General features: G+C 55.9%; 58 protein-coding genes (2 of these 58 cut by a window edge). 28 read left to right on the top strand and 30 right to left on the bottom strand.

The annotated features are described in order from the left end of the window. The 3 genes in view from proC to FHS72_RS02565 are tightly spaced (each overlapping or abutting the next) and all read left to right on the top strand, a layout consistent with a single transcriptional unit that may run on beyond the window. Nucleotides 1-788: the 3' portion of a pyrroline-5-carboxylate reductase gene (proC, locus tag FHS72_RS02555; RefSeq protein WP_183525055.1), read on the top strand. It extends 28 nt beyond the left edge of the window; 788 of the gene's 816 nt are visible here — the last part of the coding sequence; its start codon lies off the left edge, out of view; the stop codon is at nucleotides 786-788. After that, complete coding sequence (locus FHS72_RS02560; protein WP_183525058.1) at nucleotides 781-1122, top strand: tRNA-binding protein; 342 nt, start codon at nucleotides 781-783, stop codon at nucleotides 1120-1122. The genes proC and FHS72_RS02560 overlap by 8 nt, the downstream gene beginning before the upstream one ends. Further along, a complete protein-coding gene (locus FHS72_RS02565; RefSeq protein ID WP_183525061.1) occupies nucleotides 1119-2072 on the top strand; it encodes a 2-hydroxyacid dehydrogenase in 954 nt (317 codons plus the stop codon). The genes FHS72_RS02560 and FHS72_RS02565 overlap by 4 nt, the downstream gene beginning before the upstream one ends. 49 nt (nucleotides 2073-2121) lie before the next feature. Here FHS72_RS02565 and FHS72_RS02570 read toward each other — a convergent pair whose 3' ends face one another. Further along, complete coding sequence (locus tag FHS72_RS02570) at nucleotides 2122-2706, bottom strand: thymidine kinase (RefSeq protein WP_183525064.1); 585 nt, start codon at nucleotides 2704-2706, stop codon at nucleotides 2122-2124. Nucleotides 2707-3002: 296 nt separating this feature from the next. Between FHS72_RS02570 and FHS72_RS02575 the strand changes: the two genes are divergently transcribed. Both FHS72_RS02575 and arsH read left to right on the top strand, forming a co-directional pair. Then, the gene (locus tag FHS72_RS02575) at nucleotides 3003-3455 is read left to right on the top strand and encodes a phage regulatory CII family protein (protein WP_183525067.1); all 453 of its coding nucleotides are present in this window, start codon (nucleotides 3003-3005) and stop codon (nucleotides 3453-3455) included. After that, complete coding sequence (gene arsH, locus FHS72_RS02580) at nucleotides 3442-4182, top strand: arsenical resistance protein ArsH (protein WP_183525070.1); 741 nt, start codon at nucleotides 3442-3444, stop codon at nucleotides 4180-4182. Before FHS72_RS02575 ends, arsH begins: the two co-directional genes overlap by 14 nt. Here the strand turns inward: arsH and FHS72_RS02585 are convergent. Next, on the bottom strand, nucleotides 4179-5297 hold the full coding sequence (locus FHS72_RS02585; protein WP_183525073.1) for a beta-ketoacyl-ACP synthase III: 1119 nt from the start codon (nucleotides 5295-5297) through the stop codon (nucleotides 4179-4181). The two genes, arsH and FHS72_RS02585, sit on opposite strands and share 4 nt — an antisense overlap. Before the next feature lie 155 nt (nucleotides 5298-5452). Continuing rightward, complete coding sequence (carB, locus tag FHS72_RS02590; protein ID WP_183525076.1) at nucleotides 5453-8785, bottom strand: carbamoyl-phosphate synthase large subunit; 3333 nt, start codon at nucleotides 8783-8785, stop codon at nucleotides 5453-5455. A 254-nt stretch (nucleotides 8786-9039) separates the two neighbouring features. On the opposite strand from carB, the gene aspS reads away from it, so the two are divergent. Further along, on the top strand, nucleotides 9040-10893 hold the full coding sequence (aspS, locus tag FHS72_RS02595; RefSeq protein WP_183525080.1) for an aspartate--tRNA ligase: 1854 nt from the start codon (nucleotides 9040-9042) through the stop codon (nucleotides 10891-10893). Between the two features lie 122 nt (nucleotides 10894-11015). After that, nucleotides 11016-11723, top strand: coding sequence for a GNAT family N-acetyltransferase (locus FHS72_RS02600; protein WP_183525083.1), 708 nt, complete (start codon nucleotides 11016-11018; stop codon nucleotides 11721-11723). Here FHS72_RS02600 and FHS72_RS02605 read toward each other — a convergent pair. Continuing rightward, a complete protein-coding gene (locus FHS72_RS02605) occupies nucleotides 11716-12432 on the bottom strand; it encodes a response regulator (RefSeq protein ID WP_183525086.1) in 717 nt (238 codons plus the stop codon). The genes FHS72_RS02600 and FHS72_RS02605 overlap by 8 nt on opposite strands. A gap of 160 nt (nucleotides 12433-12592) precedes the next feature. On the opposite strand from FHS72_RS02605, the gene mce reads away from it, so the two are divergent. Then, complete coding sequence (gene mce / locus FHS72_RS02610) at nucleotides 12593-12997, top strand: methylmalonyl-CoA epimerase (protein WP_183525089.1); 405 nt, start codon at nucleotides 12593-12595, stop codon at nucleotides 12995-12997. 41 nt (nucleotides 12998-13038) lie between these two features. After that, nucleotides 13039-13326, top strand: coding sequence for a DUF1467 family protein (locus FHS72_RS02615; protein WP_183525092.1), 288 nt, complete (start codon nucleotides 13039-13041; stop codon nucleotides 13324-13326). Here FHS72_RS02615 and FHS72_RS02620 read toward each other — a convergent pair. From FHS72_RS02620 to FHS72_RS02635, 4 genes are all read right to left on the bottom strand, one after another. Next, entirely contained in the window at nucleotides 13313-14005 is a 693-nt protein-coding gene (locus FHS72_RS02620) for an EI24 domain-containing protein (RefSeq protein WP_183525096.1), read from the bottom strand. The two genes, FHS72_RS02615 and FHS72_RS02620, sit on opposite strands and share 14 nt — an antisense overlap. Continuing rightward, a complete protein-coding gene (locus FHS72_RS02625) occupies nucleotides 14002-14580 on the bottom strand; it encodes a nitroreductase family protein (RefSeq protein ID WP_183525098.1) in 579 nt (192 codons plus the stop codon). The genes FHS72_RS02620 and FHS72_RS02625 overlap by 4 nt, the downstream gene beginning before the upstream one ends. 34 nt (nucleotides 14581-14614) lie before the next feature. Continuing rightward, nucleotides 14615-15715: a class II histone deacetylase gene (locus FHS72_RS02630; RefSeq protein WP_183525102.1), complete on the bottom strand. Its 1101-nt coding sequence runs from the start codon at nucleotides 15713-15715 to the stop codon at nucleotides 14615-14617. A gap of 72 nt (nucleotides 15716-15787) precedes the next feature. Next, on the bottom strand, nucleotides 15788-16027 hold the full coding sequence (locus FHS72_RS02635; protein ID WP_183525105.1) for a hypothetical protein: 240 nt from the start codon (nucleotides 16025-16027) through the stop codon (nucleotides 15788-15790). 235 nt (nucleotides 16028-16262) lie between these two features. On the opposite strand from FHS72_RS02635, the gene FHS72_RS02640 reads away from it, so the two are divergent. Further along, nucleotides 16263-16958 (top strand): M48 family metallopeptidase, encoded by a 696-nt coding sequence (locus FHS72_RS02640; RefSeq protein WP_183525108.1) that lies wholly within the window; start codon nucleotides 16263-16265, stop codon nucleotides 16956-16958. On the opposite strand, the gene FHS72_RS02645 is transcribed toward FHS72_RS02640, so the two are convergent. Together FHS72_RS02645 and trhA are read right to left on the bottom strand one after the other, a co-directional pair. After that, nucleotides 16955-17251, bottom strand: a complete 297-nt coding sequence (locus FHS72_RS02645; RefSeq protein ID WP_183525111.1) for a CBU_0592 family membrane protein — start codon at nucleotides 17249-17251, stop codon at nucleotides 16955-16957. The genes FHS72_RS02640 and FHS72_RS02645 overlap by 4 nt on opposite strands. Before the next feature lie 176 nt (nucleotides 17252-17427). Next, entirely contained in the window at nucleotides 17428-18063 is a 636-nt protein-coding gene (trhA, locus tag FHS72_RS02650; RefSeq protein ID WP_183525114.1) for a PAQR family membrane homeostasis protein TrhA, read from the bottom strand. A 425-nt stretch (nucleotides 18064-18488) separates the two neighbouring features. Between trhA and FHS72_RS02655 the strand changes: the two genes are divergently transcribed. Then, the gene (locus FHS72_RS02655) at nucleotides 18489-18842 is read left to right on the top strand and encodes a YigZ family protein (RefSeq protein WP_183525331.1); all 354 of its coding nucleotides are present in this window, start codon (nucleotides 18489-18491) and stop codon (nucleotides 18840-18842) included. 138 nt (nucleotides 18843-18980) lie between these two features. Here FHS72_RS02655 and FHS72_RS02660 read toward each other — a convergent pair whose 3' ends face one another. Further along, nucleotides 18981-19295, bottom strand: a complete 315-nt coding sequence (locus FHS72_RS02660) for a hypothetical protein (protein ID WP_183525118.1) — start codon at nucleotides 19293-19295, stop codon at nucleotides 18981-18983. Nucleotides 19296-19369: 74 nt separating this feature from the next. Further along, nucleotides 19370-20758 carry a 30S ribosomal protein S12 methylthiotransferase RimO gene (gene rimO, locus FHS72_RS02665; RefSeq protein WP_183525121.1) on the bottom strand — a complete coding sequence of 463 codons (1389 nt, stop codon included), beginning with the start codon at nucleotides 20756-20758 and terminating at the stop codon, nucleotides 19370-19372. Nucleotides 20759-20941: 183 nt separating this feature from the next. Here rimO and tmpT point away from each other — a divergent pair, with 183 nt between their 5' ends. Beyond that, nucleotides 20942-21583 carry a thiopurine S-methyltransferase gene (tmpT, locus tag FHS72_RS02670; protein WP_183525124.1) on the top strand — a complete coding sequence of 214 codons (642 nt, stop codon included), beginning with the start codon at nucleotides 20942-20944 and terminating at the stop codon, nucleotides 21581-21583. A 69-nt stretch (nucleotides 21584-21652) separates the two neighbouring features. On the opposite strand, the gene FHS72_RS02675 is transcribed toward tmpT, so the two are convergent. Next, entirely contained in the window at nucleotides 21653-22255 is a 603-nt protein-coding gene (locus tag FHS72_RS02675; RefSeq protein WP_183525127.1) for a GcrA family cell cycle regulator, read from the bottom strand. 127 nt (nucleotides 22256-22382) lie between these two features. Here FHS72_RS02675 and FHS72_RS02680 point away from each other — a divergent pair, with 127 nt between their 5' ends. Further along, on the top strand, nucleotides 22383-23198 hold the full coding sequence (locus tag FHS72_RS02680) for an ABC transporter permease (RefSeq protein WP_246414425.1): 816 nt from the start codon (nucleotides 22383-22385) through the stop codon (nucleotides 23196-23198). A 21-nt stretch (nucleotides 23199-23219) separates the two neighbouring features. Here the strand turns inward: FHS72_RS02680 and FHS72_RS02685 are convergent, their stop codons facing one another. Together FHS72_RS02685 and FHS72_RS02690 are read right to left on the bottom strand one after the other, a co-directional pair. Beyond that, on the bottom strand, nucleotides 23220-23576 hold the full coding sequence (locus tag FHS72_RS02685; RefSeq protein ID WP_183525130.1) for a hypothetical protein: 357 nt from the start codon (nucleotides 23574-23576) through the stop codon (nucleotides 23220-23222). Beyond that, complete coding sequence (locus FHS72_RS02690; RefSeq protein WP_183525133.1) at nucleotides 23573-24616, bottom strand: M35 family metallo-endopeptidase; 1044 nt, start codon at nucleotides 24614-24616, stop codon at nucleotides 23573-23575. Before FHS72_RS02690 ends, FHS72_RS02685 begins: the two co-directional genes overlap by 4 nt. Before the next feature lie 281 nt (nucleotides 24617-24897). On the opposite strand from FHS72_RS02690, the gene FHS72_RS02695 reads away from it, so the two are divergent. Together FHS72_RS02695 and argF are read left to right on the top strand one after the other, a co-directional pair. Next, nucleotides 24898-26067, top strand: a complete 1170-nt coding sequence (locus tag FHS72_RS02695; RefSeq protein ID WP_183525136.1) for an aspartate aminotransferase family protein — start codon at nucleotides 24898-24900, stop codon at nucleotides 26065-26067. 76 nt (nucleotides 26068-26143) lie between these two features. Beyond that, entirely contained in the window at nucleotides 26144-27049 is a 906-nt protein-coding gene (gene argF / locus FHS72_RS02700) for an ornithine carbamoyltransferase (protein WP_183525139.1), read from the top strand. Nucleotides 27050-27147: 98 nt separating this feature from the next. Here the strand turns inward: argF and hrpB are convergent, their stop codons facing one another. After that, entirely contained in the window at nucleotides 27148-29559 is a 2412-nt protein-coding gene (gene hrpB / locus FHS72_RS02705; RefSeq protein WP_183525142.1) for an ATP-dependent helicase HrpB, read from the bottom strand. A 154-nt stretch (nucleotides 29560-29713) separates the two neighbouring features. Then, nucleotides 29714-29998 carry a 50S ribosomal protein L28 gene (gene rpmB, locus FHS72_RS02710; RefSeq protein ID WP_183525145.1) on the bottom strand — a complete coding sequence of 95 codons (285 nt, stop codon included), beginning with the start codon at nucleotides 29996-29998 and terminating at the stop codon, nucleotides 29714-29716. A gap of 273 nt (nucleotides 29999-30271) precedes the next feature. Between rpmB and FHS72_RS02715 the strand changes: the two genes are divergently transcribed. Beyond that, nucleotides 30272-30460: a CTP synthetase gene (locus FHS72_RS02715; protein WP_183525146.1), complete on the top strand. Its 189-nt coding sequence runs from the start codon at nucleotides 30272-30274 to the stop codon at nucleotides 30458-30460. A 6-nt stretch (nucleotides 30461-30466) separates the two neighbouring features. On the opposite strand, the gene meaB is transcribed toward FHS72_RS02715, so the two are convergent. Next, a complete protein-coding gene (gene meaB / locus FHS72_RS02720; RefSeq protein WP_183525336.1) occupies nucleotides 30467-31450 on the bottom strand; it encodes a methylmalonyl Co-A mutase-associated GTPase MeaB in 984 nt (327 codons plus the stop codon). Nucleotides 31451-31593: 143 nt separating this feature from the next. Here meaB and FHS72_RS02725 point away from each other — a divergent pair, with 143 nt between their 5' ends. After that, nucleotides 31594-32016, top strand: a complete 423-nt coding sequence (locus FHS72_RS02725) for a hypothetical protein (RefSeq protein ID WP_183525149.1) — start codon at nucleotides 31594-31596, stop codon at nucleotides 32014-32016. Nucleotides 32017-32091: 75 nt separating this feature from the next. On the opposite strand, the gene FHS72_RS02730 is transcribed toward FHS72_RS02725, so the two are convergent. The 3 genes from FHS72_RS02730 to FHS72_RS02740 all read right to left on the bottom strand — a co-directional run bounded on the left by FHS72_RS02730 (nucleotide 32092) and on the right by FHS72_RS02740 (nucleotide 33916). After that, nucleotides 32092-32382: an arginine transporter gene (locus FHS72_RS02730; RefSeq protein ID WP_343042641.1), complete on the bottom strand. Its 291-nt coding sequence runs from the start codon at nucleotides 32380-32382 to the stop codon at nucleotides 32092-32094. A gap of 113 nt (nucleotides 32383-32495) precedes the next feature. After that, nucleotides 32496-33038, bottom strand: coding sequence for an adenine phosphoribosyltransferase (locus FHS72_RS02735; RefSeq protein WP_183525152.1), 543 nt, complete (start codon nucleotides 33036-33038; stop codon nucleotides 32496-32498). Between the two features lie 14 nt (nucleotides 33039-33052). Beyond that, complete coding sequence (locus FHS72_RS02740) at nucleotides 33053-33916, bottom strand: S-methyl-5'-thioadenosine phosphorylase (protein ID WP_183525155.1); 864 nt, start codon at nucleotides 33914-33916, stop codon at nucleotides 33053-33055. Between the two features lie 231 nt (nucleotides 33917-34147). Here FHS72_RS02740 and FHS72_RS02745 point away from each other — a divergent pair, with 231 nt between their 5' ends. Continuing rightward, nucleotides 34148-35797, top strand: coding sequence for a SulP family inorganic anion transporter (locus tag FHS72_RS02745; protein WP_183525158.1), 1650 nt, complete (start codon nucleotides 34148-34150; stop codon nucleotides 35795-35797). A 78-nt stretch (nucleotides 35798-35875) separates the two neighbouring features. Here FHS72_RS02745 and FHS72_RS02750 read toward each other — a convergent pair whose 3' ends face one another. Further along, the gene (locus tag FHS72_RS02750; protein WP_183525161.1) at nucleotides 35876-36484 is read right to left on the bottom strand and encodes a flavin reductase family protein; all 609 of its coding nucleotides are present in this window, start codon (nucleotides 36482-36484) and stop codon (nucleotides 35876-35878) included. A gap of 83 nt (nucleotides 36485-36567) precedes the next feature. On the opposite strand from FHS72_RS02750, the gene FHS72_RS02755 reads away from it, so the two are divergent. Together FHS72_RS02755 and FHS72_RS02760 are read left to right on the top strand one after the other, a co-directional pair. Next, on the top strand, nucleotides 36568-37083 hold the full coding sequence (locus tag FHS72_RS02755) for a GNAT family N-acetyltransferase (protein ID WP_183525164.1): 516 nt from the start codon (nucleotides 36568-36570) through the stop codon (nucleotides 37081-37083). 46 nt (nucleotides 37084-37129) lie between these two features. Continuing rightward, on the top strand, nucleotides 37130-37924 hold the full coding sequence (locus FHS72_RS02760; protein ID WP_183525167.1) for an EcsC family protein: 795 nt from the start codon (nucleotides 37130-37132) through the stop codon (nucleotides 37922-37924). Here the strand turns inward: FHS72_RS02760 and ptsP are convergent. After that, nucleotides 37921-40164 (bottom strand): phosphoenolpyruvate--protein phosphotransferase, encoded by a 2244-nt coding sequence (gene ptsP, locus FHS72_RS02765; RefSeq protein ID WP_183525170.1) that lies wholly within the window; start codon nucleotides 40162-40164, stop codon nucleotides 37921-37923. The two genes, FHS72_RS02760 and ptsP, sit on opposite strands and share 4 nt — an antisense overlap. A gap of 193 nt (nucleotides 40165-40357) precedes the next feature. Further along, nucleotides 40358-41152, bottom strand: coding sequence for a helix-turn-helix domain-containing protein (locus FHS72_RS02770; RefSeq protein ID WP_183525173.1), 795 nt, complete (start codon nucleotides 41150-41152; stop codon nucleotides 40358-40360). Between the two features lie 233 nt (nucleotides 41153-41385). On the opposite strand from FHS72_RS02770, the gene FHS72_RS02775 reads away from it, so the two are divergent. Then, nucleotides 41386-41709, top strand: coding sequence for a hypothetical protein (locus tag FHS72_RS02775; protein WP_183525176.1), 324 nt, complete (start codon nucleotides 41386-41388; stop codon nucleotides 41707-41709). Nucleotides 41710-41792: 83 nt separating this feature from the next. Here the strand turns inward: FHS72_RS02775 and FHS72_RS02780 are convergent, their stop codons facing one another. From FHS72_RS02780 to FHS72_RS02790, 3 genes are all read right to left on the bottom strand, one after another. Continuing rightward, nucleotides 41793-43031: an aspartate kinase gene (locus FHS72_RS02780; RefSeq protein WP_183525179.1), complete on the bottom strand. Its 1239-nt coding sequence runs from the start codon at nucleotides 43029-43031 to the stop codon at nucleotides 41793-41795. Nucleotides 43032-43154: 123 nt separating this feature from the next. Further along, nucleotides 43155-43565: a DUF1178 family protein gene (locus FHS72_RS02785; RefSeq protein ID WP_183525182.1), complete on the bottom strand. Its 411-nt coding sequence runs from the start codon at nucleotides 43563-43565 to the stop codon at nucleotides 43155-43157. Between the two features lie 66 nt (nucleotides 43566-43631). Continuing rightward, nucleotides 43632-44108, bottom strand: coding sequence for an NUDIX hydrolase (locus FHS72_RS02790; protein ID WP_183525185.1), 477 nt, complete (start codon nucleotides 44106-44108; stop codon nucleotides 43632-43634). A 33-nt stretch (nucleotides 44109-44141) separates the two neighbouring features. Between FHS72_RS02790 and FHS72_RS02795 the strand changes: the two genes are divergently transcribed. The 4 genes from FHS72_RS02795 to modC are packed head-to-tail and all read left to right on the top strand — an operon-like array spanning nucleotide 44142 to nucleotide 47825. Continuing rightward, nucleotides 44142-45317 (top strand): acetoin utilization protein AcuC, encoded by a 1176-nt coding sequence (locus FHS72_RS02795; RefSeq protein ID WP_183525189.1) that lies wholly within the window; start codon nucleotides 44142-44144, stop codon nucleotides 45315-45317. 37 nt (nucleotides 45318-45354) lie between these two features. After that, complete coding sequence (modA, locus tag FHS72_RS02800; RefSeq protein WP_183525193.1) at nucleotides 45355-46089, top strand: molybdate ABC transporter substrate-binding protein; 735 nt, start codon at nucleotides 45355-45357, stop codon at nucleotides 46087-46089. Nucleotides 46090-46092: 3 nt separating this feature from the next. Further along, a complete protein-coding gene (gene modB / locus FHS72_RS02805) occupies nucleotides 46093-46782 on the top strand; it encodes a molybdate ABC transporter permease subunit (protein ID WP_183525196.1) in 690 nt (229 codons plus the stop codon). Continuing rightward, on the top strand, nucleotides 46779-47825 hold the full coding sequence (gene modC, locus FHS72_RS02810; RefSeq protein WP_246414427.1) for a molybdenum ABC transporter ATP-binding protein: 1047 nt from the start codon (nucleotides 46779-46781) through the stop codon (nucleotides 47823-47825). Before modB ends, modC begins: the two co-directional genes overlap by 4 nt. Here modC and FHS72_RS02815 read toward each other — a convergent pair. Both FHS72_RS02815 and FHS72_RS02820 read right to left on the bottom strand, forming a co-directional pair. Beyond that, on the bottom strand, nucleotides 47822-48472 hold the full coding sequence (locus FHS72_RS02815; RefSeq protein ID WP_183525199.1) for a glutathione S-transferase family protein: 651 nt from the start codon (nucleotides 48470-48472) through the stop codon (nucleotides 47822-47824). The genes modC and FHS72_RS02815 overlap by 4 nt on opposite strands. A gap of 66 nt (nucleotides 48473-48538) precedes the next feature. Beyond that, a complete protein-coding gene (locus FHS72_RS02820; RefSeq protein ID WP_183525202.1) occupies nucleotides 48539-49318 on the bottom strand; it encodes a transporter substrate-binding domain-containing protein in 780 nt (259 codons plus the stop codon). A 126-nt stretch (nucleotides 49319-49444) separates the two neighbouring features. On the opposite strand from FHS72_RS02820, the gene FHS72_RS02825 reads away from it, so the two are divergent. Beyond that, a complete protein-coding gene (locus FHS72_RS02825) occupies nucleotides 49445-50194 on the top strand; it encodes an amino acid ABC transporter ATP-binding protein (protein ID WP_221235317.1) in 750 nt (249 codons plus the stop codon). Between the two features lie 7 nt (nucleotides 50195-50201). Then, a complete protein-coding gene (locus tag FHS72_RS02830; protein ID WP_183525205.1) occupies nucleotides 50202-50939 on the top strand; it encodes an amino acid ABC transporter permease in 738 nt (245 codons plus the stop codon). Between the two features lie 2 nt (nucleotides 50940-50941). On the opposite strand, the gene FHS72_RS02835 is transcribed toward FHS72_RS02830, so the two are convergent. Beyond that, nucleotides 50942-51424 (bottom strand): Lrp/AsnC family transcriptional regulator, encoded by a 483-nt coding sequence (locus FHS72_RS02835; protein WP_183525208.1) that lies wholly within the window; start codon nucleotides 51422-51424, stop codon nucleotides 50942-50944. 106 nt (nucleotides 51425-51530) lie between these two features. Between FHS72_RS02835 and putA the strand changes: the two genes are divergently transcribed. After that, nucleotides 51531-54915, top strand: partial view of a bifunctional proline dehydrogenase/L-glutamate gamma-semialdehyde dehydrogenase PutA gene (gene putA / locus FHS72_RS02840; RefSeq protein WP_183525211.1) — the 5' portion only. Its footprint extends 47 nt past the window's final position; the window shows 3385 of its 3432 coding nt (coding positions 1-3385); its start codon is at nucleotides 51531-51533; its stop codon lies off the right edge, out of view.

Genomic DNA, 54915 nt, shown 5'->3' on the forward strand with positions numbered 1-54915 from the left:
GTCTTGTTCTGCTAGGATGCGGAAAAATGGGATCTGCGATGTTGGCTGGCTGGCTGGCAGACGGGTTGCCCGCGACCTCTGTTTGGGTGTTGGACCCTTATCCTTCAGACTGGTTAACGGCGCAGGGCGTCCATATCAACGTCGCATTGCCGGACAATCCTGCGATTATATTGGTCGCCGTCAAACCACAAATGATGGGCGATGCCTTGCCGCAAATTCAAGCACTTGGCAACGGTGAGACGCTGTTTGTGTCGGTGGCTGCAGGCACGTCAATTGCGACATTCGAAGGCGTGTTGGGTGACAGAACGCCAATCGTCCGCGCGATGCCAAACACGCCAGCGGCCATCGGAAAAGGGATCACTGCACTGATCGGCAATGCCCATGTAACGGCGGACCAATTGGACATTGCAGACCAGTTCTTGCAGGCGGTCGGTCAAACTGTGCGCTTGGCGAACGAGGGTCAGATGGACGCTGTGACGGCAGTCTCCGGCTCTGGTCCGGCGTATGTTTTCCACTTGATCGAGACGCTGGCGGCAGCGGGAACAGCACGTGGATTGCCCGCCGAAATGGCGATGAAATTGGCGAAAGCAACGGTCGCGGGCGCAGGCGCTCTGGCCGAAAATACGGACGAAGGCCCCGACGCATTGCGCATAAACGTGACCTCGCCTAATGGCACGACGCAGGCGGCCTTGGATGTTCTGATGAACGAAACGGACGGCTTTCCGGTCCTGTTGCAACGCGCAGTAGACGCCGCAGCAGACAGATCAGAGGAGTTGGGGCGTGGCTGACGAGATCAACTTTGACGACTTTATGAAAGTCGATGTGCGCGTGGGGGTTGTCCTGCGCGCCGAAGCCTACCCCGAAGCACGGGTGCCAGCGATTAAGCTTTGGATCGATTTTGGCGATGACATTGGCGAGAAAAAGACCTCTGCCCAGATCACCGCGCATTACGATCCCGACATGATTATTGGCAAGCAAGTCTTGGCGGTCGTTAACTTTCCGCCGCGCCAGATCGGGAAATTCATGTCAGAGGTTTTGGTGCTCGGTATGCCTGATGAAAATGGTGGTGTGGTCCTTGTTGGCCCCGACCAAAATGTACCCGTAGGAGGGCGACTGCATTGAAAACGCTTCTTATTACGCGCCCAATCGCTGACGCCGTTATAGCACAAGCCCGTGATCTGTTCGACGTGACGGTGTTGGAAACTGGGGCCATGGACGAAGCCGCCGCAGGTCAAGCGTTGCAGGACTACGACGCGATCTTGCCCACATTAGGTGACGCGTTTACCGCGAATGCGTTCGCGGCAGCGGGCGAAAATCCACGGTGCAAAATGCTTGGTAACTTTGGCGTCGGCTACAATCATATCGACGTGGCCGCAGCGAAACAGGCGGGTGTTCAAGTCTCGAACACGCCAGATGTGTTAACGGATGCGACCGCTGACATCGCCATGACACTGCTGCTTGCGACCGCGCGACGTGCAGGCGAAGGCGAGCGGTTCGTGCGGTCCGGTCAATGGGGCGGATTTAGCCCGAAAGGCCAGCTTGGCACGCATGTGACGGGCAAAACGGTTGGCATCATCGGCATGGGCCGGATCGGGCAAGCGATTGCGCGACGCTGTCATTTCGGTTTTGGCATGCAGGTGGTTTTCTTTAACCGCTCAGCCAAGTCGGTAGACTTTCCCGCGACGCAAATGCCGACATTGAACGACACAATGAGCGCCGCTGACTTTGTGGTTGTGGCGACCCCGGGTGGGGCGGCGACGACGCATTTAATCGACGCGGCAGCGATTGGGGCGATGAAACCGTCCGGCATCTTCGTGAATATCAGTCGTGGTGAGGTTGTGGACGAACCCGCCTTGATTGCAGCACTTCAAGCGGGTCTGATCGCGGGCGCGGGGCTGGATGTTTACGAAAACGAACCGCACGTGCCAGACGACCTAAAGGCGCTAGAGCAATGTGTGCTTCTGCCACACCTCGGCAGTGCGACGTTCGAGACGCGCCAAGCGATGGGGCAAATGGCGCTCGACAATATCATTGCGTGGTCCAAAGGCGACGTGCCACCGCAATTGGTGTGACGCCGCGATTTTTCGCGAAAAATCTTATAAATTTTCGCGAAAATTTGGATCAAGCCGTCTCGTGTACGGCTTCGCGCCAATGGCGGCGGCATAACGACACGTAGCGTTCATTGCCGCCGATTGACACTTGATCGCCTGCCGTCAGAACCTGACCGCTGTCATCTTTGCGCACAACCATCGTTGCTTTTTTCCCGCAAAAACAGATCGTGCGGACTTCGCGCATTTCATCGCAGATCGCGAGCAGGGCGGCTGATCCGGGGAACAGTTTGCCTTGGAAATCGACGCGTAGACCAAAGCACATGATCGGCACGTTCAGATCGTCAACGGCCCGCGCCAGTTGCCAAACCTGATCTTCGCCTAGAAACTGCGCCTCGTCGATGAACACGCAAGCACAGGGGCCGTCTGCGAGCCGCGCTTGGATCTTGGTAAACAGATCTTCGCCGGGTGCAAAAGTATCAGCGGTTTCCCCGATCCCGATCCTGCTCGCAATCCGGCCTTCGCCCGCGCGGTTATCAAACTGCGCAGTCAGCAAATACGTCCGCATCCCGCGTTCGATATAGTTATGGGACGCTTGCAAAAGCACAGTCGATTTGCCTGCATTCATCGTCGAGTAATTAAAGTATAGTTTAGCCATGCCCCCAAATAGCGTCGCCCGGTGACCAAAGGCAAGATCGTCATCGTTCCTTTGGTCGCCGAGCGTCAGACCCAACCACCGACCGTGAGTGGCCAGTTGGTAGGAAACTGGCTGCACAGCGTATTTTGGCTATGTGCTGCGCAAAAGCGGTCAGGCCTAACGTGCGTCCTGTCCAAGGACGCTTTCCAAATGACAAAAGAGTTGAAGCCGCTTAATGGGAATGAGAGAATGCTTTTCCCCTCCATTGCCTAAGGTACATGGTCCGGAGTAAGGTGAAAAAAAGTGTAGGGAATGAAATGACCAAGTTTAATGGTTACCTGAAAAAGCATACCGAAGCCTTGGTAAAGGACGTCGGAATCGAAAATGCGTGTAAGTTAACAGGTAGGTCCAAGGCCACGTTAGGCCGATATTATTCAGACAGCGACGAACATGCGGACCGGTTCATGCCGGTGGATGCTGTTTGCGCACTAGAGGCCGCGGCGTCTTATCCGCATGTCACGTCTGCGCTTGCTGAAATGCGCGGAATCACAATGACTTATAACGATCAACGCCCGAACAAAGAGGGCGGCATCAATGCTGATGTGATCATGTTAAGCCAGCGCTTTGCGATGTTGATGGGCGAATACAATTTGTCGATCGAAGACGGTGTTATTTCTGCGAACGAAGCAAAGAGATTGCTGCGTGAAACACTGGCGCTGCAGAAGGTGCTGATCGAAATGAAATTGCACCTCGAAGATGAACACGAGTAGTAACACGCATCTCGCGACACTCGATTTATCGGATCTACCCCTGATTGTGCCGGGTGCGTTGCAACCAATCGACGTTACGTCACTTTCAGGGCCGGATGCGCCGCAACACCCGCCGCGCATCCTGATCCTGTACGGTAGCCTGCGCAAAGGCAGTTTTTCGCGCTTTGCTGGCGAAGAAGGTGGGCGCATTTTGCGCGCTCTTGGCTGCGATGTGCGATTCTATGATCCGACGGGGCTAGGCTTGCCGGACGATCCGACTGCCAACATGGACAAGGTGCAGGAACTACGCGACTTGGTGATGTGGTGTGAAGGCATGGTCTGGTCCAGCCCCGAACGCCACGGCGCGATGACCGGCGTGATGAAAACGCAGATCGACCAAATCCCGCTGTCGCCGATTGGTGGCATTCGTCCGACGCAGGGAAAAACTTTGGCCGTGATGCAGGTTTGCGGTGGCTCGCAATCGTTCAACACGGTTAATCAACTGCGGATTTTGGGGCGCTGGATGCGCCTAATTACGATCCCGAACCAGTCGTCGATCCCCGCCGCTTACAACAAATTCGAGAACGGTCGCATGATCGCGGGGCCGCATTACAATCGCATCGTTGATGTGATGCAGGAACTCGCCCGTTTTACTGTGATGACGCGCGGACGGCCCGAGTTAACGGATCGGTATTCAGAACGGGTCGAATCCCTTGAAGAGGTCAGCGCCCGCGTGAGCAAGATTTAAGCCCGCGTGACGATTACCGATCCCACCGAATAGCCCGCGCCAAACGAGCAGATGATGCCGCGTTCGCCCGGTTGTAGGTCGTCTGAGTTCTGTGAGAATGCGATGATTGATCCGGCAGACGACGTGTTCGCGTAGTCCTGCAAAATGTTCGGTTGCTCGCCTGTTTCAGGCTCGCGGCCCAGCACTTTTTTCCCGATATAATCGTTCATCGTCTTGTTTGCTTGGTGCAGCCAGAGCCGTTTCAGCCCGTCCGCTTGAATGTTTTCATCAGCCATATGATTTGCAATATGTTGGCTGACAAGCGGCAGCACCTCTTTGAAAACCTTACGTCCGTTTTGCATAAACTGCATGTCGCGACGGTCTTCCATCTCATCATGAGCACGGCGCAAGTAGCCGTTATTGTTGCGGATATTGTTGGAAAACTGCGTGGCACAACGGGTGGAATTCACCTTGAAATGTGGGCCCGTCAGGTCTTCATCACGCTCTAGCAATGTCGCCGTCGCCACATCACCAAAGATGAAATGACAATCCCGATCACGCCATTCTAAATGCGCGGAACAGATTTCAGGGTTCACAACCAGCGCCCGTTGGATCGATCCGGATTTGATCATGTCAGCGGCGGTCTGGATACCAAACGTCGCAGACGAACACGCGACGTTCATGTCAAACGCAAAGCCACCAGCGCCCAAAAGTTGCTGAATTTCGACGGCAACAGCAGGGTAGGCGCGTTCGTGGTTCGACGCGGCACAAATCACAAGATCAACGTCAGCAGCATCAACACCCGCCGCCGCAAGCGCCTGTTTACATGCGTCGACGCCAATTTCGGCCATGATACACGGCTCGTCGTCGCTGCGGGACGGCAGGCTAGGGGCCATGCGGTTCGGGTCGAGAATGCCGGATTTATTCAGAACGTAGCGTTGCTCAATGCCTGACGCTGCGAGAATGAAATCGGCCGAGGAATGCGGCACGGGGGACACATCGCCAGCCGCGATTGCGTCCGCGTTAATTGTGTTCTGTATGTCAGCGTATGCGTTGAACGCGACGACCAATTCGTCATTGGTGATCGTTTCAGATGGCGTGAAAACGCCGGTGCCCGTAATCGCGACTTTGAACATGTCTGCCCCCTTGATGAGACACGAGTTTAGCGAGGGCAAGGGGGCAAAGTCCATGTTGAATGGCATGGCTTTAAGTCGCGATGTCGCAACGTCGCGGGGCGTTTCGACCGATTTCGCGATCGGTGCCTTAGCGATTTCTCGCTAAGGCAGGTCACTTATCCTTGCAACGATCTCACGTTCACTTCGCCGCCAGCTTGTTCTTGCAGGGCAAGAGACACAGCGTGGCTCGCTGCTGCAGTCGTGAAATACGGGATCTTGTCATACAATGCGACGGCACGGATTTCACGACTGTCTTCAACGGCTTGCGCCCCTTCAGTCGTGTTCATTACCATTGCGATATGCCCGTCCTTGAGACGGTCAACGATGGTTAATCCGCCTTCGTAGACCTTGTTCACAATCTCGCAAGCGACGTCGTTTTTCGTCAACCAAGCAGCCGTGCCGCGTGTCGCTGCGATCTCGAAACCCAAGGTCGTCAAAATTTGGCAAGCCTCGATCATCGCGTCGGTTTTATCCATGTCTTTGATCGACAAGAACACGGTGCCGGATGTTGGCAGATCGACGCCAGCGCCCATTTGCGCCTTCAGGAATGCGCGGGCAAAGTTGCGATCCCAGCCCATGACTTCGCCTGTTGACCGCATTTCCGGCCCAAGGATCGTATCGACGCCGGGGAACCGCGCGAACGGCAGCACGGCTTCTTTGACCGAGAACCAAGGCGTGTTTGGATCGGCGAGCGTGAATGCGTCGCCCATCGGCAGCACGTCCATCGGGTTTTCCGACACAGGATAAGGTGCGCGCAGAGGGAAGTTCGACAGTGGTTCGCCCGCCATCAGACGCGCCGCGATAGAGGCGATTGCGCTATCCGTCGCTTTGGCCACGAAAGGCACGGTGCGGGATGCACGGGGGTTCACTTCGATTAAATAGACCTCTTCGTCTTTGACCGCGAACTGGATGTTCATCAGACCAACGACATTCAAAGCCATGGCAAGTGCTTCTGTTTGCTTGCGAATTTCCGCGATCATCGCAGCAGACAAGCTGTGCGGCGGCAAGGAACAAGCACTGTCGCCAGAGTGAACGCCAGCTTCCTCGATGTGCTGCATGATGCCCGCGACATGCGTCGCTTTACCGTCGGACAGACAGTCAACATCGACTTCAACCGCGCCAGACAGGTAGCTGTCGAGCAGAACAGGGGACTTGCCAGAGACGACAACAGCCTCGGAAATGTAGCGGCGCAACTGATCCATATCACGCACGATTTCCATCGCACGACCACCCAGAACAAAGGACGGACGGATCACCAGCGGGAAGCCGATACCTTCGGCAATATCAAGCGCCTCTTGGTCTGTGGACGCAATACCATTAACCGGTTGTTTCAAACCCAGTTTCTGGACAAGTTGTTGGAAACGCTCACGATCTTCAGCCAAATCAATCGCGTCAGGCGTGGTGCCAAGGATCGGGATACCTTCGGCTTCCAGCGCATTCGCCAATTTTAACGGTGTCTGACCGCCGAACTGAACGATAACGCCGTGCAAAGTGCCATTTTCCTGCTCAACGCGCAGAATCTCCATGACATGTTCGAACGTCAGCGGCTCGAAATACAATCGATCAGAGGTGTCGTAGTCGGTCGAAACCGTCTCTGGGTTGCAGTTAATCATGATCGTCTCGTAGCCCTGCTCGGTCAGCGCATAACAGGCGTGACAGCAGCAATAATCGAACTCGATCCCTTGGCCGATCCGGTTCGGACCACCGCCAAGAATGACGACTTTCTTGCGATCAGACGGACGCGCTTCGCATTCCACGTCGCCCATCACAGGGGCTTCGTAGGTGGAATACATGTAAGGCGTCTGCGCCTCAAATTCAGCCGCACAAGTGTCGATCCGTTTGAAAACAGCCGTCACGCCAAGGTTCTGACGGGCGCGGCGCACGTTGTCTTCGTCGCGGCCAGTCAGTTTGGCAAGACGAGCATCGGTAAAGCCCATCATCTTGACAGCACGCAAACCTGCTTCGGTAACGGGCAAGCCGTTAGCCGTGATTTCTGCTTCTTTTTCAACGATTTCGCGAATACGGGCAAGGAACCAAGGATCAAATTTTGTGACCGCATAGATGTCGTCATCAGCAAGACCGTGACGCATCGCTTGGGCAATCACGCGGATACGATCCGGTGTTTGCTTCGCCAACGCTTTGGTGATCGCGGCAGCCTCAGGTGCGCCGGGAATGTCGATTTCGTCAAATCCGGTCAGACCCGTTTCCATCGACGCGAGCGCCTTTTGCATGGATTCGTGGAAGGTCCGGCCAATCGCCATCGCTTCGCCCACTGATTTCATCGCAGTGGTCAGATAAGGCTCTGATCCTGCGAATTTTTCGAATGCAAAGCGCGGAATTTTCGTGACGACGTAATCGATTGTCGGCTCAAAGGACGCAGGCGTGACGCCGGTGATGTCGTTGTCCAACTCGTCGAGTGTATAGCCAACCGCCAGTTTTGCCGCGATTTTAGCAATCGGGAAACCGGTCGCTTTGGACGCCAATGCGGACGAACGGGACACGCGCGGGTTCATTTCGATCACGACCATGCGGCCATCATCAGGGTTAACAGCCCATTGCACGTTCGATCCGCCAGTTTCGACGCCGATTTCACGCAAAACGTTGATCGAGTGGGTCCGCATGACCTGATATTCTTTGTCGGTCAGCGTCAGGGCAGGGGCCACAGTGATGGAATCACCTGTGTGCACGCCCATTGGATCGACGTTTTCGATGGCGCAGACGATGATGGCGTTGTCAGCTTTGTCGCGGACAACTTCCATCTCGAACTCTTTCCAGCCGAGAAGTGATTCATCGACAAGGATCTGGCCAACCGGGGATGCTTCCATGCCCGTGCGGCAGAAATGTTCGTATTGATCGCGGTTATATGCAACACCGCCACCAGTCCCGCCAAGGGTAAAGGCAGGACGAATGATGGCGGGCAGGCCGACATATTCAATCGCATCAATCGCAAGCTGAAGACCCGCGTGGATGTCGAATTTACCAGCCGCATTTTTCGGCGCAGTGACGATAGTCGCCTTTGGGTTTTCAATGCCGAGACGATCCATCGCTTCGCGGAAAAGCTTGCGATCTTCTGCCATTTCAATGGCTTCGCGGTTCGCGCCGATCATCTGCACGCCGAATTTCTTCAGGACGCCCATTTCTTCGAGAGCCAGAGAGGTGTTCAAACCCGTCTGGCCGCCCATCGTTGGCAGCAACGCATCTGGGCGCTCTTTCTCGATGATTTTGGCGACAACTTCGGGCGTGATCGGTTCGATATAGGTCGCATCAGCCAGCCCCGGATCAGTCATGATCGTCGCAGGGTTGGAGTTGACGAGAATGACGCGGTAGCCTTCTTCGCGCAGGGCCTTACAGGCTTGGGCGCCGGAATAATCGAATTCACAGGCTTGCCCAATCACAATAGGGCCTGCACCGATTATCATGATCGACTTGATATCATCACGTTTTGGCATGGCAAACCCCTGAGTATGTGCAAATTGTCCTGCGTTATAGAGTTGGTGCAGTCAGGCGCAAGCGCGATTCTCGACTTTTTTCGCAAGGGCGAGGCTAAGCGATTTTTCGAGAAAAATCGGACGCATTTTCGCGAAAATGCGGTGCCTCCGGCGGGGATTTAGAAAAAGCCAAAGAAGCGGGGCCTTGGTTTGCTTGACTTTGCCTGTGCAACAAGGTGTAGACGGGGCAAATTCGTCTCTTGAAGGACCTTATAATGCACGCCTATCGTTCCCATTCCTGCGCCGCCCTGACTGCCGCCAATGTTGGCGACACCGTTCGCCTGTCTGGTTGGGTCAATCGGGTACGCGATCACGGCGGCATCTTGTTCATCGATTTGCGTGATCACTACGGCATTACGCAAATTTTGTGCGACCCTGATTCCGACGCTTTTGCCGATGTAGAAAAAGTGCGCTCTGAATGGTGTATCCGCATCGACGGTGAAGTGAAGGCGCGTGCGCCCGAGTTGGTGAACGCAAAGCTGCCAACAGGTGAAGTCGAAGTGTTTATCCGCGCAATTGAAGTGCTGGGTGAATCCAAAGAATTGCCACTGATGGTATTTGGCGATCAGGAATATCCTGAGGAAACACGCCTAAAGTACCGCTACCTTGATCTGCGTCGTGAGGCGATGCAGGACAACATGAAGCTGCGTTCTGACGTGGTTGCATCGATGCGCAAGCGGATGTGGGACAGCGGTTTCCGCGAATATCAGACGCCGATTATCACGTCGTCGTCCCCTGAAGGTGCGCGCGACTTTTTGATCCCGTCCCGCCTGCACCCGGGCAAATTCTATGCGCTGCCACAGGCGCCACAGCAGTTCAAGCAGTTGATCATGGTGTCTGGCTACGACAAATATTTCCAGATCGCCCCATGTTTCCGCGACGAAGACCCACGTGCCGATCGGTCGCCGACTGACTTCTACCAACTCGATCTTGAAATGTCGTTTGTAGAGCAGCAGGACGTTTTCGACACGATTCAGCCCGTTCTGACAGGCGTTTTCGAGGAATTCGGCAAGGGCCGCAAAGTTGATCAAACGTGGGAACAGATTTCCTACCGCGATGCCGCCTTGTGGTATGGATCGGACAAGCCCGACTTGCGCAACCCGATTAAAATGCAGGTTGTTTCCGAGCATTTTAAGGATTCTGGTTTTGCGATTTTCGCGAAATTGCTTGAGCAAGACGGCACCGAAGTCCGCGCGATTCCTGCCCCAACTGGTGGTTCGCGCAAGTTCTGTGATCGCATGAACGCTTTCGCCCAGAAAGAAGGCCTGCCCGGTATGGGCTACATCTTCTGGCGTGAAAAGACTGCTGACGCGGTGGCCCAAGAGCTTGGGATCACAGTGAAAGAAGCGACCGCCAAGCTGAAGTCCGGCGAAGTTGAAGGTGGCATGGAAGCCGCTGGACCGCTTGCCAAAAACATCGGTCCAGAGCGTACCGAGGCTATTCGTCAGCAATTGGGTCTTGGCCTTGGCGATGCGGCGTTCTTCTTGGGCGGCAAGCCGAAAGCGTTTGAAGCCGTGGCTGGACGTGCCCGTGTTGTGATCGGCGATGAACTGGGTCTGACCGACACAAACCGCTTTGCTTTCGCGTGGATCGTCGACTTCCCGATTTACGAGCGTGACGAAGAAACCGGCAAAATCGACTTTGAACACAACCCGTTCTCGATGCCGCAAGGTGGGATGGCCGCACTTGAAGGCAATCCGGAAGATGTGCTGGGTTTCCAATACGATCTGGCCTGTAACGGCTACGAGTTGGTGTCCGGCGCGATCCGCAACCACCGTCCTGAAATCATGTTCAAGGCGTTCGAAATTGCGGGTTACGGCGCTGACGAGGTTGAAAAACGCTTTGGCGGGATGGTTAATGCGTTCCAATACGGTGCGCCGCCACACGGTGGTTGTGCCGCTGGGATCGACCGGATTGTGATGTTGCTGGCGGATGCGACGAACATTCGCGAGGTCATCATGTTCCCGATGAACCAACGTGCCGAAGACTTGATGATGGGCGCGCCCAACGATCCGCAGAACGAACAGCTGCGTGAATTGAACCTGCGCGTGTTGCCTGTCGAAAGCTAAAGTCTTTCCCTGAATTGAAAGGCGCTGTGACCAGAATTGGCGCGGCGCCTTTTTTGTATCTGGCCCTAGGGTTGGGGGGCAGGTCTGCATTAAGTGAAACCATACTTACGAGGAAAACGCTTATGTCCCGATCGCTAGGTCCTGTAGTCGAAAACTGGACACCCGCTGCACGGCCGTATGATCTAACGTTACGCGGGACTTGGGCGTCGTTGCGCATGATGGATGCGGGCCGAGATGCGGCTGGTCTCTGGGACGTGTTCAAGGATGCACCTTGGGTTTGGGACTATCTTTATGGTGTGGCCCCATCAGATGAGGCGGCGTTCACCGAGATTATGCAGGCGAACGCGTCCCGCACATCGCAGCCGTGTTATACGATCAGCGCGGCGGATGATGCGGCCCCGTTGGGCTATGCGTGCTTTTGGACGGTTGTGCCTGAAATGGGCTGCGTCGAAATCGGAAACGTGAACCTGTCGCCTGCCTTGCAACAAACGCCCATCGCAACCGAGGCGTTTTTCCTGATGATTGATTGGGCGATATCAAACGGGTATCGGCGGGTTGAATGGAAATGCAATGCGTTGAACATGCCATCGCGTAAGGCCGCGCAACGGTTGGGTTTTTCTTACGAAGGTGTGTTTCGTAAGCATGTCGTCGTGAAGGGCCATAACCGCGATACGGCATGGTTTGCACTAACAGATGATGATTGGCCTGCGTTGCGCTCCGCGTTTGTGACATGGCTTCACGCGGATAATTTCGACGCCGACGGCCAGCAACGGACATCGCTTGCACAGTTGACCCAACCCCATTTGGTGCAGTCCGATCCGATTACATGAAGTCAGCACTGGCGAGGCGGGCCTGCACCAATGCGGCAAGTTGCGCGATCTGCGGCTTTAGCGGTTCGCCATTACTGCGCCGTAAGGCCAGTGCATTCACGGCCGCACCCAAATCGGGGTCAGAAACACTACGCGCAACACCGCCAAGGAACTGCGTGACATAATCAATCGCAGCTAATTCTTGCCCACCATCTAGCACTTGGGCCACGTGGCTCAGGTCATCGTGGAACGCGATCATGTCGGGTTTCACCTGTTCATCGCTGAGCAAACGCGGACCAGGAGGCTGTCTGTCTTGCGGCAAATGCGCAAGGATCGCGTCCTGAAATGCGGTCAGCGACAGGATCGGTTTCGCCAGAAAACCATCAGCACCGCTGTCCATCACATCACCCGCAAGCGTATCATCGCCGCTGGTGCCAAGGATCACGTCGATCCGTGGGGATGCGTTGGCCATGTCTTTGATTAACTTTAACCCCGACCCATCTGGCAGGCCGACATCAACGATCATCACACAAGGCCGATAAATACGCAGATGTCGTTCGGCATGCGATAGGCTATCCGCCCGCCTAATTCGCGCCCCCGATCGCAGGCAAAGCAGCCGAATAGCTTCGCTTGCAAAACGGCTATCCTCGACCACCAGAACCGTGAGCCCCAGTAGGGGCCGCCGCGCGGTGGCGGGTTGGTGTAGGAATAAGCCTTCTGTGCCGTCCATGTCGTTCCCCGATTCTCAAAACCTCACCTATTGACGCAGCACAAGGTGAACAGGCGATTAAGACCCGCCAGAATGCCGCAGCGTTGCGGCCTTTTCGTCAATTGCGGGAATCTGTGCTGGCTGGCATAAGGTGATGACACATGAAAATAGGAGACCTGACATGATCGGTCGCTTGAACCACGTTGCTATCGCTGTCCCTGACCTAGAGGCCGCAAGTGCGCAGTACCGCAACACGCTGGGTGCGACTGTCGGCGCCCCGCAAGACGAGCCGGATCATGGTGTGACGGTCGTGTTCATCGAACTGCCGAACACGAAGATTGAATTGTTATACCCGCTAGGTGATGAATCTCCGATTAACGGCTTCCTCGAAAAAAACCCGAGCGGCGGCATTCACCATATTTGTTATGAAGTGGACGACATCCTGAAAGCCCGCGATCATTTGCTGGCGGAAGGTGCGCGTGTTCTGGGCTCTGGTGAGCCGAAAATCGGCGCGCATGGTAAACCCGTGCTGTTCCTGCACCCCAAGGATTTCAACGGCTGTTTGGTCGAACTCGAACAGGTCTAATTACGACAAGCGCGTAAATATAACGTTAAGAAAGGTCCGAAATGGGCATTACATCTGCGATTGTGCTGTTTGCCGTGATTTGGTTCATGGTCTTCTTTGTCGTATTGCCGCTGCGCATGGTCACGCAGGGCGAGGACGGCGAGATTGTGCCGGGCACGCACGCCTCCGCGCCCGCCCATCCGCAGGTCAAACGCAAGGCCAAGATCACGACATTTTGGGCCATTGGATTGTGGGTCATAATCGCCGGAACGATCCTATCCGGCGCCATTTCGGTGCGCGATCTCGACTGGTTCCACCGTATGGCGACACCAGAGGTTAGCGCTGATTAAGCCTATGAAACAGATGGGTAAATGTCGCAGCGCCTAAGATCGGTATGACGAGATTTACCAGTGGGATCGACAGCGGCACCGCCATCAGGCACCCCGCCAGCCAGATCTGTCCCTTATGCTGTTTGCGCAATTCTTTCGCGCCTTCGCGCCCCAACCGCCGCATCGCAGCAATCTGGAAATATTCACGCCCTAAAAGATAGCCGTTCAGACCGTAAAAGATCGCAAATGACATGAACGGCAGCATCGCATAGATGAACAACGCGAGAATATTCGCGCCAATCAGCACGCCAAGGAACAGCACCGTGTCGCGAACGCCGTCAATAAATGGCACGCGTGGCACCGGTTTGAGGCGCGGATAGTGTTTATCTTCAACCGCTTGGGCGACGTCGTCAAGAAATAGAGATGTGATTGCCGACGCCACCGGAACCATGAGGAATATCGACAGGATCATCATGATCCCAAGCGACCCCCAACCGAGCAAATCCCCGACCCACGTGACCGGCCCGTCAATGCCCGGAATGTCGATGCCTTCGCCGGTTGTTGCCTCGATAAACCACAAGATCAACGCGTATGCGCCGACTAGCAGCGCAATTGTCAGCCCAATCCCCAGCCAGAGAACCCGTCGAAAACGTGGATCGGGAAGCTGGGCGAGCGCTTTCAAAAAGTCAGTAAAAATCACGATGAAACCCATGTCGTTATAGCGTCAAGATCGGGGCGGGGGCGCTCGGGAGGCGCGGACGTTTCGGTCCCGATATGGATGAAACCGGCGACGGATTCGTCTGCGGCGAGGCCCAGCCCTTGAGTGATGAATGCCTTGTCGTGTGACGCCCAACCGGACAGCCAATTCGCGCCCCAACCCGATGCTAGCGCGGCATTCAGCAGGGATAGGCAAACGGCACCTGCGGAATAAATCTGCTCAATCTCAGGGATTTTTGGCGATGGTTTCGGGCAGTGGATGACTGCCACAGCGAGGTCGGAATTGGCGTATTGGTTAACCGCTTTGGTGATAGTTTCGTCATCGTGACCAAGGGCCGCACCACGACTAGCCACCAGCAGCGACAATCGCAAAAGTGCGTTTTTTTCCAACACGATAAAGCGCCAAGGTTCCAGTTTCCCATGGTCAGGAGTACGCGCCGCTGCGGTCAAGATCACGCTTAGCGCGTCACGGTCTGGCACCGGACCTGTTAAGGTTTTCGCGGGCCGCGATCTACGTGTCAAAAGAAAGTCGAGGGCGGCGGGATTAGGCGTAGGCATTCGGGTTCCGATCATCGTTTGGCGTATTATAGTGCTAAGTCAGCGCCTGCACCATATCCGTGATAATCCTGTCCAAATAAGCGTCAAACCGGGCATCCGGTTGCCGTTTTATCCAAGTTTCCCCGTAGGGATCGGGGGCGTGGATGGCACTGCCCGACATTTCGGCCAACACGGCATGACCACAAAATGGGACGTAGGTTTCGGAATAGCCGCCCTCGTGAACCATCAACAATTTGCCCCCACAAATATCGCGGGTCAGGTCCATCACGCGGGCGGTCATCGCCTGAAACGTACCTTGATGGGCCATGGTGCGGGATAACGGATCAGTCGCGGCGGCGTCAAAACCGCAGGCAATAATCAACACATCGGGGGCGAAATCGCGGATTGCGGGCAGGGCGAGACGGTCCATCGCATTCAAATATCCGGTATGACCTGTACCGGGAGGCAGCGGAATATTCAGGTTCGCGCCCAAGCCGTCGCCCTTACCGCGATGCGCAAAATCGCCAGTATCCAACGGGTAATTCCGCTCTTGATGCAGCGATACGGTTAGAACATCGGCGCGGTCATAGAAAATCGCTTCAGTTCCGTTGCCGTGATGAACATCCCAATCCAGCACGGCAAACCGTTTGGCAAGGCCAGCAGCCCGCGCTGCTTCAATCGCGATCGCGATATTGGCGAGCAAACAGAACCCGTTGGGAAAATCGGGCAAGCAATGATGACCAGGCGGACGGGACAATGCATAGGCATTATCCACGACACCCGTTAACACATCACTAAGAGCGGTTTTGGCAAGGCCCGCCGAAAGTGCTGCAATCTCGAACCCACCTTGCCCAAATGGGGTGCGTAAGCCGATCTCACCACCGCCTGCATCCGACATCTCTTTGAATTTGCTGAGGTAGTTCTGCGGATGCACACGTCGTAGATCATCCATCGTCGCGGGATCAGCGCCGCGCATATCAAGCTCACGCGCTAGTCCTGTCACCTCGATCAGGTTCTTCAGCCGCCGTTTTGTTTCGGGACTTTCCGGCAACCCGCCATCCAGCGGTTGCACCAGCCCACCGACGGGCAAGGTGCCTGCATAATTGCCGCCGCCGTGCCAAAAACAACGCTCATCCCAATAGAACCCTGTCGTCATGTGGTGCCGCCTTTCGTTTCTTTGAAGCGTCAAAACCCTCTCCGAAGGGGTCTGTAGATCAAATCATCAAAATCAGTCGTTATCAGGCCTAATGCGGTAAACACCTTCCGGCAGGTCCAACGCGGCCCCCAAATCCCGCACTTGTTCCAAGGACAGTGTGATCTTCATGGCCTGTTCGGTGCGAGGATCAAATTGAGTGACGGTGATGCAATCCTCAAATGCGTTCAGGATCACGTCTTCGTTCAGCGGGGCCTGCCCTTCGTCAACAAGGGTGATCACAGAGCAGTCAAATGTGTGTTCGATTGTAAACATAATCAGAAGCTTAGCCGTAAAAACGCAGTTTGCAAGCGGTGCGCTAGCTTGCATGGCAACAGAATGCCAATCACGTGAACTGCGTGCGGCGAGGGCTGGTCGTACCTTGTGAACCTGCTAGAATAGAGGTTGTTCATGAATTTCGGGCAATAACCGAGGTGATAAAAAAGGGACATTTACCACGATGGCACGGCACCTTTCGTTACTTTTGTGTTGCTTGCTTGGCGCATGTGCAATGCCCGCGAGCCGTGGCTCGGATGGGGATGTAATCTCAAAAGTCCCGGCGACGGCGCCCGAGCCAACGCCCGCTTCTGGAACGACTCGCGATATCGCGTACCAAGCGATCGATAGTTTTGTACAGGTTGTGCAAACTGTTGAACCGATTGCCGAATCCGAATGTCGCGCGCGCGCGCCCAATGCGAATTGTGATTTCCGTATTGTCGTCGATGATAGGGTTGGTCTGCCGCCAAATGCGTATCAGACATTAGATGACGCTGGTCGCCCGATCATTGCGTTCACGATTCCGCTGATTGTAGAGGTTCGTAACCGCGATGAAATGGCGTTCATTCTAGCACACGAGGCCGCACATCACATCGAAGGCCATTTGATGCGGCAACGCCAAAATGCTGATGTGGGGGCTGCTGTTTTTGGTCAATTGGCGGGCGTCATTGGTGGCTCAAATCCTGAAGCGATTCTTGCCGCACAGGAGTTTGGTGCAGCCCTGGGCGCGCGCACATATTCCAAAGATTTTGAATTGGAAGCGGATGCGTTGGGCACGATTATTGCGGCAACGGCGGGTTATAATCCGTTGCGGGGTGCTGACTTCTTTTTCCGTATTCCTGATCCGGGCAATAGCTTTTTGGGAACCCACCCTGCCAATGCTGATCGGGTTGCGACTGTGCAACGCACTGCAGCGCGGTTTGGCTACTAAGCCCTTGAATTTCGCGTGAAAAAGTGTGCCGTGCGTTTGCGCAATCTGATCACAATCGCAATTGATGAAATGACGATCCAAAAGATTTGGATCAAGGCAGCTGCAAGGTTAAAGGCGCTCATCAATCCGATCAAAACCATCGTCGCGGCAAGGCCATTCACAATAAAATAACGGGCCTGATGTGACTGCACCCGTTGCAGGGTCAGCAGCCCATAATTCAAAACATAAAGACCGAAGCCCGCGACACCAATGGCGTCGAGAACTTCGGTTGGGACAGTGCTTAAAATCGTCATCGCTCTATGCGTCCTCTTGAAAAAGGCACCGTGAACAGGGAAGCAAACAACCCTCGGGGAGGTGTTCACGATGCGATAAGAACACCATAAAAATACCAGAGCTTTACGTCAGGTCAGGCTATCCAGACCTTTGCTTAATTTCGGGGTAAGGTTTCCGTGCCTTGCGCGTTCGGCGATCAGGTAACAGTCAGTGTTGCTATTAAAATCGCGGCCCAAAAACACGCAGATGCCGCTACTACGAAACCATGCCAGACCGCTGTAGTGAATTTTTTCTCACTCGCGTAGAATACAACACCGATGGTGTAGGTTAGTCCGCCGACCGCAATGAGTGCGATCACTGATCGGGGAAAAACCGGCCAAATCGACCAGATCAACCCGATACTGAGCCAACCCATAATAAGGTAAAGCGCGGGCCCGTAACGGCCGGGTGTTTGCCAGAAAAATAGTTTTAGCGTCATACCGATCAGACCGAGTATCCAGACGATGCCGAGGATGGCATAGGCAAGTGGTGTATCGACCATGACGACAAGCGGCGTATAAGTGCCTGCAATCATAAGGTAAATCGCGGCGTGATCGATGCGTCGTAGGGTGGGGCGGATGTCGGGCCAAGGCGTCATATGGTAAAACGCAGATGCGACAAAAGTCGAAGTAAGCGCCACGCCGTATACTGCCAAAGCAGCCATTTGCCCCGCTGATGCGGTTTCAAAAGTCAGCAGTATCAACAGGATAGCACCTGTTAAGGACCCGATAACCCCAACCGCGTGCATGCTGCCGTCGGCGATGCGTTCTGATTTGGCGTCGGTAGGATACATAGTGGCCTTTTTTTAATAGTCGAAAGTGGCGCGACAGCGCTGTTTGTGCGGTGCATATAGAAGAGGGGCTGCTAGGTGGTCGTATAAATCGTCGTAGTCAATTTGATTATTGGTGGTCTTAACGTGCGAATTAGTCATCTATAACGCGCGATTTCTGACCAAATGATTAAGAACGTAGGCATTCCGCCAATTATTTTTCCTATTGTGGTTAACGTGCAAGCGTCGCGCGGCGTTATCAGTGTCGATGCCCCACGTGTCTGCGGCATCTGACAGCCTTCCGCACTGCAGCGGCCGCTGATTTTCTGGACAATCCTATCGTAGTGCTTGATTTCAAACGAACAAATCGGGCATTCCGTCGTTATGCAAGGTTTTCATCAGACTGCTAAAAGTAGGCGTTTGGATACTGCAAACTAAGGGGGTGCGACATCAGGATAATTGAAAATGCGCTAACAGATCGCGGGTCGAAATACGCGGTGTCCGGTGGTATTGTTGCGACAGGCGACGAGGCGAAGGCGTTTGTTAAGGCACTATGCCGAAAGAAAAAATTCGCAAAAGCCACGCATAACACCTGGGCCGTTGTACTGCCTGATGGGACGCCCGTTAAGAATGATGACGGGGAAAGCGGCGCGGGGATTGTGATCCTGCGTATGCTGGAACGCGAAGGGCTGACGGGCCATATAATCGTTGTAACGCGGTGGTTTGGCGGCACGAAGCTGGGCGGTGATCGCTTCAGGCGCGTGCAGGATGCTGTGCGTATTTATCTCGACGATATTGGTTAAGCTTTCGCGAGGATGGCCTAGCTTTGGGCTGTGACTCACGTGCACAGGGCGTGCACAACGCGTATGACTTTGGGTTTCGTTTGTGGCGTTAACCAATGTCTTGGTGAGGAAGAGGTACGCGCGATCCGCGACACATTTTTACCGGAGAGTTGGTTCGATCCGCCCACCAACATTGGGAATATTTTGTGGGTTTTTAACTAAATCGGTAGGCTTCTCTAAAATAAACAAAAATCCGGTCGAAATCGTCCAAAGTCCGAGCGTTAGGACGAGAATAACGAACCGTAGAAGAATGAGCGCCAAGTTGGGATTATAAGGGATAACTTCAGCGACGTTCCAGCCGTCACGGTTGTGAACTTGGACAACTGACTCTATTTTGCCGCGCGAACTTCCCAACACGAGCCCTAATAGCCCGCCGGAAAAATTTACGCGGACGACTTTGTTCATTTTATACATTTGTTATCTCTTAGGATATATGAGGGTGCTCATACAATTTCGGCAACGCGGAAAACCGGCGACTTATCGGAGATTTATTGCAAGCTACCCCACAAATCATATTCCCCAGCCTCTTCGACTTTGACCTTCACGACGTCACCGACGCTCAATCCTTCGAACCCTTCGTCGATGAATAGGTTGCCGTCGATTTCTGGCGCGTCGGCCCATGTGCGGCAGGTGGCGGCCTCATCGTCGATTTCGTCAACGATGACTTCTAAGGTGCGTCCGACTTTCGCTTCGAGCTTGGCTTCAGAGATGGCCTGCGCGCGGGCCATGAAGCGGTTCCAGCGGTCTTGTTTGACCTCGGCTGGCACGTGATCGGGTAGCGCGTTGGATCGTGCGCCGGCGACGTTTTCGTATTGGAAGCAACCGACGCGGTCGAGTTGGGCTTCGTCGAGCCAATCGAGCAAGTGTTCGAACTCGGCTTCGGTCTCACCTGGGTAGCCGACGATGAAGGTGGAGCGCAGGGTAATGTCGGGACATTGAGCCCGCCAAGCGCCGATTTCATCAAGCGTTTTGGCCCCGGCGGCGGGCCGCGCCATGCGGCGTAATACGTCGGGGTGGCTGTGCTGAAACGGAATGTCGAGATAGGGCAGCACGCCGTTCGACGGGTCCGCCATGAGCGGAATCAGGTCGCGCACATGGGGGTAGGGGTAGACGTAATGCAAACGGACCCACGCGCCGAGCTGACCCAATTCTCGCGTAAGATCAAGGATATGGCTGCGGACTTCGCCGTCTTTCCACGCGTTTACGTCATATTTACGATCAAGCCCGTAAGCTGAGGTATCTTGAGAAATCACAAGGAGTTCTTTGACACCTGCATCGACCAATTTTTCCGCTTCGCGCAGCACCGCGTGTGCGGGGCGTGACGCGAGTTTGCCGCGCATGTCGGGGATGATGCAGAACTTACATTTATGGTTACAGCCCTCGGAAATCTTGAGGTAGCTGTAGTGACGCGGCGTGAGCGACACGCCTGACGCAGGTAGAAGGTCGATGAATGGATCGGGGGCAGGCGGCACGTTGGCGTGGACTGCGTCGAGAACCTGTTCGTATTGGTGTGGTCCCGTGACGGCCAAAATCTGCGGGTGGTGTTCGCGGATGTAGTCGGGTTCCGCGCCTAGGCAGCCTGTGACAATGACTTTGCCGTTTTCTTTCAGGGCTTCACCGATGGCGTCGAGCGATTCCGCTTTGGCGGAATCGAGAAAGCCGCAGGTGTTGACGATGACCGCTTCAGCGCCCGCGTAATCGGGCGAGATTGCGTAACCTTCGGCCCGAAGGCGCGTGAGAATGCGTTCGCTATCGACCAATGCCTTTGGGCAGCCAAGGGACACCATGCCGATGGTGGACTGATTGTCGCGTTTTGGCTCCGTGAACGTTGCACGGGGGGCGAGGTCGGGGCGAAGGCTTGGCGGATTCTGGGACATTTGTGGGGTTTAGCGGGTTGCTGTGCCCGTGGGAAGCCCGCTTGCGATTGGTGCTCTCACGTCGTTTGGGTTAAGTTGGTTGCGCGCGATGCTGTCGGTCGTGGTTGGGCGTAGCGAAAGCCGTTTTAGGCGTCATCTGGCCCACATAGCGATGGATCAGCGAATTTGATGGAGAGACGTGGGATGGACGCGGATTTTTGGCACGATAGGTGGGCGAAACAACAAATTGGATTTCATCAGACGGATGGGAACGACCTATTGCAACGCCATTTTTTAGCGTTGAACCTTGCGGCTGATGCCCGGGTGTTTGTGCCGCTTTGCGGTAAATCGCGTGACATTGCTTGGCTGCTGGCGCGGGGCTGTCGCGTTGTCGGCATAGAGTTGTCAGAGATCGCGGTGCAGCAGCTGTTTGATGAGATGGCCGTGGTGCCTGTGGTATCGCAGATCGGGCCGTTGACGCTGTATGCTGCCGATGGAGTGGACATCTATGTGGGCGATGTGTTCGCGTTGACTGCTAAGGTGCTCGGGCAGGTTGATGCTGTATTTGATCGGGCTGCGCTGGTTGCGTTGCCGGCTGAGTTGCGGTCGCGATACGCGGCGCATCTGGTGGCGATCACCGATTCTGCGACCCAGCTCGTTGTGACATTTACATATGATCAGACGCAGATGTCTGGCCCGCCGTTTTCGATTTCTGAGCGCATGATCAAGGACTTATATGCGGGGTCATATGATTTACATGACCTGCAGACCCAAGATGTGCCGGGCGGATTTAAGGGTAAAATTCCTGCGACAGAAACCGCATGGTTCTTGCAGGCGGCTTCTTAGACCCAGCATTTAGCCAACAAAAAAGGCGGCGCTAATGCACCGCCTTTTGAATGTCGACCCAAAGGGCAATTACCGGCGGCGGTCGCGGCGGCTGCTCATGGGTTGGAACGCGACCCCGACGTGGGCTTCGCAGTAAGGTTTTCCTGACTGCACGGGCAAACCGCAGAACCAGAAGTCTGGCGTTGCCGGATCGCCGACAGGCCATTTGCAGGTTTTTTCGGTCAATTCCATCAGGCTGATCTTTTTGGCCGTCTTTTCGACCTCGTTCACCTTTGCCAATGCTTCGGGCGAAATTTCGTTCGCAGAAGGTTGTGGCGGCAGCGGCTGACCCGCTGGAATGATCGCACGACGCGCAGCGGAAATCGGGATGCCGTTTTCGTCCAGCAACACTTCTTCCTTGATCGCAGGCACGGATGCCTTGACCGGCGCCTTCGGCTTGATCGCGGCTTTGGTTTCCATTTTGGGCGCTGAAGGGGCTACTTTTTCCTTGGCCGCCGGTTTGGCGGGCGCGGACGCACCGGACCCTGCACGGTTGGACAAGCCCAGCCGATGCACTTTACCGATCACAGCATTGCGCGTGACCCCGCCAAGTTCCTTGGCAATCTGGCTGGCCGACTGGCCTTCGCCCCACATCTTTTTGAGCGTCTCGACGCGCTCGTCTGTCCAGGACATGCAATTTCCTTATGTCAAATGACCAAATGTGAAGACATCGGGCCTTGTCACTTCGCTTGATCCCCTATTCTAAGCATTGCAAGCGGGGATGTGAAGCGCATCCGCCGAAATGAAGTGAGGTATCGCAATGGCAGAACAGACAACTTTGGCCGCCAGCATGGGTGAACGCCGTTTTGGGCGGGTCAACTGGACGGGCACATGGACACTGATGGAGCGCGAAGTGCGCCGGTTTATGAACGTGTGGTCGCAAACCGTGATGGCGCCGCTGATCAACGCGGGGCTGTTGTTAATGATCTTTACCATCGCAATTGGACCGGGCAGGGGCGCTGTCATGGGTGTGCCGTTTATGACGTTTCTAGCCCCCGGGATTTTGACGATGACCGTTATTCAGAACGCTTTTGCGAACACATCGTCGTCGATGGCGTCGGCCAAAGTGCAGGGCAATATCGTTGACACGCTGATGCCGCCGCTGTCCGCGACAGAATTGTTGGTGGGCTACATTTTCGGATCATTCGCCCGTGGTGCCTTGGTCGCCGTGGTGATCGCGCTGGGCGCATGGCTGTTTCTGGGCGTTGGCATGAAAAACCCGCTTTGGGTTTTGACATTTGTTTTGCTGGGCTCGATTTTTATGGGCGGCTTGGGATTGATCGCTGGTATTTTTGCCAACAAATTTGACCAACTGTCTGCGATCTCGAACTTTATCGTCACGCCGCTCGCGTTTTTGTCGGGGACTTTTTACTCGATCGACGCGCTGCCAAGCCTGATGCAGACCTTGTGCCACATCAATCCGTTCTTCTACATCATTGATGGTGTGCGGTTTGGGATGATTGGGGTCAGCGATAGCAGCCCTTGGGTCGGGCTGTTGGTTGTTCTGGCCGCTTGTGCCGTTGTGATGGCAATTTGCTGGCGCTGGCTGGATCGCGGGTATCGGTTGAAGGCGTAGTGTCGCCTTCAACCTGTTGAATTAACTGGGTTTGCGGGGATTAGGCCTTGGTGCATCAGGCACCGGAGCCATAATCATCCGCACAGCCCGCGTCGCCGGATCAAGATGGAATACACGTCCGTCTTGATCTGTGATCTGCACCGCAGCGCCATCATCCACGACCGTCAATTTCGTGATAAATAGGTCGTATTTCTGCGGCGATTTATCCCCGTAGGTGATGTCGTAAACCTTTTGCGCCCATAGTTCGGTGTCGGACGCAGGGTCGGTTGCGGTCACATAACCACCGTTCTGCCCTAAACCACGGTCCTTGCCCCAATGCAGCGCGTCGATCCGCAGGCCATTCACCGTAACAGGGGCGACGTCAGGCGGGCCGCTCATGCTGCGATTCCAGTGACGGTGAGGCGGTTGCTCGCGGGTAATCCGCCTGCAAGATCGGTTGCAAAATAGCCCCAATTATCGGCGTTTTCGATGGCTTGTCTCGTGGTCAAACCACCCGTGGCCATCGGTGACAGATTGCCGGTTGTGTCGTAGCGGTGGTCGTCTGTGGACATCTCGCGGTGCGATAATTCGTGGACTAACGTGAGTGCTGCTAGCCAACCACGCCCACCCAAAGCCGCTGAAATTGTAGCGCTTTGCACATAGATCACGTCCATCTTTTCGGATTTATAAACAAAGGCATAGTCTTTCCAGCCGCCCGAGTTTCGGTCCTTTGGCTCGTCTGACAGGATCAAGTGTGACCCGTTCAAAACCTTGGCCATTTTCCGGTAGCCTTTGGCAAGCGTTTTCGCGACAACCTTGACGTCCTTGTCCGTCGCATCGGCCGCACAGAACCAACGTTTGATGACGTCTTTGGTCGCATCGGTAGGCGATCCAAGTTCGGCCATGCATTTCATCACGTAGCTCATCGCGGTCTGGGTCGCGTTCGCAAGCGCCGTTTTGTCGGCGTCGCTATAGGTCTCATCCGCCTCACTGGCCCACGTTTCCAAGCCGGATTTGGACATGCCGTCAAACTCGTCATAGACCCATTCGGTGTAGGCCACGGGCGGCGAAAAGAACCAGACGCTTTGCCCGCCACGCAGTTTCATTAACTGCAAATGTCGCGCCATTTTCACGGCGGCCACGCGGTCATTTAGATCCGTTTCCATTTTGCCAAAGATTTTATCCATCCCCTTGGCCTTACTGTCGTGACAGCCCGCGACAAGCACTTCGCCTTCGGATTTCGCGTTCTTAACCTTTGCGGTCGCAATTTCTGTACGAAGCCCGTCCAATGATCCAGCATGACGCGAACTAGGGCCAGAGGACGAGGCGAACACCTTGCCCAATCCATCCGCAAATGGCGTACCTGTTTGTTCTTGAATGAATTTTAGCGACCGAAATTGATCGCGGGTTTTTTTGTAACACTCTTCAAATGACTGCATAACTGGGAACCTTCTCAATAAAATACTAACGATGACGTTAGGTCGGGTTTTTGCGCCGCGCAATGATTTTTCGAGGTGCGAGGGCCGATCAAGGGGTTTCGCCCGCGCAATCTGCGGTGTAAGAGTTGCGCCATGAACGCAATGACCACACAGAACATCCGACGCCGACGCTAAGCCCGTTTGCCGTTTCTGCTCGTCTTCTTTCATCTTCACAAACATCGTTGACTTAAGCCCCGCCGCTTGGCACCAATTGGGCTTCATTTTCGCAAAGGTTGATCGCTATGATCCCCTCTATTCTGCCTACTTATTCTCGTGCTCCTCTGACATTCGTCAAAGGCGAAGGCTCTTGGTTAATTGAGGCCGACGGACGCCGATTTTTAGATTTAGGCGCTGGGATCGCGGTTAATGCATTGGGTCATGCGCATCCGAAATTGGTGGCTGCGCTGACCGACCAAGCACAAGCGCTGTGGCACACGTCTAACTTGTATCACATTCCTGCACAGCAAAAGCTGGCGGATATGTTAGTTGAAAAGACCTTTGCGGATACAGCATTTTTCACCAACTCTGGGACCGAGGCCTGTGAGTTAGCAGTCAAAATGACCCGGAAATATTGGTACGAAAAAGGCCAGCCTGATCGGACCGAAATCATTGCGTTTAACGGGTCGTTCCATGGACGGTCTGCTGCTGGAATTGCAGCGGCTGGGTCCGAGAAAATGACCAAGGGGTTCGGGCCGCTTTTGGCTGGTTTTACCCATCTGCCATTCGGTGATCTGGATGCGCTGAAAGCTGCGGCATCCGCGCAAACCGCCGCGATCATCGTAGAACCTGTGTTGGGGGAAGGCGGGATCGTCCCACTGTCAGAAGCCTTTTTACAAGGGCTGCGCGAGGTTTGCGATACGTATGGTATCTTGATGATCTTGGACGAGGTGCAATGCGGTATGGGCCGGACAGGGCGTTTGTTTGCGCACGAATACTCCGGTGTAACGCCGGACATTATGATGGTCGCAAAAGGCATCGGCGGCGGCTTTCCATTGGGTTGTGTGCTGGCCACGGAACAGGCCGCGTCTGGCATGACAGCGGGATCACATGGGTCCACATATGGCGGCAATCCACTGGCTTGTGCTGTGGGCTGTGCGGTGATGGAAGAGATCGCAACTGACGCATTCTTGGCCGAGGTGAACCGCAAAGCGGGGATGTTCCGGCAGAAATTGGAAGGGCTCGTCGCGAGCAACCCTGACGTGTTTGAAGAGGTGCGTGGGGTCGGCCTGATGCTTGGTTTAAAATGCAAAGTGCCGAACACAGACGTGGTTAACGCGGGCTACGGGGCGGGACTGCTGACTGTCCCTGCCGCCGATAACATGATCCGATTGTTGCCCGCGCTGAACATTCCCGACGAAGACATCACTGCCGCCGCGGATCTGTTAACCAAAACCGCCGAAAGCCTCGTTTAACTTCATTTCGCCAGAACACCTCCACGGGGGTTTGGGGGTGTGAAACCCCCAATACCTTCGCAAAAAAGAGCAATCCATGACACATTTTCTCGACATTCATACAACTGACACAGCCGACCTGCACAAGATCATTGCCCAAGCCCGCGCCATGAAAACGGCCCGCGCAGGTGTTCCCAAAGGGACGTTGGACGCCGACACGCCGCTTGCGAACCACATGGTCGCGTTGATTTTTGAAAAGCCGTCCACGCGGACCCGCGTGAGTTTTGATGTTGGAGTGCGTCAGATGGGGGGGCAAACCTTGGTGCTGTCGGGGACGGATATGCAGCTGGGTCACGGCGAAACGATCGCTGACACTGCCCGCGTTTTGTCGCGGTATGTTGACCTGATTATGATCCGCACGTTTGAGGAACAGACACTGCTGGAGATGGCCGAATACGCCTCGGTTCCGGTGATCAATGGCCTGACGAACCGTACACATCCCTGCCAGATTATGGCGGATATTATGACGTTCGAGGAACGCAACGGGTCGATTAAGGGCAAAAAGGTGGTCTGGACTGGCGATGGAAACAACGTTTTTGCCAGCTTTGCACATGCCGCGAAACAATTCGAATTCGATCTGGTGTTTTCGGGGCCATCCACGTTGGACCCTGAAAAAGAGCTGGAAGGGTTGTACACAACCGTGCGCGATCCGAATGAGGCGGTTGAAGGGGCAGATCTGGTTGTGACCGACACGTGGGTGTCGATGCATGATCCGCAATCGGCCCGCGAGCGGCGGCACAATCAGCTGCGCGGGTATCAGGTGAATGATGCGTTAATGGCGAAGGCGAAGCCTGATTCGTTGTTCATGCATTGCTTGCCAGCCCACCGTGATGACGAGGCCACAAGTTCCGTGATGGACGGTAAGCATTCGGTCATATTTGACGAAGCCGAGAACCGGTTGCATGCCCAAAAGGCGATTATGCGTCATTGTCTGGGTGTCTGAGTGAGGTGAGGTTTTGCGTCGCCTGCGGCGTCGCGCTGCTGGAGGGGCTAGCCCCTCCAGACCTCCCCAGGATTTAGAAAAAGTCAAAGAAGCAAAGATTAGGTTCCGCGTGGTTTCGCGCGGAGTGTTGGGTCGGCTTGTGTCGGGTCTTCGGGCCAAGGGTGGCGTGGGTAGCGTCCGCGCATGTCTTTGCGCACGTCGGCGTAGGATGTTGCCCAGAAGCCCGGCAGGTCCGTTGTTGTTTGTACCGGTTTTTGGCCGGGAGAAAGTAGCGTGATCCGCAGCGGTGTTTTGCCGACTGTCGGGTGGCGGGTGACGCCGAAAAGCTCCTGTAATCGCAATGTGATAGACGGTGCTTTGCCGTCGTAGTCGATGGGCGTTTTGCGGTTCATTGGCGTCGTGAAATGCGCTGGCGCCGCGCTGTCGAGGCGTTGCGTTTGGTTCCAGTCGAGCATGGCGCGCAGCGCGTTGAGACAGTCGAAACTTTTCCAATCGGCGGCAGTTTTTACGCCTTGCAGGTGGGGTTGCAGCCATGTTTCTAGCGAAGCGAGCAGGGTTTCATCGTCCATATCTGGCAGCGACGGATCGCTGGATTGCACCAAGGCAACCCGCGCTCGAAAACGGTGTGCTGCGGGTGATAGGCGCAAGCCGAGGTCGCGAACGCCGTCGCACATGGCGGCCGCTACGGTGTCCGGATCAGGGTCTGTCCAGTTGCGGTCGTTAAGGATTAATGCGCCAAAGGATTCTTGGCTACGTGTCAAGACGCGGCTGTCGCGTTTTGACCATGCGCAGATGTTTTTCCATTCGATTTGCGCGGGATAGAGGTCGCGCAGGGTGGATTCGTCTAGTGCCGCCGCTTGTCTGATTTTGGCTTCACGTGTGTCGCCGTCGAGGTCGGTGGCGACGATCAGCCGTTGTCCTGCGAGGGTGTCGGATGGGTCGAGGTACGCCCCCTTGCCACCCGACAGCACGTAGCGAGGGTCATCGCCTTTGCGGCGCAGCCCGATCCGGTCGGGGTAGGCGAGCGCGAGTTGTGCTGCGAGATCTAGATGTGGTTTTTTGTCTAAACCTTTCGATAGGCGTGGAATGTCTGCTTTTATTTGCTGTAGTGCCGCGTGGTTGATTTGGCCGGGTCCATCGTAGAGGCCATTGATCGCTTTGATCCGCAGGTGCAGGTCGGCGGGTGCGCCGCGTAGCGGATCGCGCGCTGAGAGAAGTGCGGCGGCGGGTGCGGCTTGTGCGCCCGCAGTCAATAACATGTGGCCGAGGCGCGGGTGTACGGGAAGGGCTGCGAGGCGGCGTCCGTGGGGCGTGATCTTTCCGTGCACATCGCGTGCACCAAGCGTGCACAGCAATGCGCGTGCTTCAGCGAGTGGCCCCGCCGGTGGTGGTGTCAGGAATGATAGGTCATCGCTGCCCCAAACGTCGAGTTCGAGCGCGAGAGGCGCGAGGTCTTCGACTTCGATGCCCGCAGGCGGGAAAGCGGGTAATGCGCCGTCTTCGCCTTTGGTCCAGAGCGCGTAGGCGTCGCCGGGGGCCACGCGGCCTGCACGGCCTGCGCGTTGCGTCGCCTCGGCGCGGCTGGCTTTTTCGGTGACGAGGCGCGACATGCCAGAGTTGGGGTCAAAGCGCGACCTGCGCGCACGGCCTGCGTCGATGACAACGGTGATGTCCTCAATCGTGAGTGAGGTTTCTGCGATCGAGGTGGCGAGCACGATCTTGCGTCCATCTGTGACGGGTGCGATGGCGGCGCGTTGATCTTTGAACGGCATCGCGCCGAACAGCGGCCGGATATGGTGATCGGCGGGCAGGGTCAGACGTTTCGCGGTTTCGCGAATTTCGCCTTCGCCGGGCAGGAATACGAGGATGCCGCCTTGGGATTTTGGTGCGATGTCGTGGATCAGATCGGCGGTGGCCTGAGCGATTCGCGTTTTGGGCGGCAGGGCACGCGGTAAGTAGTGGCGCGTGACGGGGTAGGTCCGCCCTTCGGATGTGATTACGGGGGCGTCGTTAAGCATTGCTGCGACAGGACCCGCATCGAGCGTTGCTGACATGACGACGATGTGCAGATCGGGACGCAGAACTTGGGCGATTTCCCAGACAAAGGCTAGGCCGAGATCCGCATTCAGCGACCGTTCGTGAAATTCGTCAAAGATCACCGCACCGATGCCGGGCAATTCGGGGTCGGATTGGATCATGCGGGTGAGGATGCCTTCGGTGACAACCTCGATTCGGGTGCCCGCTTTGCTGTCGCCGCGCATCCGGTAGCCCACTGTTTTACCAGTGGTTTCACCAAGTTGATCGGCGAGGCGTTCGGCGGCGGCACGCGCAGCAAGGCGGCGCGGTTCCAACATGATGATTTTGCCCGTGGTGATTTGCCCGTCCAACATCGCAAGCGGCACGCGGGATGTTTTACCTGCACCGGGTGGCGCCTGGAGAACGGCACGGTTGTGTGATCGCAAGGCTGCGATCAGGTCGGGCAGGACGGTGTCGACGGGAAGCGTGATCATGCTGCTTGGTGCGGGTTTGTGTGCTGCTGGTCAAGCGGGGCGCGAATTTTCTAGAAAATTCGGATGATTTTTCGCGAAAAATCGGGGCGTTAGACGTAGAAAAACCCGGCTGTGCGACACAACCGGGCTTTTCGATTAGATCAAAGGAACTGGCTTAAGCAGCAGTTGCCTTGGAGATCTCTTTTTTGACTTTCAATGCGCCATCGGACAATTCAGCGTCTTTGGCTTTCGCCATGAACGCGTCCAAGCCACCACGGTGGTCAACGGTGCGCAAAGCAGCGTTGGAGATGCGGAATTTGAAAGACCGACCCAAAACGTCAGACTGCAAAGTCACGTCCTGAAGGTTCGGCAAGAACCGACGACGGGTGCGGTTTTTAGCGTGGCTGACATTGTTGCCAGACATCGGGCCTTTTCCGGTAAGTTCGCAACGGCGCGCCATATGATCATTCCTTGTCTTGGCAGGTGTCACACGCCCTTATGGCGGGTCACCTTATATCAGCGAAAGGGCCATGCGAGGCATAGCCTTAAATTGGTTCTGGTCAGTTATGAGGATTCCTGACCTCCGTCAACCCAGATTGATGCAAAGTTGGCTGCAAAATGCGTATTGCGTGTTTTGGCGGCTGATTTGTCCGTCTTTGGGTTGATTTGGATCAAAGCCGCTGATGGGGCGCAGTATAGTATTGTCCGAAGCTATTCAAATCAGGGGTCTGTCATGTTCCGCCTTGCTACGATTTTATACGCGATGATTGCAACGACGCTTGCCGGTAGCCTGATCGTGGCCGCGCTGGTGATGGGGTATGACACGTGGATGCAGTTGATTATTGCGGCCTGTTTTGGGGCGGTGTTTGCGGTGCCTGCGAGTTTTTTCGTGGCGCAGGCGATTGTGAGCAACAAGAAGTAGCGTGGTTTAGGCCGGTTTCGCGAGGACTTGCATTGCGGCGGCGGCAGGAGACATGTCGCCCGCGATCACGCGGCGTTCCATGTGGTCGAGCCTGTCGCGCAAGTCCGCATCGCCTGTCAGTTGCGCCATAAGTTGCAGTTGGACTTCTTCTTTGAACCAATGGCGGGCTTGATCGGCGCGGGTTTGGTCCCAGATGCCGTGGTCGCGGCGCCAGTCGGTGAGCGTCTGCATGGCGTCCCATGCGTCTGTTAATCCTTCGGTTTCCAGTGCCGATACGGTTTTCGCTAATGGATATCCGTCGGGGTCTTGGGCCCGTTTGCGCAGCAGGCGTAGGGCCCCTGCGTAGTCGGCGCGGGTCCGCGTTGCTTGGGCTTTGAGGTCGCCGTCGGCTTTGTTGACCAACACGATGTCCGCGATTTCCATAATGCCGCGCTTGACGCCTTGCAGTTCGTCGCCGCCTGCGGGTGCCAGCAACAGCACGAATAGGTCGGACATTTGTGCGACGAGTGTTTCGGATTGGCCGACGCCGACGGTTTCAATCAGCACCACGTCGTAGCCTGCAGCCTCGCACAGTGCCACGGCTTCGCGGGTCCGCCGTGCCACGCCGCCAAGTTGTGTTTGCGACGGTGAAGGCCGGATGAAGGCGTTAGGGTCGCGGGCCAGCATGTCCATGCGGGTTTTATCGCCCAAGATCGACCCACCAGAGCGGGCAGAAGACGGATCAACGGCCAGCACAGCCACCTTTTTGCCCATCGCCGTGAGCATTAGTCCAAAGCTTTCAATGAACGTCGATTTGCCAACACCGGGCGTGCCTGACAGACCGATCCGCAAAGCTTGGCGGTCGGTGCCGAGCGCGTCGAGCAGCGCGAGCGCTTGCGTGCGGTGATCGGGCCGCGCGCTTTCGACCAGCGTGATGGCGCGAGCGAGAGCGCGGCGATCACCAGAAGCGATTCGCGCGGCTGTCGCAGAGAGGTTTGGATCATCGGTCATGGACGCAGTTTTATCGCGGCGGTGAAAGATGTCCACATCGGCGCGATTGAAAAGCGGCAAATCGCGGGGGATGCCGTGCCGCGGATCAGCTTGTTTGAATTTTGATCCCAGCGTAGGATTCATCAAAAGCACAGGGGACGCACATGAAGACACCCGTACATTTGTGGATCGTCGGCGGCTTTGCCGTTCTGTGGAACGCGGGTGGTGCCTATGATTATGTCATGACGCAGACCCAGAGCGCGGCTTATCTGGCGATGATGAGCGATGCGCAGAAGGCGTTTCTGGATGCTGGTCCGATCTGGTTCGAAGCGGCATGGGCGGTGGGTGTCTGGTTTTCGATGTTAGGCGCGTTGCTGTTGCTATTGCGGTCACGCTTGGCGGCCGCCGCGTTTGGGCTGTCCTTGATCGGATTGATTGTGTCGTCGGTCTACAGCTTTGGGATCGCGGATCGCAGCGGGCTGGACCTGACGCCCGCGCAATTGGGATTTACGGCGGCGATATATGTCGTGCTGGTGCTGTTGTGGATCTACGCCCGCAAGATGACCCGACGTGGGGTTTTGCGTTAGGGCTGCGCAGGTTGGGGGCTAGCCCCCAAACCCCCAGGATTTAGAAGAAGTCAAAGAAGCGGGACGTGCAGTGGTTTAGCCGCACTGACGGCTGGCCGAATTTGCGAAGGCGCGGTAGCGCAGCCAGAAAGCTTCATTTGATGTGTTGTCGGACTGGCGGGTGTCTTGGGCCAGTTGCGGGTCCTCAAAAAATTTGACTGCGAGGGCTTGATCAGAGGCATTGAGCGATTGATCGGCTACCCGTTGGACGCAGGAACACAAGCGCGTGCTTGCCGCAGAGCGGTCCGCGTCAACGCAAGCTTTGGCGACGCGCCCGTTTACGCCAGCGCCGCAGGCCGCTGTCAGTGCCAGAAGGGAAAGTGTCACAAAAGCACGCCGCATGATGGCCTCGTAGTCGCGTTAAAAGGATGTCGTGATTATGCCGCGACCGCCACGCCGATGCAATCGGACAAATGGCGTGGTCGCGAGGAATTGAGCGATCAGTCGCCGTCGAATGAACACAGTGTATGGACGTCCATCCCCATGCTTTCCAGCCGCTTGCGTCCACCCAAATCGGGTAGGTCGATGACAAACGCGCAACCGATAACCTGTGCGCCCATGCGTTCGATCAGTTTGATGCCCGCCTCGGCAGTGCCGCCAGTGGCCAGCAGATCGTCCACGAGCAGAACTTTTTGACCGGGCTTGAGGGCGTCATCGTGCACCTCCATCACCGCTTCGCCGTATTCGAGGGTATAGGATTGTTCGATGGTTTTGCCGGGCAGTTTGCCCTTTTTGCGGATCGGCACAAAACCACGCGAGAGTTGGTGCGCGATGGCGCCGCCAAGGATGAAGCCACGGGCCTCTAGGCCGACAACTTGGTCGATTTCGGTCCCAACATAGGGGTGCAGCAGTTGGTCAATCGCCAGCCGGAACCCGCGCGGGTCGCTGAACAGCGTGGTCACGTCGCGGAACATGATTCCCTCGTGGGGGAAATCGGGGATCGTGCGGATGTAATCGGTGACGGTTTTAGAGGCGGTTTTCATGCGATTAGTCTCTTTCAAAGCACGCGGCCTGCGACCGCATCTAGTTTCGCCACAAGGTTGATATCCCGATGATCGGGGGCGGTCATAATCGCGTGCTCCAATGCCGTATCGCAGCCGTGGGGGCAAGTGGTTGGGCGTTGATCCAGCAAGGCGGGCAGGCGGCTGATCAGGTCTGCAGCCTTGGTCCCGTTGCCTTGCAGGGTGCGAATGACGTCGCTGACATCAACCGCCCCGTGGTCGGGGTGCCAACTGTCGTAATCCGTGACCATGGCGACGGTGATGTAGCAGATTTCGGCTTCGCGGGCGAGTTTGGCTTCGGGCATGTTGGTCATGCCGATCACGTCGCAACCCCATGATTTATATAGCTTTGATTCCGCCGCAGAAGAAAACTGCGGGCCTTCCATCGCGAGATACGTGCCGCAAGTGTGCATTGTGATACCAGCGTCGGTGCCAGCCTGCAGGCAAGCGTCAGACAGGCGGCCGCAGGTCGGGTGCGCGACGCTGACATGGCCGACGCAACCCGTGCCAAAGAATGATTTCTCGCGGGCGAACGTCCGGTCAATGAACTGATCTACAAGGACAAAATCACCGGGGGCCATGTGGTCCTGGAACGAGCCGCAGGCGCTGACGCTGATGATATCCGTGACGCCGATCCGCTTGAGCGCGTCGATATTCGCGCGGTACGGCACATTCGTCGGCGTATAAACATGACCGCGCCCGTGTCGCGGCAGAAACGCGACGTCTGTGCCGTGCAACTGGCCCGTCAGAATAGCGTCAGAGGGCGCACCCCACGGCGTTTCAACGGTTTCCCATTGCGCGTTTTCCACGCCCGCCATTTGATAAATGCCGGACCCGCCGATAATCCCAAGTTTCGTCATGATATGTCCCCGATTGCGCTGCCGCCAGACAATCAGAGGGGGAAAGGTCTGACAAGTGCGGGTGCAGCAGAATGTGAAACGGCGCGCGTTTTGCGGAAAAATCGGTCCGAATTGCGAGAATAACTGCGGCTGTCAGGGAACGGTTAACCTCTGTGTTGTAAGGGTGGGGGTGACAATGAGGTTGGTGTAAAGTAAGCGCAGGCGCAACTTACCTCCAGACAGGATGACGATATGCCCCGCGCACTTCTGGCGAGCTTCGCCGATAGTATTGCTTTGACAGACAAGGACGCACCGTTGAATGCGGGTCGATTGCGGATCGAGGTCCTGTCGGGGCTGACGGTTGCCTTGGCGCTTGTGCCCGAGGCGGTTGCTTTTGCTTTTGTCGCAGGGGTGCATCCGCTGGTTGGGCTTTATGCGGCGTTTATTGTGGGGCTGATCACGGCTATTTTCGGCGGTCGTCCGGGGATGATTTCCGGTGCTACTGGGGCGCTGGCTGTTGTGATGGTGTCGTTGGTGGCGCTGCACGGCGTTGAATATCTGTTTGCGACCGTCGTTTTGATGGGGCTGATCCAGATCGTCGTTGGCGTAATGAAATGGGGTAAATTTATCCGACTTGTGCCGCATCCGGTGATGCTGGGCTTTGTGAACGGCCTCGCGATCGTTATTTTCTTGGCGCAATTGGGCCAATTCCAAGTGCCAGGCACGGCCGAGGCTGCAGGTCACGGCATGGCAAGCGGCGAATGGCTGTCTGGTCTGCCGCTGTTTCTGATGCTGGGCTTGGTGGCTGTGACGATGGCGATTATCTGGATCATGCCGAAAATCACATCCGTTGTTCCGGCACCTTTGGCGGGGATTGGGATCGTGGCTGCGGTCGTGATCGGCTTTGGTCTGGATGTGCCGCGCGTTGGTGATTTGGCGTCGATTTCTGGTGGATTGCCGGCGTTTCATGTGCCGTTCGGTGACGGGTTTGGCATTTACGGGACGCCGCTTGCGCCGTTCAATTGGGACACGCTGATGATTATTCTGCCATATGCGCTGATTCTGTCGGCGATTGGTTTGATCGAAAGCCTGCTGACGTTGAACCTTGTCGGCGAGATGACCAACAAACGTGGTGGCGCGTCGCAAGAATGTATTGCGCAGGGCATGGCGAACACTGTCACCGGTTTTTTCGGTGGCATGGGCGGTTGTGCGATGATCGGTCAGTCGATGATCAACGTGAAATCAGGCGGACGGACGCGGATTGCTGGGATCGTGGCGGCATTGTTCTTGCTGACGTTCATTCTGTTCGGCTCGGGTTTGATTGAACAGATCCCATTGGCCGCATTGGTGGGTGTGATGTTCATGGTTGTGATCGGAACGTTTGCTTGGAATTCACTGCGCATCTTGCGCAAGGTTCCGAAAATGGACGCTTTTGTCACGATCCTTGTGACGATTGTGACTGTCTGGACCGATCTTGCGACGGCGGTTGTTGTGGGCGTGGTTGTGTCCGCGCTGGCCTATTCATGGAACAACGCGACACGCATTACCGCGAAGGTCCATACAGCGCCCGAAGGTGCCAAAGTTTACGGCATTGTCGGCCCGTTGTTCTTTGGGTCAACCGAAGGGTTCGCAGAGTTGTTTGACGTGCAGAACGACCCGTCGCTGGTCATCGTGGATTTCGCTGATAGCCGCGTTGTGGATCAATCCGCATTGCAAGCCATCGAGGGGATAGCCGCGAAATATCAGGCGCAGGGGAAGGCCATTCAACTGCGTCATCTGAGCCGCGATTGTCATTCCTTGCTGTCGAAAGCAGGGCATTTGATGGTCGATAGTGACGATGATCCGGATTACGAGATCGCGGTCGATTATTCGGTGCGTACCGGGATTCTTGGCGGTCATTAAAACAATTTGGGGTCCCGAAGTGGGACCCCAAGCCGCTGGCAGGGATTTAGAAGAAGTCAAAGAAGCGGGACGTGGTGGTTAATCTTGTCCCGGGCGTTTGAGGCTAAAGAGATCACGCACGGTGCTGTAATCTTTGTATCCAAGACGCGCGACGGGATTGAAAGTCGTGACGTCGAATAGCCCGTCCTTGAGGCAAGTGTCGTCCATATGGATGCCCGTGACTTCGCCGATCACCATAGTATTGTGATCGCCCGCAAGGTCCACAATCTGCGTTACCTTACATTCTAGCGCTGCGGGGGCCGCCGCGACACGCGGGCAATTGATGGTCTGTGCCTCTGCTTTTTCCAGATCTGCCAGTGCAAATTCGTCTTGCGTTTTGTCCCACGGGCCAGACGTCAGGTTCATCGCATCTTTGAGCACAAAGCTGACGACGTTAACGACAAATACACCTGTCTCGCGGATATTAGCAGCAGTGTCTTTGGTCCCATCGCGGTCAGGCTTGGCGCCTGTTGACGCGAACATCACCTGTGGCGGGGTGTAGGCCACAGCATTGAAAAACGAGTAAGGGGCGAGGTTATCGCGCCCGTCAGCACCGCGTGTCGAGATCCAGCCAATCGGGCGGGGCGTGACGATGGCATTGAAAGGATTATGCGGCAAACCATGGCCGTTTTTGGGTTCATAAAACATGACGGTAGTCCCTTAACCTTTGTGTGTAGTTTGGGTAGCGTGGTCTGGACCCTGACACCAGCCAAAAGCCCGAGCCACCAGCCATGCAAGAGATCAAGATACAGCTGGCGCGTGAAGTTCCAGCGGACTGGTGGGAGGTCGAAGAACTATACGATCTGACGTTCGCGCCCGGCCGGACCGCGTTGTCGTCGTATCGGTTGCGTGAAGGTGTCGCGCCTTTGCCTGAATTATGCTTAACGGCCCGCGATCCGTTGGGGATTTTGGCAGGTGTTGTGCGGTGCTGGCCTGCGCAAGTTGGCGATGCGCCAGCGGTTTTACTGGGCCCGATTGCGGTTCATCCGACGCGTCAAGGCGAGGGCATCGCTGCGATCTTAATGATGAACTGCATCGATGCGGCGCGTGCCGCTGGCTGGTCGCGAATCTTGCTTGTGGGGGATTACCCCTATTATCGCCGCTTTGGGTTTCAACCGGTCGCAGACGTCATCATGCCGCCACCGACGAACCCGGATCGTGTTTTGGGGCTGGCGTTGCGTGATGGGGCGTGGGATGGAATCACGGGCGATGTTCAGCGCCCGAAAGATTGTATTCGCCCTGCCTAAAGCCCATCTAGGGTTAATGAGCAAACCAAAAAGTGACGCGCCCTTTATGTCTGATCAATCCAAATCTGTTGCGTTGGACGACAAAACGTTAACGCAGATCAAGGCTTTGGCTGTGCGCCAAGCTGCGGCGAACGGCCTGTTGATGAAGGCGATCAACTACGTCGGTGGTCAGGTCGAAAGCGGGATGAGCGTGCTTCCGAAAGGTGTCCGCAGTCAGATTGATAGCGTCGCGCGGATTGCGCTTGAAAAGAGTTTTAACGTCGCGGCGAAAACGCGGACCGGGCGGTTTGGTCGCGCTGTTGGCACGGATCGATTGCACCGAATTTTGGGCACCGTGTCGGGGGCAATAGGCGGGATTGCGGGCGTCGGCACCGCATTAACCGAGTTGCCATTTGCTACGACGATCATCTTTCGTTCGGTACAAGCGGTGGCCGAAGAATACGGCGAAGACCCGCAATCCGAAGAAACGCGGATGCAGTGCCTTGCCGTCTTCGGATCAGGTGGGCCGGGGGACGAAGATGACGGCGTGAATACGTCCTTTATCGGCGCGCGGTTGAGCCTGACAGGGCCGGCATTGAACACTTTGATTAGCAAAATTGCGCCACGATTTGCGACGGTCATGTCTCAAAAATTGGCGTCGCAATCGGTTCCTGTGCTGGGCGCGATTGCTGGAGCTGGCACAAATTATGCATTTGTGAACTATTATATCAGCATGGCACATGTGCATTTTGGCCTGCGAAAATTGATGCGCGAACATGGTGAAGATGCCGTATTAGATGCGTTTCACGGCTATTCATTGACCGATGCTACGCCAGTAAAAGCGGCGAAACCAAATACTTAAACCTGATAGGCGAGCCAGTCCGCAACGGGGCGACGCACGGATGTGTCGCCATCCGCAATTGAGGCGTCGATGATTTTGCGCACTTCGCCTAGGTCCACGCGCCGCAGGATGTGTTTGACTGGTCCGACAGATGCGGGGCGCATCGAAAGCGACCGCAGCCCGAGCGCGGCAAAGCACAGCGCCTCGACGGGACGACCCGCATCTTCGCCGCAGAACGACAGCTTTGTGCCGGTTTTTTCGCAACGCGCGATGACCATCTGAAGGAAGGACAAAAAGCTGGGCGACAGCGTGTCGTACCGTTTGCGCACACGTTCGTTTTCACGGTCAGCGGCAAAGAAAAACTGCTTTAGATCGTTGCCGCCGATGGAAATGAAATCGACCTCTTCGAAAAACGCATCGGGCGCGTAGGCCAGCGACGGGGTTTCCATCATCGCACCGACTTCGAATGACGACGGGACCGGATGACCGAGCCGTTTTTCGCGGGCCAACGCCTTGTTCATCTCGGCTTTGGCGGCTTTGAATTCTTCGTACAAGGTGATGAACGGGAACATGACGGTTAATGGCCGACCGTTGGCCGCGCGGATCAAGGCCTGTAGCTGCATCCGCAAAACGCCCGGTTTATCGAGCCCCACGCGGATCGCACGCCAGCCCATCGCGGGGTTGGGTTCGTCGTTGGGTTTCATGTAGGTCAGCACCTTGTCCGACCCGATATCCAGCGTCCGAAAAGCAACGCGCTTGCCTGCGGCGGCGTTCATGACAGTCGAATAAAGCGATGACAGCTCGCCGCGGCGCGGCATTTTGTTGCGCACCAAGAACTGCAATTCGGTGCGGAACAGGCCGACGCCTTCGGCACCGGACCCTGCCAGCGACGGCAAATCGGCCATCAAACCTGCGTTCATATCGAGCCGGATCACGGACCCGCATTTGGTTTCGGCGGGCAGATCACGGATCGAGGCGTAGCGTTCTTGCGCCCGTGCTTGCATCGCGATTTTCTCGCGGAATGCGCCTTTGACGGTTTCGTCGGGGCGCAAGTGCACGATGCCTTGGTCGCCGTCGACCAACATGTTGTCGCCGTTTAGTGCTTGAATAACCACGCCTTTCGCGTTGATCACAAGCGGGATAGCCCAGGCCCGCGCAACGATTGTGGCGTGCGATCCGACTGATCCTTCTTCGAGAACGATGCCGCGCAGTTTCTTGCCGTAGTCCAGCAATTCACCGGGGCCGATATTTTTGGCGACAAGGATCGGATTGTCGGGCATGTCGGCGCCGGTTTCCGTGCCTTGGCCCGTTAAAATGCGCAGCAATCTGTTCGACAAATCGTCGAGATCGTTCAGGCGTTCGCGCATGTACGCGTCGCCTGCATGGCTCAGGCGGGCCTTTGCGAGCGATTGTTCTTTTTCGACGGCAGCCTCGGCAGAAAGCCCGTTTTCAACGTCGTCTTCCATCCGTTTTTTCCAACTGCGCGAGTTGGCGAACATGCGGTAGGCTTCGAGAATTTGTTTTTGCTCGCCGTTCAGTGACCGATTGCCAGAGAGCATATCGTCGACAGAGCTGCGTAGCGTTTCAATCGCTTCGCGAAGGCGTGCGAGTTCCGCGACGGGATCGTCGGAGATCGGGTTTGTGACAACGACGCGGGGTTCATGAAGGTAAACGCGGCCTTCGGCGGCCCCTTCTTGCGCGATCGTGCCTTTGATCAAGCTAGAGCGTTGGTGCGGGGCGGCGAGGGCTGCACCTTCACCGATGAACGCCCCAAGCTCGGTCATTTCGGCCAGCACCATGGCGACGACTTCGAGCGCGTAAACTTCGTCGGTGGTGAACAGGCGTGCTTCTTTCGACTGCACGACGAGCACGCCGAGAATGTCACCGACGCGCTGCACAGGCACGCCGCAGAATGACGAAAACCGTTCCTCGCCGGTTTCTGGCATGTAGCGGAAACCACGTTCAGAGGGGGCATCGGCGGTGTTAATCACGCGGCGCGAACGGGCGGTGCGTCCGACAAGACCTTCGCCCAAACGCATACGCGTTTCGTGGACGGCCGCAGCATCAAGCCCTTCGGTCGCACAGAGTTCGAGCGTATCAGCGTCGCGGAAAAGATAGATCGAACATACTTCGACACGCATTGATGACGCGATCAACTTAACGATCTCGTCAAGCCGTTCCTGACCAGCACTTTGTCCAGCCATCGTTTTCCGCAGCTTGCCAAGCAGCTTTCTGCTTTCGGATTCAAACCGGTGCGGCATGTCGTTCCCCCCTTTGGGTATTGTGACCGCTATATGTGGTATTGCACGGAAATGGGAGGGCTAAAGCCGCCGCCTGCGCAAAAACTCACCCTTAGGGGGATATCTGATTTCGGGTAAGTCTTAGGCGTGTATTTTGAGCGCGGCGCATGTCTTTTCAGCGAAGTTTGGATCGCAGGTTGCGGGGCGGCGGGGGCTAGCTGTTATTTCCACGGATCAATGCAAATGCACGCAGGATGTTTTCGGGCGTGTCAGATTCAGACATGATTTGCGGTTTGCGTGCCCACTTTAGGATGTCTTTTGTGGTCTGTGGAATTTTCTGAAGCACGCAGGGAAGGTGGCAGTGCAATTTACCGCGCCGGTAATTTGTGCCTGTCAGCTTGTAGCCGAGCAGGAAATTTTGATCACCGTAGAAGCCGGGTAAGTAGGTGGTGAATGCGATGACGTGACCGCCGGATAGGCCGTCAATCGTTGAAAACCCCGCGGCTTGTGCAAAGGCGAAACCCGAGCATTCTTTAATCAAGCTGGGGTGACGCACCGTGATCCGGTCTGTGGTTGTGTCATCGTAAAATTCTGGTGGTCGCGTAAAAACCCGTAGGCGACATGTCCGCCCGTCGCGTTTGAATTGAACGAGGTGCAGCATGTAGCATTGCGTCGGATATTGCCATGTGCTCCACTCTAGGTAGATGCCGTCAGGTAGGATGTCTTTTGAGGGCGGAATTAAGGTGTGGCCGGAGGGCAAGGGGTGGGCTGCGGTCTGCTGAAGCAGTGGCGTCGTGTAGATATCCGTGCTCACGCCGAAATAATTGCAAATACGGACCAACATATCAGGCCTCGGAAACGAGGTGCCGGATAGAAACCGTTGAAACTGTGACCGATGAATACCAAGCGCATCACACACGTGATTGATTGACGGCTGTGTGACCAGCAATTGGCGTAGATTTTTACCAAAGGTATTCCGGATGTCTTGCGATGTTGGCTCCACCGCCATCTGTACCTCCCGACATAACCAAACTTACCAACCATCGTTACAATAAGCCTTTTTTGCGACGCTGAAAAGCAGCGCTTTTGGTCCTACGGATAGGACGGCATGTTCGTTTTTCGCACCGCTGGGCGCGTGTTAGGACATGTTAATGGATGCACTTGCGGGTAGAATAACCTCGGGTTCCTCAATGTTACAAAAGAAAGCTGGCCGCATGTTCGGGGCCTAGGAAGGTGGGGTGTATGACTGTGTTGGATATTGGAAGCAAAGCTGTGAGCCGCCGCTTTTTGGGGCGGCTTTGGGCAGGTCTTAGGCGGTTGGTTCCGGCAGGGAATGCGGGCCCTCAAGTGGCGCGGCGGACGCCGGATGCTGTCGCGGAATTATATGAATGTGCTGCCCGGATGGAAGACATTGCCTACGATCTGGCCGGGACCGAAAGCGAGGCGCGTGTGGTGAAGCTTATGCATTTGTCTTGCCACCTTGAAGCGTTCGCGACTGAGATCGCAAAACGGGATGCCCGCGACGTGGCTCATCGCCCGAGATCATACATACCAGAGCGGAAATAGCCGCGAGGGGGGGCTGACGAGATTTGGAGAAGACGGGGCCGTTGGAAAGGCCCCGTCAATTTATTGGTAAATGGCCGTAAAGATCAGGCCGTTTTTTCCAGCTCGAACGCATCATGAAGCGCCTGCACGGCAAGTTCCATGTATTTGCGGTCGATCAGGACCGAGATTTTAATCTCGGAGGTTGTGATCACCTTGATGTTGATGCCTTCGGCTTGCAGTGATGCGAACATTTTCGCCGCAACACCCGCGTGGGACCGCATCCCGATGCCAACAACCGACACTTTGGCCACGCCGTTATCTGTGACAAGGTCGTGGTAGTTGATGTGGCCGGCTTCCATGGCGTCTGCCATTGCCTTTTCCGCACGCACAACCTGATCGGTCGGGCAAGAGAAGGTCATGTCGGTGCGACCTTCCTCGGAAATGTTCTGAACGATCATATCGACGTTCACGCCGGCCTCGGCCAATGGGCCAAAGATCGCGGCGGCGATGCCCGGGCGGTCAGCCACAGAGATCAGCGTCATTTTTGCTTCGTCACGGCTGTAGGCCACACCTGCTACTGCGTTCTGTTCCATGATTTCCTCCTCATCGCAGACGAGCGTTCCGGCGTCGTCCGATGGTTCTTCGAATGATGATAGCACGCGCAGGCGCACTTTGTACCGCATGGCCAGTTCGACCGACCGTGTTTGCAGGACTTTTGCGCCAAGCGACGCCAGTTCCAGCATTTCCTCAAACGCGATTTTGTCGAGCTTGCGGGCCTTGTCCGTGATGCGTGGGTCGGTGGTGTAAACCCCGTCCACGTCAGTATAAATATCGCAACGTTCCGCATCAAAAGCGGCGGCAAAAGCCACAGCCGTGGTGTCGGACCCGCCGCGACCTAGCGTGGTAATCCGGCCTTCGGGGCTGATCCCTTGGAAGCCTGCAACAACCGCGACCTTCATGCCTTCGGCGAATTTGGCGGTGATGTTGTCGGTTGGGATTTCTTCGATTCGTGCGGACGAATGGGCTGAGTTGGTTTTCAGCGGCACCTGCCAGCCTTGCCAGCTGCGGGCTGGAATTTCCATTTCCTGCAATCGCAATGCCATCAGGCCCGCCGTGACGTTTTCGCCAGACGAGACAATTGCATCATATTCGCGGGCATCATAAAGCGGTGACGTCTCATCCACCCAGCCGACCAATTCATTGGTCTTGCCGGACATCGCAGACACGATGACGATGACGTCGTAGCCCTTGGCTACTTCGACGGCGACACGTTTAGAGGCCCGCGCAATGCGGTCGAGGTTTGCGACGGATGTACCGCCGAATTTCATCACTAGCGTTGGCATCGCATTTCCTTTGCCCCACCGAAATTTCACGCTTCCTTAGACTGCTGGCAGCAGGGGGGCAAGCGGGCGACGATTTTTCCAGAAAAATCGGGAAAATTTTCGCGAAAATTTGGGGTTGAACGCTTAGTTGGTTTTTTTGGTCGGCATAAAGGGCAGGGGTAGAACGGGAATGCCGTCCGCGAGCAGCTGTTTGGTGTCTGCCATCGTCGCTTGACCGTAGATCGCGCGTTCGGGTGCATCGCCCAAATGCATGGCCCGTGCTTCGGTCGAAAAATCGGTGCCGACGTCAGTGGCGTTGCTTTCCACGTGTTTCTTGAGCTTCGCGATATCGGTGTCTTCGTCGCGCAAGCGGGGTGCGGTGATTGCATCGGATGTGGCAACTTTGGGTGCCATCAGTGCTTTGCGGATATCGCTGTCGCCGCAGACCGTGCAGTTGACCATATGCGATTTGAGCAATGTGTCGCAGTCCGTCCCTGACCGGAACCAGCTGTCGAAGGTGTGATCATTGGCGCAGGTCAGATCAAAGCGGATCATGGGGTTTTAGGCTTTCAAAGCGGGTGCTGTTTTAAAAATAGGGATCGGTGCCCGGATCGCAAGGCCCTAACGTTTCACCATCGCGGGCGTAAAGCTGGCGATAATCCGTTTGAGTTCCGGTTCTTTAACCTTTGACGCGGCTTTTGACAGGCTGACCCATTTGCGGCGACGTTGGTGGGCTTCGGGCCAGTCGCTGTGCACAGCGGTGATTTTGACGGGATAGACCAGCGTGATCACCGGTAGCACCTCGGTTCCGATCGTTTTTTGATAGGTGTAGACGCCAAGGCAGCGGTCGTAGGCTTTGCCTGTTAACCCTGCTTCTTCCCATGCTTCGGTGGCGGCAGCCTGTGCGGGCGTTTGTTTGTGCATGGGCCACCCTTTGGGCAGAATCCAGCGTTTGGTCCGCCGTGTGGTGACAATGCAGACCTCGACCTTGTTTTTGCGAACCCGATAACACAGGGCCGCAAATTGCGTCCTGACGTCAGTTTTCCCAACGCGGTTCAGCCTCAGCGGAAGTTGTTTTGGTTTTATCGCTTTGGGCATGGCGCTTTGCGTATCGCGGATTAGGTATAGGCTATGTCAGTTACGTCACATGCGCGGGCACAACACGCAAGCCCGTTTCAGCCCGTCCCGCCATTGCCCAAGTTGATTGGCCACGAGATTTATCGCGGGTCCAGTTACGGGGCGCATCATCCGTTACGTGTGCCGCGTGTGTCCACCGTGCTGGATCTGACCCGCGCGCTGGGGTGGTTGCCGCGTGAGCAGTTCGTGCAAAGCCCGCGTGCAAAGCCGTCTGCATTGACCGCATTTCACACACCCGCTTATCTCGCCGCACTCGTCGCGGCTGAGGCGAGCCAAAGCGTGACGGACCCGATCAAGCAACGCCACGCATTGGGAACACCATCAAACCCTGTCTATACCGAGATGTTTCGCAGGCCTGCGACGGGCGCTGGTGCGTCCTTATTGGCAGGGGAAATGCTCGCACGTGGCGGCATCATCTATTCGCCTGCGGGTGGCACCCATCACGGGATGCCGGACCGCGCGAACGGGTTTTGTTATTTGAATGATCCGGTGTTCGCGATCCAGTCGCTGCGCCGGAACGGCGCGCGAAAGGTCGCGTATATCGACATTGACGCGCATCATCCCGACGGGGTGGAACATGCCTTTGCGGATGATCCTGATACGCTGCTGATTTCGACGCATGAGGAAAATCGCTGGCCACGCACGGGGGCTGTGACGGATGTGGGTGCGGGGCAAGTGTGGAATATCCCGTTGCCTGCGGGTGTCGGAGATGACGTGGCCGCACTTGTGCGCGATGCGGTGATCCTTCCGGTGGTTGATGCGTTCCAGCCCGATGCGATTGTGTTGCAATGCGGCGCCGATGCCGTTCTCGAAGACCCGCAATCGCGGATGGCGTGGTCAAATCAGGCACATTGGACCTTTGTCGCAATGTTGAAAACCATGGCCCCGCGTTATCTGGTACTAGGCGGTGGGGGCTATAATCCGTGGTCTGTCGGACGCTGCTGGGCTGGTGTCTGGGCTGTGCTGAATGGCTTCGACGTGCCCGAAGTCCTGCCCGAAGCGGCGCAGGATGTGTTGCGCGGGCTGACATGGGAAGGCCAAAAGCGGGTCAAACAGCCGCCCGAACATTGGTTAACGACCTTGGCCGACGATCCACGCCACGGTGCTATCCCCGACGAGGTTCGCGTCCGTGTGTTGACGTTGCAAGAGAGGTTGAAGCGATGGATCTAGGCTTGTCAGGTTGGATTACAATCCGGATAAGGTTTCTATGCGTTTGATGTTCCTCTGCCTTTTGTGCTGCGTGATGCCGATCAAAGCCTTGGCTGACGATCTGGTTGTCTTCGCGGCTGCCAGCCTCAAAGGGCCGCTGGACGCGATTGCAGCGGATTTTGGCGACGTGGTGGTGTCTTATGGCGGCAGCGGCACATTGGCGCGGCAGGTGTCACAAGGCGCCCCTGCGGACGTTGTTTTGCTGGCGAATGCAGCCTGGATGGACGTGCTCGTGGCAGACGAATGGGTCGCAACGGCGGTCCCGTTTGTGGGCAATGCGTTGGTGATTGTCGGACAACCGGACGCCGATGAAGTCGCGTTAACGCCTGATGGATTAACCACGGCGCTGGGCGGCGGGCGGATCGCGATGGGCTTTACGAACAGCGTGCCTGCGGGGATCTACGGGAAAGTGGCGTTAGAGGCGCTGGGCCTGTGGGAAACGGTAGCACCACGCGTTGTCGAAGTGGATAATGTGCGGGCGGCGTTGAATCTTGTCGCACGTGGCGAGGTCCCGATTGGCGTTGTTTATCAAAGTGATGCGCTGATTGTACCAGAGTTGGAAATCGTCGCGCGGTTTCCCCGCGATAGCCATCCAGAGATCGCGTATTTCGCAGGTGTCACGGCGCAGGCGACACATCCAAAGGCCGCAAAGTTTATAGCATTTCTAGGGACCGAGGCGGCGCAGAAAGCGTTGTCTGACGCGGGTTTCTGCACCGATCGTCAACGGTGCTAATGTATGCAGTTTGATCCGGCATTTTGGGGGATTGTAACGCTTTCTTTACGGATTGCGGCTACAGCAACGATGATCGCATTGCCGCTGGCTGTGGCCGTCGCATGGTTGCTTGCGCGGCGTCAGTTTTGGGGGCACCGCATTGTAAACGGGTTAGTGCATTTGCCGCTGGTTTTGCCGCCTGTGGTGACGGGCTACCTGTTGTTAATCGTGTTTGGCCGCAACGGGCCCGTTGGTGGCGTGCTGTACAAACTGTTTGGCGTGACTTTAGCGTTCAACTGGACTGGGGCTGCGTTGGCGGCAGGGATCATGGCATTTCCGCTGATGGTACGGGCAATCCGGTTGGGATTCGAGGCAGTCGATAGCGGGATTGAAGCTGCCGCTGCGACCTTGGGCGCATCGCCGCGCCGCGTCTTTTTAACGGTGACATTGCCGTTGATTGCACCCGGCATTTTGGCGGGAACGGTGTTAGGTTTTGCCAAGGCGCTGGGCGAATTCGGCGCAACGATTACCTTTGTCGCAGCCATTCCAGGGCAGACCCAAACGATCCCATCAGCGATCTACGGGCTGCTTCAAGTTCCAGGCCAAGAGGGGGCTGTCGTGTGGTTGGTCGCGGTGTCGGTGGTGCTGGCGATGGGCGCGTTAATCGTGTCCGAGTGGCTGGCGACACGGATGACAAAAAGGCTGGCGGCATGATGCTGCAGGTCGATATTCAAGCGCGGATCGGCGAGTTGGATTTGGACATTCAGATGGATGTGCCTGCTGGCGTGACCGTCTTGTTTGGCCCGTCTGGTGCGGGAAAAACGACAGTGACTAATGCGATTGCAGGGCTGTTTAGGCCCGACAGTGGGCAGATAAAACTGGGCGATAAAGTGCTGTTTGACGGGCGACAAAACGTGCCGCCACATCACCGTCTGATGGGCTATGTGTTTCAAGATGCACGCCTTTTTCCGCATTACACCGTGCGGCAGAACCTGACCTATGGTGGAAACCACGACTTTGACCAGATCGTCGATGTGCTGGGGTTGGGCGAGCTGCTGGCCCGCAGGCCAGCGGGCTTGTCAGGTGGTGAAAAACAACGTGTCGCACTGGGGCGCGCGTTGATGTCGAACCCCAAACTGTTGTTGATGGATGAACCGCTTGCCGCGCTCGATGGTCCGCGCAAATCAGAGGTGTTGCCCTTTATCGCAGAGATCGCGGCGACGCGAAATTTACCTGTCATTTACGTCACCCACGCCATGGCCGAGGTCACGCAATTAGCCGACCAATTGGTGCTGATCGACAATGGCAAGGTCGCGCACAAGGGGCCTGTGATCGACGTTCTGGCCGATCCGATCGCGGCGAAATACTTTGCAAAGCGGGACGCGGGCGCGTTGATCGAATGCGTCGTCGAACGGCACGACATCGACGAAGGTATCACCGTTTTGGCCTCTGGCGCTGGGCCCATTTTATTGCCCGGGCAGGTGGGGCGCGTCGGCGTTGGGTTGCGGCTGCTGATACCTGCGCAAGATGTGATGCTATCGAAAACAGCGCTGCAAGGTCAGTCCGCGTTAAACATGATCGAGGCGGTCATCGACGACATCAAATCGCTACCGAACGGAAATTTGGCAGTGATTTTACAGGCGAAAGAACTGCCGATTTGGGCGGAACTGACGCCGTTGTCGGTCAGGAAGTTAGGATTTGAAGCGGGGCAAAACGTCTTTGCGATCTTCAAAGCGACCGCCGTGGGGCCAGTTTAAGCAGGCGCTTTGGCTTTTTCGAGATAGGCGTCCATCGCAGGTTTATACGCGATTAACTCTTTTGCGACCTCGGCATAACCGCGCAAGCGGGCGTCATAGGCCAGCACCGCGTCGGGCCATGTGATCGGCAAATCGATCGCGGTCTCAAAGGCTCTGATCCATGCGAACGTCACCGCAAATCCGCAGTCGCACATCCAGAGCGTGTCGCGGTCCAATGGGTCGCTGGATAGCAGCACGGCAAGCGAGGCGAGGTGTTTGGAAATCGCCGCGCCGCCCGCGTTCACAGCGTCGATGTTGCGGGTTCCGTAGGCGACCTGTGGGTAAATCGCACGCACGGCGGGCTCTAGTCGCGTGTCGTGCATCCGGCTTTTTTCGCGCGCTTTAGCGCGAAGTTGCACGGTTTCAGGTAGCATTGGAACGTCTGGAAACGCCTCTTCAATGTATTCAGCGATGGCTTCAGAGTCGGCTAAAACCAGATCGCCGTGGATCATTGCGGGCAGGTTTCCTGATGGGATCAGTGCCTTATACTCCGCCGATCCGTAGCCGCCCGGAGGTGGCAGTTCGGTAAATGCCACGCCCTTGTGACGCATCAAAATCCGCAGTTTTGCATTATAAACCGAGACGGGAACAGCGTAGATCGTCAGCATTTTCAAGCCCTCATGACTAAGGCTGGATATGTCCAAATATCCAGCCTTAGGTTCGAAAAGTATAATTTATTCAGCCAAAAGCTGCCATTTCACGCCCAGTTCATCGAAAAATCCCTGTTCTTGCTTCAGGGTAATCCATGTGTTGACGTAGTTAATCCAAACCTGATCGTCTTGGCGCATCAACATCGCGATGGGCGTGGGCGCACGGCCTGCGTCAACTGGGACGATCATCAATTGGTCGTATTGCGCGACTAGTTTGTTGGCCTCGACGTTCGATGTGATGCTGGCATCAGCGCGACCGACGAGTACTTCTTGGAAGTCACGCGCAGGCGCTTCGACGATGCGGTGCTCGGCGTCGGGAAAGAATTCTTTGATCTGGGTTTCTTGTGTCGTGCCGAGCGTGGCCGCGACGGATACGTCAGCCATGTTCAGGTCTTCCCACGATGTAAAGCGTTCAGCGTTTTCGGTTAACGTCAAAGGCACGGTCGTCAGCGAGAAATAGGTGTCGGAATAACCCGCAGCCTTGGCGCGCGATGGCGAAACCGAGGCCGATCCGGTGATGTGGTACTGTCCGGACGTCACGCCGCTGACCAAAGTTTTCCAGTCGGTCGCGACAAATTCAACCTCGACGCCCAAATCGGCGGCAAGTTCGGTCATCACGTCAATGTCGTAGCCTGTGTACGAATTTGTGGCGACGTCTTTCATCGTCATCGGGTTCCAGTCGCCAGTCGTGCCGACTTTGAGCACGCCTTCGCTGAGGATATCGTTCAACGCAGATTGGGCTGTTGCCGACACGGTGCTGGCTGCCAAAACGGCAGTCGCGGCAACAATTTTAAAGAATTTCATGGGGTTTCCCTTTTCGTTTGAACGTTGATACCTAGTTTGCCTTACACAAACGGCAATGCAAAGAGGTGACGCTTTGATCTTGCTCCACTCACGGTCACTGCTGCGTGATCAGATCAAGGACACCGAATGAGCGACCCCCAAACGCCGATTATCTCAATGCGGAACGTGTCGAAATTCTTTGGCGATTTCCAAGCCTTGCGAGACGTTAACCTTGATGTAAGGCTCGGTGAGCGTGTGGTGATTTGCGGCCCGTCGGGGTCGGGGAAATCGACGTTAATCCGTTGTATTAACCGTCTAGAGGCGCATGAATCTGGCGAAATTATTGTGGATGGGACGGTGTTAACCGATAACCCCAAAAACCTTGATAAAATTCGCGGCAATGTTGGGATGGTTTTTCAGCAATTCAATTTGTTTCCGCATTTGACCGTGATTGATAACCTGACGCTTGGTCCGCGGCGTGTGCTGGGTCTGTCAGACGCGGATGCAAAGTCGCGTGCGATGAAATATCTGGAACGCGTCCAAATCCCTGATCAGGCAGACAAATTTCCACGTCAATTGTCCGGTGGGCAGCAGCAACGCGTAGCAATTGCACGGTCATTATGTATGGAGCCGCGGATTTTGTTGTTCGACGAACCGACGTCCGCGCTTGACCCTGAAATGATCGCGGAAGTGTTGGAAGTGATGACAGAATTGGCTGCGTCGGGCATGACGATGATCGTCGTGACCCATGAAATGGGATTTGCCCGACGGGTCGCGGACACGATGGTATTCATGGATAAGGGCGAAATCGTCGAAACCGGCGCACCAGAAGACGTGTTCACCGCGCCGAAATCCAAACGCTTTGGCACCTTCCTTCAGCAAATTTTGAACCACTAAAGGCGTGATGATGAAAAGATTAACGATCTGCGCCGCATTGATGTTGCTGGCTGGCTGTTCCGGCAATTGGGGCTGGTACGTGGTCGACCCAACCACGCCTAAAGGATTGATAAACCTCAAATTCATGCTGAACGGCATGTACTACACGATCCTGTTGTCGGTCACGGCAATCTCGATATCGGTGGTCGTTGGGTTGCTGGTCGCATTGCCGGGGTTGTCGCCGAAAAAAGGCTGGCGCAGGTTCAACCGCACCTACGTCGAAATCGTGCGCGCCGTGCCGATCTTGGTCTTGATCCTGTGGGTATACTACGGACTGCCGACATTAACGGGAATCACGTTAAACGTGTTTTGGGCGGGCGTTTTCGCCTTGGCGCTTTCCGATAGTGCCTTTCAGGCTGAGATTTTTCGGGCGGGCATCCAGTCGGTTGCAAAGGGGCAATACGAGGCGTCGCAGTCAATTTCGCTTAGCTACCGCGACACGATGCGCTTTGTGATTTTGCCGCAAGCGATTAGGCGGATACTGCCCGCGCTCGGTAATCAATTGGTTTATATGATGAAAATGTCGTCTCTGGTGTCCGTGATCGGGATGCAAGAATTGACGCGCAAAGCCAACGAGCTGATCGTTTCAGAATACCGACCGCTGGAAATCTACACGGTTCTTGTTCTCGAATACCTTGTGCTTATTTTGATTGTGTCCGCTGGTGTGCGTTGGGTTGAACGTCGTTTGCAGGCGTCAGAGATCTGACCCTAAAACGCCTCATCAACCACGGATTGTATTGAGACATGGGTGGAGGTGTTCGAAACATGGGGCAAAGACGATATTTTCTCGCCCAGAACCCGCCGATATTCATGAATGTCGGCGGTGCGCACTTTGAGTAAATAGTCGAACGCACCCGCGATCATGTGGCACATTTCGATCTCGGGCATTGTGCGGGCAGCTTCATCAAAGGCGCGAAGGGCCTTTTCAGTGGTGTCGTTAAGCTTGATTTCGATGAACGCGACATTGCTACGTCCCAATTTCGCAGGATTCACGACGGCCCTAAAACCGGTGATGTAGCCTTTGTTTTGCAGGCGTTTCAGTCGTACTTGGCAGGGGGTCTTGGTTAACCCGACTTTGTCCGCCAATGCGGTGACAGAGATTCGCCCATCAACGCGCAGAATCCGTATAATTGCGCGGTCAAAACGGTCAAGTTCGCCGGACGCATTGGCTTGATCAGAGGCTTCGCCCATTTCCTGCCCCTTTTTTGGTTTGTTTCGCAATGAATAACACCCATTTCAGGCTGAATGACTTTCGCCGTTATGCTACCGCTTGTCTACTCTTGATAAGGTTATCGACATGGAAAATCTAACGCCCATCCGCCTAAAAATTCGTAAAGATCACCTTCGTAATGAAGATGAGGTGCTTGCTGAACTACAGCAACGTGCTGATTTTTCAGAAGAATTCCGCAGTAATGCGGTGGACTACGGGATTAACCTTGTCAACGCGATCCGCAATGACAGCAAACCCGGCCTGATGGAGATATTTTTAGCTGAATATGGTCTGTCCACGAACGAAGGCATCGCGCTGATGTGCTTGGCCGAGGCCCTGTTGCGGGTGCCCGACGCGGACACGATTGACGCCTTGATCGAAGATAAAATCGCGCCGTCCGCATGGGGTGAACACCTCGGGAAATCCAGTTCATCGCTGGTGAATGCGTCGACCTGGGCGTTAATGTTAACGGGTAAAGTTTTAAAAGACGGCACCGGCATGGCGTCGGTTTTGCGGTCCGCAGTCAAACGTTTGGGCGAACCTGTGATCCGCGTCGCGGCGTCCCGTGCGATGAAAGAAATGGGCGCGCAATTTGTGTTGGGCGAGACGATTGAACGTGCATTAGAGCGTGGTCGTAAACGCGAAAAGCAGGGTTACACTTATTCATATGATATGTTGGGCGAGGCTGCGCTAACCGCCAAGGACGCGATTGCGTATTTTGATGCATATGCAAACGCGATCAACGCGTTAGCGGGCGAATGTAAGTCGGACGATATCCGCGAAAACCCAGGTATTTCGATCAAACTATCTGCGTTGCACCCGCGTTACGAGGTCGGTCAGCAGGATCGCGTGATGCGAGAGTTAACCGAACGAATTCTAAAGCTCACCAAGATGGCCCGCGACGCTGGCATGGGGCTGAACATTGACGCGGAAGAGGCAGCCAGGCTTGATTTATCGCTCGACGTGATTGCTGCTGTTTTGGCCGACGAAAGCTTGCAAGGCTGGGATGGATTTGGCGTCGTTGTGCAGGCTTATGGTAAACGTGCGTCCGGCGTCATCGATTGGTTGCACGGATTGGCAACGCAACTTGACCGCAAAATCATGGTGCGGCTGGTGAAAGGTGCCTATTGGGACACTGAAATTAAGAACGCTCAGGTCGAAGGGCTGGATGGCTTTCCTGTATTCTCTCAAAAATCGGCGACCGACGTGTCCTATATTTGCTGCGCAAAACAACTGCTCGGCCTCAGCGACCGGATTTATCCGCAATTCGCGACGCACAACGCACACTCGATTGCAGCGATTTTTGAAGTCGGCGCTGACCCTAAAAGTTATGAATTCCAACGGCTTCATGGAATGGGCGTGGCGTTGTATGACGTTGTTCTTAAGCAGAAAAACGCACGATGCCGGATTTACGCACCAGTTGGCGCGCACAAAGATTTGCTGGCCTATCTCGTGCGGCGGTTGCTTGAGAATGGCGCGAACAGTTCGTTTGTGAACCAAATCGTCGACAAGGATGTGCCGCCGCGCGTTGTCGCGGCCGACCCGTTTGCCGCTGTTAAGCCTGATTTCACCACTGTGCGTGCGCCGTCCGACTTGTTTACGCCAGAGCGATTAAATTCCAAAGGTTGGGATATACGCGATCGGGACGACCTTGACGCGATTGATAAGGCGCGGTCCGAGTTTTCAAAAACGATGTGGCGTGTTGGTCCCCTTGTGGTAGCCGAAAGTTCGGACGGTGAAGTTGTGGCGGTCCAGAACCCTGCCAAACCGTCTGATTTGGTTGGATTGGTACAGTACAGTTCTGAAGAAACGGTTAAAACGGCTATTGAAAACGCTCAGAAATGGGACGCGACTCCTGTCGAGCGGGCAGAAGTTTTGAACAAAGCAGCCGATCTGTACGAGCAGTATTTCGGCACCTTTTTCGCGTTGCTGGCCCGCGAAGCTGGCAAAACTCACATGGATGCGATTGCAGAGTTGCGCGAGGCCGTCGATTTTCTGCGCTATTATGCGGCGCGTGCGACTGAATTGACTAATCCTGCACGCGGGATTTTCACCTGTATTTCACCTTGGAACTTCCCGCTGGCGATTTTCACGGGGCAGGTTTCGGCGGCTTTGGCGGCTGGAAATGGCGTTTTGGCGAAGCCGGCTGAGGCGACAACGCTGACCGGCGTTTTTGCGGCGCAATTGCTGCATGAAGCGGGCGTGCCTGTTTCCGCGTTGCAATTGATCACGGGCGAAGGGCGCGATGTCGGCGCATGGTTAACGCAGTCCGATAAAGTGAACGGTGTTTGCTTCACCGGATCAACGCGCACAGCCCAAGCCATTAACCGTAATATGGCAGAGCATATGGCCCCAACCGCGCCACTGATTGCGGAAACTGGCGGCCTAAATGCGATGATCGTGGACAGCACAGCGCTGCCGGAACAGGCGATCCGTGACATTGTTGCATCGGCATTCCAATCAGCAGGGCAACGGTGTTCAGCACTGCGCGTTCTCTATGTGCAGGACGACGTCGCGGACTTGTTCTTGGAAATGCTCTTTGGTGTTATGGACGAGCAGGTCATCGGCGATCCGTGGGATATTCGCACCGATCTTGGCCCGCTTATTAACCAAACGGCAAAGAACGGGATCGAGGCGCATGTTAACCCTTACGGGCAGGCAGGGCGCGTTCTGAAACATGTGCCGTTCCCCGCTGAGGGTCATTTTGTGCCGCCGTGTGTGATCGCGATTGATAGTATTTCGGAGCTCAAAGAAGAGGTTTTCGGTCCCGTTTTGCATGTCGTGCGCTTTGAATCGGACGAATTGGATCAAGTCATTGCAGACATTAACGCAACTGGTTTTGGCCTGACGTTTGGCATTCATACGCGCATTGATGATCGCGTGACCGACGTGACGAGCAGGCTGAATGTCGGCAATATCTATGTGAACCGGAACCAGATTGGCGCGGTCGTTGGGTCGCAACCCTTTGGTGGGGAAGGGCTTTCTGGTACTGGACCAAAGGCTGGTGGTCCTGATTATGTGACTCGTTTCACTGATCCCGGGCGCAGTGTTGCGGCGGACCCTGATACCCAAGACGCCACGCAAACTGCGGTTCAAACGGCTATCGATGCAACTAAATATCGCCGCGTTTCGCTATCAACGACCGCATTGCCTGGACCCACGGGCGAATCGAATATGTTGTCGGTTTTCGGACGCGGTAAAGTGCTATGCCTCGGCCCAGGCGATGTCGCGGCCGCAGAACAGGCGAAAATCGCAGAGTCGGCCGGATGCGCCCCAACCGTTTTCGCAAGCGGTGTCGCGCCGGACGTTCTGACTGCGTTGGAAGGGGTCGATGTCGTCGTGTCCTATGCCGATGACGCGACCTTGTCTGCGTATCGCGGTGCATTGGCCGCGCGTGACGGCAAGCTTATCCCATTGATTGCAGAGCATGATTTGGCTGATCGGTGTAAATTGGAACGACACATCTGCATCG

This window comes from Yoonia ponticola (genome assembly GCF_014199395.1).
Lineage (GTDB): Bacteria > Pseudomonadota > Alphaproteobacteria > Rhodobacterales > Rhodobacteraceae > Yoonia > Yoonia ponticola.

Excerpts from the sequence above, each read along its gene's own strand:
- carB (WP_183525076.1), bottom strand. The coding sequence starts at position 8,785 with ATGCCAAAACGTGATGATATCAAGTCGATCATGATAATCGGTGCAGGC.
- FHS72_RS02715 (WP_183525146.1), top strand. The coding sequence starts at position 30,272 with ATGTTCCGCCTTGCTACGATTTTATACGCGATGATTGCAACGACGCTT.
- FHS72_RS02760 (WP_183525167.1), top strand. The coding sequence starts at position 37,130 with ATGTCTGATCAATCCAAATCTGTTGCGTTGGACGACAAAACGTTAACG.
- FHS72_RS02585 (WP_183525073.1), bottom strand. The coding sequence starts at position 5,297 with ATGTTCAAAGTCGCGATTACGGGCACCGGCGTTTTCACGCCATCTGAA.
- FHS72_RS02695 (WP_183525136.1), top strand. The coding sequence starts at position 24,898 with ATGATCCCCTCTATTCTGCCTACTTATTCTCGTGCTCCTCTGACATTC.
- FHS72_RS02635 (WP_183525105.1), bottom strand. The coding sequence starts at position 16,027 with ATGTTTACAATCGAACACACATTTGACTGCTCTGTGATCACCCTTGTT.
- trhA (WP_183525114.1), bottom strand. The coding sequence starts at position 18,063 with ATGTATCCTACCGACGCCAAATCAGAACGCATCGCCGACGGCAGCATG.
- FHS72_RS02770 (WP_183525173.1), bottom strand. The coding sequence starts at position 41,152 with ATGGCGGTGGAGCCAACATCGCAAGACATCCGGAATACCTTTGGTAAA.
- modA (WP_183525193.1), top strand. The coding sequence starts at position 45,355 with ATGCGTTTGATGTTCCTCTGCCTTTTGTGCTGCGTGATGCCGATCAAA.
- FHS72_RS02680 (WP_246414425.1), top strand. The coding sequence starts at position 22,383 with ATGGCAGAACAGACAACTTTGGCCGCCAGCATGGGTGAACGCCGTTTT.
- FHS72_RS02745 (WP_183525158.1), top strand. The coding sequence starts at position 34,148 with ATGCCCCGCGCACTTCTGGCGAGCTTCGCCGATAGTATTGCTTTGACA.
- FHS72_RS02735 (WP_183525152.1), bottom strand. The coding sequence starts at position 33,038 with ATGAAAACCGCCTCTAAAACCGTCACCGATTACATCCGCACGATCCCC.
- FHS72_RS02690 (WP_183525133.1), bottom strand. The coding sequence starts at position 24,616 with ATGCAGTCATTTGAAGAGTGTTACAAAAAAACCCGCGATCAATTTCGG.
- FHS72_RS02640 (WP_183525108.1), top strand. The coding sequence starts at position 16,263 with ATGCCCGCGAGCCGTGGCTCGGATGGGGATGTAATCTCAAAAGTCCCG.
- FHS72_RS02575 (WP_183525067.1), top strand. The coding sequence starts at position 3,003 with ATGACCAAGTTTAATGGTTACCTGAAAAAGCATACCGAAGCCTTGGTA.
- FHS72_RS02825 (WP_221235317.1), top strand. The coding sequence starts at position 49,445 with ATGAGCGACCCCCAAACGCCGATTATCTCAATGCGGAACGTGTCGAAA.
- ptsP (WP_183525170.1), bottom strand. The coding sequence starts at position 40,164 with ATGCCGCACCGGTTTGAATCCGAAAGCAGAAAGCTGCTTGGCAAGCTG.
- FHS72_RS02785 (WP_183525182.1), bottom strand. The coding sequence starts at position 43,565 with ATGATCCGCTTTGATCTGACCTGCGCCAATGATCACACCTTCGACAGC.
- modB (WP_183525196.1), top strand. The coding sequence starts at position 46,093 with ATGCAGTTTGATCCGGCATTTTGGGGGATTGTAACGCTTTCTTTACGG.
- FHS72_RS02600 (WP_183525083.1), top strand. The coding sequence starts at position 11,016 with ATGTCCCGATCGCTAGGTCCTGTAGTCGAAAACTGGACACCCGCTGCA.
- FHS72_RS02755 (WP_183525164.1), top strand. The coding sequence starts at position 36,568 with ATGCAAGAGATCAAGATACAGCTGGCGCGTGAAGTTCCAGCGGACTGG.
- FHS72_RS02820 (WP_183525202.1), bottom strand. The coding sequence starts at position 49,318 with ATGAAATTCTTTAAAATTGTTGCCGCGACTGCCGTTTTGGCAGCCAGC.
- FHS72_RS02835 (WP_183525208.1), bottom strand. The coding sequence starts at position 51,424 with ATGGGCGAAGCCTCTGATCAAGCCAATGCGTCCGGCGAACTTGACCGT.
- FHS72_RS02815 (WP_183525199.1), bottom strand. The coding sequence starts at position 48,472 with ATGCTGACGATCTACGCTGTTCCCGTCTCGGTTTATAATGCAAAACTG.
- FHS72_RS02790 (WP_183525185.1), bottom strand. The coding sequence starts at position 44,108 with ATGCCCAAAGCGATAAAACCAAAACAACTTCCGCTGAGGCTGAACCGC.
- rpmB (WP_183525145.1), bottom strand. The coding sequence starts at position 29,998 with ATGGCGCGCCGTTGCGAACTTACCGGAAAAGGCCCGATGTCTGGCAAC.
- FHS72_RS02830 (WP_183525205.1), top strand. The coding sequence starts at position 50,202 with ATGATGAAAAGATTAACGATCTGCGCCGCATTGATGTTGCTGGCTGGC.
- FHS72_RS02660 (WP_183525118.1), bottom strand. The coding sequence starts at position 19,295 with ATGTATAAAATGAACAAAGTCGTCCGCGTAAATTTTTCCGGCGGGCTA.
- tmpT (WP_183525124.1), top strand. The coding sequence starts at position 20,942 with ATGGACGCGGATTTTTGGCACGATAGGTGGGCGAAACAACAAATTGGA.
- arsH (WP_183525070.1), top strand. The coding sequence starts at position 3,442 with ATGAACACGAGTAGTAACACGCATCTCGCGACACTCGATTTATCGGAT.
- argF (WP_183525139.1), top strand. The coding sequence starts at position 26,144 with ATGACACATTTTCTCGACATTCATACAACTGACACAGCCGACCTGCAC.
- FHS72_RS02570 (WP_183525064.1), bottom strand. The coding sequence starts at position 2,706 with ATGGCTAAACTATACTTTAATTACTCGACGATGAATGCAGGCAAATCG.
- hrpB (WP_183525142.1), bottom strand. The coding sequence starts at position 29,559 with ATGATCACGCTTCCCGTCGACACCGTCCTGCCCGACCTGATCGCAGCC.
- FHS72_RS02615 (WP_183525092.1), top strand. The coding sequence starts at position 13,039 with ATGGGCATTACATCTGCGATTGTGCTGTTTGCCGTGATTTGGTTCATG.
- FHS72_RS02795 (WP_183525189.1), top strand. The coding sequence starts at position 44,142 with ATGTCAGTTACGTCACATGCGCGGGCACAACACGCAAGCCCGTTTCAG.
- FHS72_RS02685 (WP_183525130.1), bottom strand. The coding sequence starts at position 23,576 with ATGAGCGGCCCGCCTGACGTCGCCCCTGTTACGGTGAATGGCCTGCGG.
- FHS72_RS02645 (WP_183525111.1), bottom strand. The coding sequence starts at position 17,251 with ATGACGATTTTAAGCACTGTCCCAACCGAAGTTCTCGACGCCATTGGT.
- aspS (WP_183525080.1), top strand. The coding sequence starts at position 9,040 with ATGCACGCCTATCGTTCCCATTCCTGCGCCGCCCTGACTGCCGCCAAT.
- FHS72_RS02750 (WP_183525161.1), bottom strand. The coding sequence starts at position 36,484 with ATGTTTTATGAACCCAAAAACGGCCATGGTTTGCCGCATAATCCTTTC.
- rimO (WP_183525121.1), bottom strand. The coding sequence starts at position 20,758 with ATGTCCCAGAATCCGCCAAGCCTTCGCCCCGACCTCGCCCCCCGTGCA.
- FHS72_RS02675 (WP_183525127.1), bottom strand. The coding sequence starts at position 22,255 with ATGTCCTGGACAGACGAGCGCGTCGAGACGCTCAAAAAGATGTGGGGC.
- FHS72_RS02740 (WP_183525155.1), bottom strand. The coding sequence starts at position 33,916 with ATGACGAAACTTGGGATTATCGGCGGGTCCGGCATTTATCAAATGGCG.
- FHS72_RS02780 (WP_183525179.1), bottom strand. The coding sequence starts at position 43,031 with ATGCCAACGCTAGTGATGAAATTCGGCGGTACATCCGTCGCAAACCTC.
- FHS72_RS02630 (WP_183525102.1), bottom strand. The coding sequence starts at position 15,715 with ATGACGACAGGGTTCTATTGGGATGAGCGTTGTTTTTGGCACGGCGGC.
- FHS72_RS02725 (WP_183525149.1), top strand. The coding sequence starts at position 31,594 with ATGAAGACACCCGTACATTTGTGGATCGTCGGCGGCTTTGCCGTTCTG.
- FHS72_RS02605 (WP_183525086.1), bottom strand. The coding sequence starts at position 12,432 with ATGGACGGCACAGAAGGCTTATTCCTACACCAACCCGCCACCGCGCGG.
- modC (WP_246414427.1), top strand. The coding sequence starts at position 46,779 with ATGATGCTGCAGGTCGATATTCAAGCGCGGATCGGCGAGTTGGATTTG.
- FHS72_RS02775 (WP_183525176.1), top strand. The coding sequence starts at position 41,386 with ATGACTGTGTTGGATATTGGAAGCAAAGCTGTGAGCCGCCGCTTTTTG.
- meaB (WP_183525336.1), bottom strand. The coding sequence starts at position 31,450 with ATGACCGATGATCCAAACCTCTCTGCGACAGCCGCGCGAATCGCTTCT.
- mce (WP_183525089.1), top strand. The coding sequence starts at position 12,593 with ATGATCGGTCGCTTGAACCACGTTGCTATCGCTGTCCCTGACCTAGAG.
- FHS72_RS02625 (WP_183525098.1), bottom strand. The coding sequence starts at position 14,580 with ATGCCTACGCCTAATCCCGCCGCCCTCGACTTTCTTTTGACACGTAGA.